The sequence below is a fragment of the Sphaerisporangium aureirubrum genome (assembly GCF_042658925.1).
Taxonomy (GTDB): Bacteria; Actinomycetota; Actinomycetes; order Streptosporangiales; family Streptosporangiaceae; genus Sphaerisporangium; species Sphaerisporangium aureirubrum.
The window spans coordinates 57,672-101,714 of record NZ_JBHSRF010000025.1; the positions used below are offsets into that span (position 1 = coordinate 57,672).

At 71.3% G+C, this 44,043-nt stretch carries 46 protein-coding genes and 1 pseudogene (1 of these 47 cut by a window edge); 20 read left to right on the forward strand and 27 right to left on the reverse strand.

Annotated elements, in window-relative coordinates; genetic code table 11:
* From ACFP1K_RS18530 to ACFP1K_RS18545, 4 genes are all read left to right on the forward strand, one after another.
* Positions 1-78, forward strand: partial view of an ABC transporter permease subunit gene (locus tag ACFP1K_RS18530; RefSeq protein WP_380754694.1) — the end only. Its footprint begins 813 nt before the window's first position; only the last 78 of its 891 coding nucleotides appear in the window; the start codon falls outside the window, past its left edge; it ends in the stop codon at positions 76-78.
* Positions 79-119: 41 nt separating this feature from the next.
* A complete protein-coding gene (locus tag ACFP1K_RS18535; protein WP_380754697.1) occupies positions 120-827 on the forward strand; it encodes a response regulator transcription factor in 708 nt (235 codons plus the stop codon).
* Positions 824-2,392 carry a sensor histidine kinase gene (locus ACFP1K_RS18540; RefSeq protein ID WP_380754700.1) on the forward strand — a complete coding sequence of 523 codons (1,569 nt, stop codon included), beginning with the start codon at positions 824-826 and terminating at the stop codon, positions 2,390-2,392. The genes ACFP1K_RS18535 and ACFP1K_RS18540 overlap by 4 nt, the downstream gene beginning before the upstream one ends.
* Before the next feature lie 114 nt (positions 2,393-2,506).
* On the forward strand, positions 2,507-3,781 hold the full coding sequence (locus ACFP1K_RS18545; RefSeq protein ID WP_380754703.1) for an ATP-binding protein: 1,275 nt from the start codon (positions 2,507-2,509) through the stop codon (positions 3,779-3,781).
* 15 nt (positions 3,782-3,796) lie between these two features.
* Here the strand turns inward: ACFP1K_RS18545 and ACFP1K_RS18550 are convergent, their stop codons facing one another.
* The 5 genes from ACFP1K_RS18550 to ACFP1K_RS18570 all read right to left on the reverse strand — a co-directional run bounded on the left by ACFP1K_RS18550 (position 3,797) and on the right by ACFP1K_RS18570 (position 6,988).
* Positions 3,797-4,423 (reverse strand): DUF6461 domain-containing protein, encoded by a 627-nt coding sequence (locus ACFP1K_RS18550; protein WP_380754706.1) that lies wholly within the window; start codon positions 4,421-4,423, stop codon positions 3,797-3,799.
* 139 nt (positions 4,424-4,562) lie between these two features.
* Positions 4,563-5,150: a DUF6461 domain-containing protein gene (locus tag ACFP1K_RS18555; RefSeq protein ID WP_380754710.1), complete on the reverse strand. Its 588-nt coding sequence runs from the start codon at positions 5,148-5,150 to the stop codon at positions 4,563-4,565.
* A 101-nt stretch (positions 5,151-5,251) separates the two neighbouring features.
* Complete coding sequence (locus ACFP1K_RS18560) at positions 5,252-5,461, reverse strand: DUF397 domain-containing protein (RefSeq protein ID WP_380754712.1); 210 nt, start codon at positions 5,459-5,461, stop codon at positions 5,252-5,254.
* Positions 5,449-6,012, reverse strand: coding sequence for a Scr1 family TA system antitoxin-like transcriptional regulator (locus ACFP1K_RS18565; protein WP_380754714.1), 564 nt, complete (start codon positions 6,010-6,012; stop codon positions 5,449-5,451). Before ACFP1K_RS18565 ends, ACFP1K_RS18560 begins: the two co-directional genes overlap by 13 nt.
* A 301-nt stretch (positions 6,013-6,313) precedes the next feature.
* A complete protein-coding gene (locus ACFP1K_RS18570; RefSeq protein ID WP_380754717.1) occupies positions 6,314-6,988 on the reverse strand; it encodes a TetR/AcrR family transcriptional regulator in 675 nt (224 codons plus the stop codon).
* Between the two features lie 116 nt (positions 6,989-7,104).
* On the opposite strand from ACFP1K_RS18570, the gene ACFP1K_RS18575 reads away from it, so the two are divergent.
* Complete coding sequence (locus tag ACFP1K_RS18575) at positions 7,105-8,058, forward strand: NAD(P)-dependent alcohol dehydrogenase (protein WP_380754815.1); 954 nt, start codon at positions 7,105-7,107, stop codon at positions 8,056-8,058.
* A 56-nt stretch (positions 8,059-8,114) separates the two neighbouring features.
* Here the strand turns inward: ACFP1K_RS18575 and ACFP1K_RS18580 are convergent, their stop codons facing one another.
* Entirely contained in the window at positions 8,115-8,657 is a 543-nt protein-coding gene (locus ACFP1K_RS18580) for a helix-turn-helix domain-containing protein (RefSeq protein WP_380754719.1), read from the reverse strand.
* Positions 8,658-8,731: 74 nt separating this feature from the next.
* Here ACFP1K_RS18580 and ACFP1K_RS18585 point away from each other — a divergent pair, with 74 nt between their 5' ends.
* Positions 8,732-10,069: an erythromycin esterase family protein gene (locus tag ACFP1K_RS18585; RefSeq protein WP_380754722.1), complete on the forward strand. Its 1,338-nt coding sequence runs from the start codon at positions 8,732-8,734 to the stop codon at positions 10,067-10,069.
* A gap of 4 nt (positions 10,070-10,073) precedes the next feature.
* On the opposite strand, the gene ACFP1K_RS18590 is transcribed toward ACFP1K_RS18585, so the two are convergent.
* Together ACFP1K_RS18590 and ACFP1K_RS18595 are read right to left on the reverse strand one after the other, a co-directional pair.
* Positions 10,074-10,799 carry a phytanoyl-CoA dioxygenase gene (locus ACFP1K_RS18590; RefSeq protein WP_380754724.1) on the reverse strand — a complete coding sequence of 242 codons (726 nt, stop codon included), beginning with the start codon at positions 10,797-10,799 and terminating at the stop codon, positions 10,074-10,076.
* Between the two features lie 39 nt (positions 10,800-10,838).
* Positions 10,839-11,546, reverse strand: a complete 708-nt coding sequence (locus ACFP1K_RS18595) for a TetR/AcrR family transcriptional regulator (RefSeq protein ID WP_380754726.1) — start codon at positions 11,544-11,546, stop codon at positions 10,839-10,841.
* Between the two features lie 123 nt (positions 11,547-11,669).
* Between ACFP1K_RS18595 and ACFP1K_RS18600 the strand changes: the two genes are divergently transcribed.
* Together ACFP1K_RS18600 and ACFP1K_RS18605 are read left to right on the forward strand one after the other, a co-directional pair.
* Positions 11,670-12,014 carry a YrdB family protein gene (locus ACFP1K_RS18600; RefSeq protein WP_380754729.1) on the forward strand — a complete coding sequence of 115 codons (345 nt, stop codon included), beginning with the start codon at positions 11,670-11,672 and terminating at the stop codon, positions 12,012-12,014.
* A gap of 41 nt (positions 12,015-12,055) precedes the next feature.
* Complete coding sequence (locus ACFP1K_RS18605) at positions 12,056-12,997, forward strand: NAD-dependent epimerase/dehydratase family protein (RefSeq protein ID WP_380754731.1); 942 nt, start codon at positions 12,056-12,058, stop codon at positions 12,995-12,997.
* Between the two features lie 5 nt (positions 12,998-13,002).
* Here ACFP1K_RS18605 and ACFP1K_RS18610 read toward each other — a convergent pair whose 3' ends face one another.
* From ACFP1K_RS18610 to ACFP1K_RS18620, 3 genes are read right to left on the reverse strand one after another with little or no spacing between them, the layout of a single operon-like run.
* Complete coding sequence (locus ACFP1K_RS18610; RefSeq protein ID WP_380754733.1) at positions 13,003-13,854, reverse strand: alpha/beta fold hydrolase; 852 nt, start codon at positions 13,852-13,854, stop codon at positions 13,003-13,005.
* Between the two features lie 40 nt (positions 13,855-13,894).
* On the reverse strand, positions 13,895-15,046 hold the full coding sequence (locus ACFP1K_RS18615; RefSeq protein ID WP_380754736.1) for a glycosyltransferase family 4 protein: 1,152 nt from the start codon (positions 15,044-15,046) through the stop codon (positions 13,895-13,897).
* On the reverse strand, positions 15,043-15,741 hold the full coding sequence (locus ACFP1K_RS18620) for a sulfotransferase family protein (protein ID WP_380754738.1): 699 nt from the start codon (positions 15,739-15,741) through the stop codon (positions 15,043-15,045). The genes ACFP1K_RS18615 and ACFP1K_RS18620 overlap by 4 nt, the downstream gene beginning before the upstream one ends.
* Before the next feature lie 10 nt (positions 15,742-15,751).
* Between ACFP1K_RS18620 and ACFP1K_RS18625 the strand changes: the two genes are divergently transcribed.
* Entirely contained in the window at positions 15,752-15,997 is a 246-nt protein-coding gene (locus ACFP1K_RS18625) for a hypothetical protein (protein WP_380754741.1), read from the forward strand.
* An 80-nt stretch (positions 15,998-16,077) separates the two neighbouring features.
* Entirely contained in the window at positions 16,078-16,602 is a 525-nt protein-coding gene (locus ACFP1K_RS18630) for a GNAT family N-acetyltransferase (protein ID WP_380754744.1), read from the forward strand.
* 25 nt (positions 16,603-16,627) lie between these two features.
* Here ACFP1K_RS18630 and ACFP1K_RS18635 read toward each other — a convergent pair whose 3' ends face one another.
* The 3 genes from ACFP1K_RS18635 to ACFP1K_RS18645 form a co-directional block, all read right to left on the reverse strand.
* Positions 16,628-17,638 carry an acetamidase/formamidase family protein gene (locus ACFP1K_RS18635; protein ID WP_380754747.1) on the reverse strand — a complete coding sequence of 337 codons (1,011 nt, stop codon included), beginning with the start codon at positions 17,636-17,638 and terminating at the stop codon, positions 16,628-16,630.
* Positions 17,635-19,053 (reverse strand): APC family permease, encoded by a 1,419-nt coding sequence (locus ACFP1K_RS18640; protein ID WP_380754751.1) that lies wholly within the window; start codon positions 19,051-19,053, stop codon positions 17,635-17,637. Before ACFP1K_RS18640 ends, ACFP1K_RS18635 begins: the two co-directional genes overlap by 4 nt.
* 107 nt (positions 19,054-19,160) lie before the next feature.
* Positions 19,161-20,255 (reverse strand): substrate-binding domain-containing protein, encoded by a 1,095-nt coding sequence (locus ACFP1K_RS18645; RefSeq protein WP_380754755.1) that lies wholly within the window; start codon positions 20,253-20,255, stop codon positions 19,161-19,163.
* Between the two features lie 44 nt (positions 20,256-20,299).
* Between ACFP1K_RS18645 and ACFP1K_RS18650 the strand changes: the two genes are divergently transcribed.
* Both ACFP1K_RS18650 and ACFP1K_RS18655 read left to right on the forward strand, forming a co-directional pair.
* Complete coding sequence (locus ACFP1K_RS18650) at positions 20,300-20,731, forward strand: MarR family winged helix-turn-helix transcriptional regulator (RefSeq protein WP_380754757.1); 432 nt, start codon at positions 20,300-20,302, stop codon at positions 20,729-20,731.
* 74 nt (positions 20,732-20,805) lie between these two features.
* Complete coding sequence (locus ACFP1K_RS18655) at positions 20,806-22,401, forward strand: alkaline phosphatase D family protein (RefSeq protein WP_380754759.1); 1,596 nt, start codon at positions 20,806-20,808, stop codon at positions 22,399-22,401.
* Between the two features lie 44 nt (positions 22,402-22,445).
* Here ACFP1K_RS18655 and rocD read toward each other — a convergent pair whose 3' ends face one another.
* The 5 genes from rocD to ACFP1K_RS18680 form a co-directional block, all read right to left on the reverse strand.
* Complete coding sequence (gene rocD, locus ACFP1K_RS18660) at positions 22,446-23,684, reverse strand: ornithine--oxo-acid transaminase (protein ID WP_380754762.1); 1,239 nt, start codon at positions 23,682-23,684, stop codon at positions 22,446-22,448.
* On the reverse strand, positions 23,681-24,481 hold the full coding sequence (gene ddaH / locus ACFP1K_RS18665; RefSeq protein ID WP_380754765.1) for a dimethylargininase: 801 nt from the start codon (positions 24,479-24,481) through the stop codon (positions 23,681-23,683). Before ddaH ends, rocD begins: the two co-directional genes overlap by 4 nt.
* A gap of 210 nt (positions 24,482-24,691) precedes the next feature.
* Positions 24,692-25,156, reverse strand: coding sequence for an Lrp/AsnC family transcriptional regulator (locus ACFP1K_RS18670; protein WP_380754768.1), 465 nt, complete (start codon positions 25,154-25,156; stop codon positions 24,692-24,694).
* A 76-nt stretch (positions 25,157-25,232) separates the two neighbouring features.
* The gene (locus ACFP1K_RS18675) at positions 25,233-25,952 is read right to left on the reverse strand and encodes a DUF5941 domain-containing protein (protein ID WP_380754771.1); all 720 of its coding nucleotides are present in this window, start codon (positions 25,950-25,952) and stop codon (positions 25,233-25,235) included.
* Positions 25,949-27,553, reverse strand: coding sequence for a CDP-alcohol phosphatidyltransferase family protein (locus tag ACFP1K_RS18680; protein ID WP_380754775.1), 1,605 nt, complete (start codon positions 27,551-27,553; stop codon positions 25,949-25,951). The genes ACFP1K_RS18675 and ACFP1K_RS18680 overlap by 4 nt, the downstream gene beginning before the upstream one ends.
* A gap of 226 nt (positions 27,554-27,779) precedes the next feature.
* Between ACFP1K_RS18680 and recO the strand changes: the two genes are divergently transcribed.
* The 3 genes from recO to ACFP1K_RS18695 all read left to right on the forward strand — a co-directional run bounded on the left by recO (position 27,780) and on the right by ACFP1K_RS18695 (position 30,233).
* Positions 27,780-28,508 (forward strand): DNA repair protein RecO, encoded by a 729-nt coding sequence (gene recO, locus ACFP1K_RS18685; RefSeq protein ID WP_380754818.1) that lies wholly within the window; start codon positions 27,780-27,782, stop codon positions 28,506-28,508.
* Positions 28,509-28,554: 46 nt separating this feature from the next.
* Positions 28,555-29,328, forward strand: a complete 774-nt coding sequence (locus ACFP1K_RS18690) for an isoprenyl transferase (protein WP_380754778.1) — start codon at positions 28,555-28,557, stop codon at positions 29,326-29,328.
* A 119-nt stretch (positions 29,329-29,447) separates the two neighbouring features.
* Entirely contained in the window at positions 29,448-30,233 is a 786-nt protein-coding gene (locus ACFP1K_RS18695) for a hypothetical protein (RefSeq protein WP_380754781.1), read from the forward strand.
* Between the two features lie 14 nt (positions 30,234-30,247).
* Here ACFP1K_RS18695 and ACFP1K_RS18700 read toward each other — a convergent pair whose 3' ends face one another.
* On the reverse strand, positions 30,248-31,216 hold the full coding sequence (locus ACFP1K_RS18700; RefSeq protein WP_380754784.1) for a DUF5937 family protein: 969 nt from the start codon (positions 31,214-31,216) through the stop codon (positions 30,248-30,250).
* A 408-nt stretch (positions 31,217-31,624) separates the two neighbouring features.
* On the opposite strand from ACFP1K_RS18700, the gene ACFP1K_RS18705 reads away from it, so the two are divergent.
* The 3 genes from ACFP1K_RS18705 to ACFP1K_RS18715 all read left to right on the forward strand — a co-directional run bounded on the left by ACFP1K_RS18705 (position 31,625) and on the right by ACFP1K_RS18715 (position 35,204).
* Positions 31,625-33,088 carry a hypothetical protein gene (locus tag ACFP1K_RS18705; RefSeq protein WP_380754786.1) on the forward strand — a complete coding sequence of 488 codons (1,464 nt, stop codon included), beginning with the start codon at positions 31,625-31,627 and terminating at the stop codon, positions 33,086-33,088.
* A complete protein-coding gene (locus ACFP1K_RS18710; protein ID WP_380754789.1) occupies positions 33,085-34,125 on the forward strand; it encodes a hypothetical protein in 1,041 nt (346 codons plus the stop codon). The genes ACFP1K_RS18705 and ACFP1K_RS18710 overlap by 4 nt, the downstream gene beginning before the upstream one ends.
* 416 nt (positions 34,126-34,541) lie before the next feature.
* Positions 34,542-35,204 carry a hypothetical protein gene (locus tag ACFP1K_RS18715; protein ID WP_380754792.1) on the forward strand — a complete coding sequence of 221 codons (663 nt, stop codon included), beginning with the start codon at positions 34,542-34,544 and terminating at the stop codon, positions 35,202-35,204.
* Positions 35,205-36,206: 1,002 nt separating this feature from the next.
* Here ACFP1K_RS18715 and ACFP1K_RS18720 read toward each other — a convergent pair.
* Positions 36,207-36,356 (reverse strand): hypothetical protein, encoded by a 150-nt coding sequence (locus tag ACFP1K_RS18720; protein ID WP_380754796.1) that lies wholly within the window; start codon positions 36,354-36,356, stop codon positions 36,207-36,209.
* A gap of 942 nt (positions 36,357-37,298) precedes the next feature.
* Between ACFP1K_RS18720 and ACFP1K_RS18725 the strand changes: the two genes are divergently transcribed.
* Entirely contained in the window at positions 37,299-37,928 is a 630-nt protein-coding gene (locus tag ACFP1K_RS18725; RefSeq protein ID WP_380754799.1) for a DUF899 domain-containing protein, read from the forward strand.
* Between the two features lie 166 nt (positions 37,929-38,094).
* Here ACFP1K_RS18725 and ACFP1K_RS18730 read toward each other — a convergent pair.
* The 6 genes and pseudogenes from ACFP1K_RS18730 to ACFP1K_RS18755 form a co-directional block, all read right to left on the reverse strand.
* A pseudogene (locus ACFP1K_RS18730) lies at positions 38,095-38,211 on the reverse strand (CGNR zinc finger domain-containing protein); the annotation flags it as partial.
* 174 nt (positions 38,212-38,385) lie between these two features.
* Positions 38,386-38,940 (reverse strand): CGNR zinc finger domain-containing protein, encoded by a 555-nt coding sequence (locus tag ACFP1K_RS18735; protein ID WP_380754803.1) that lies wholly within the window; start codon positions 38,938-38,940, stop codon positions 38,386-38,388.
* Positions 38,941-39,095: 155 nt separating this feature from the next.
* Positions 39,096-39,752 (reverse strand): class I SAM-dependent methyltransferase, encoded by a 657-nt coding sequence (locus ACFP1K_RS18740; protein ID WP_380754805.1) that lies wholly within the window; start codon positions 39,750-39,752, stop codon positions 39,096-39,098.
* Between the two features lie 34 nt (positions 39,753-39,786).
* On the reverse strand, positions 39,787-40,128 hold the full coding sequence (locus ACFP1K_RS18745) for a winged helix-turn-helix transcriptional regulator (protein ID WP_380754808.1): 342 nt from the start codon (positions 40,126-40,128) through the stop codon (positions 39,787-39,789).
* A gap of 17 nt (positions 40,129-40,145) precedes the next feature.
* On the reverse strand, positions 40,146-40,727 hold the full coding sequence (locus ACFP1K_RS18750) for an NADPH-dependent FMN reductase (protein WP_380754810.1): 582 nt from the start codon (positions 40,725-40,727) through the stop codon (positions 40,146-40,148).
* 174 nt (positions 40,728-40,901) lie between these two features.
* Positions 40,902-41,930, reverse strand: coding sequence for a LacI family DNA-binding transcriptional regulator (locus ACFP1K_RS18755; protein ID WP_380754812.1), 1,029 nt, complete (start codon positions 41,928-41,930; stop codon positions 40,902-40,904).
* Positions 41,931-42,105: 175 nt separating this feature from the next.
* Here ACFP1K_RS18755 and ACFP1K_RS18760 point away from each other — a divergent pair.
* Positions 42,106-44,043 (forward strand): glycoside hydrolase family 9 protein (locus ACFP1K_RS18760; RefSeq protein ID WP_380754823.1); only part of this gene is annotated, 1,938 nt, incomplete at its 3' end.

Consider the following 44,043-nt stretch of genomic DNA (forward strand, 5'->3'; position numbering starts at 1 on the left):
GGTTTCGCGGTGTTCTGCGCCTACACGGCGGTGCTCCTGCTAGCCGCCCTCACGGTCTTCCGCCGCCGTGACGCGTGATGCCACCCTGGCTGGGACGATGAACCGATGAGGGGACGGGGATGACGGGGGGCGACGGCGACCGGCGGCCGGGGGAGCGGCTGCTGGTCGTGGACGACGAGCCCACGGTCCGTGAGCTGCTGTCCGCGACCCTCCGCTTCGCCGGTTTCGCCGTCACCTCCGCCGCCACCGGCGCGGAGGCCGTGGACGCCGCCGCGCGCGAGCGCCCCGACCTGGTGCTGCTCGACGTGATGCTCCCCGACCTGGACGGCTTCCAGGTGGTACGCCGCCTGCGCGAACTCGCCCGCCCACCGATCCCCGTCCTGTTCCTCACCGCCAGGGACTCCCCGAAGGACAAGGTCACCGGCCTCACCCTGGGCGGCGACGACTACGTCACCAAGCCCTTCGACCTGGAGGAACTGATCGCCCGCATCCGCGCCGTCCTCCGCCGCACCGGCTCCCCGGAGGCGGCCACCCTGGTCGTCGGCGACCTGGAACTCGACCCCGAGGCCCACCAGACCCACCGCGCGGGCACCCCGGTCCGCCTGTCGCCCACCGAGTTCCGCCTCCTGCACTACCTCGTGGTCAACGCGGGCCGCGTCGTCTCCAAGCCCCAGATCCTGGAGCACGTCTGGCAGTACGACTTCGCCGGCGACTCCAGCATCGTCGACACCTACATCAGCTACCTGCGCCGCAAGCTCGACCCCACCGGCCCCCGCCTGATCCACACCGTCCACGGCGTGGGCTACGTCCTGCGCAGACCCCGATGACGAGACCTACCCCGGGGTCCTCCGAGGACCGGACGCGGGCACGGCGCCTGGTGGCGTGGGGCCGTGCGCGTCCCGGGCCGCGACGGCTGTCGTTGCGGGCGAGGCTGTTGCTGATCACCAGCGCGCTGCTGACGGCCGGCCTGGTGCTGAGCGGCTCGATCGTGATCGGCCTGCTCCGCGCCAACCTGGTCGACCGGCTGGACCGGCAGCTGCAGACCCTCGGCGGCCTGGTCGCCGTCCTCCCGCCCGGCTTCGGCCGCGACCTCCCCGGCAGGGCCGGGCCCGGCCTGCTCGGCGGGCAGGCCGGCACCGCGAACCTCGACCTGATCACCGACGTCTACCTCGCCGCGCTGACGCCCGCCGGTGTCGTCCAGGAGGAGGCCGACGTGCCGGCGCGATCCGGCCCGGGCGGTCCCGCGCTCCCGCGTCTCGACGCCGCCGAGGTCGTCCGTCGCGCCCGGCAGGCTTTCGAGGTCCCCGACCGCGCCGGGCCGGGCCGCTGGCGGGTCATCGCCATGCCCCGTTCCGCGTTCCCCCTCATCCCCGGCGCGCCCGCACCCGAGCGGGGAAGCGGTGTGGTCGTCGCCGTGTCCCTGGACGGCGTGAGCTCGATCGTGGCACGGCTGCGGACGGCGATCCTGCTCTCCGGCGCCGCGCTGCTCGCCGTGCTCACCCTGACGGGCCTGTTCGCCATCCGGGCGGGACTGCGCCCGCTGCGGCGCATCGAGGAGACCGCCGCCGCCATCGCCTCCGGCTACCTCGCCCGCCGCGTCCCCGACCCCGGATCCTCCACCGAGATCGGACGGCTGGCGGCCTCCCTCAACGGCATGCTCACCCAGATCGAGCAGGCCTTCGCCGCCCGCGCCGAGTCCGAGGCCCGCCTGCGCCGCTTCGTCGCCGACGTCGGCCACGAGCTGCGCACCCCGCTGTTCGGCATCCGGGGCTTCACCGAACTGCACCGCATGGGCGGCCTGACCGACGTCGACCAGGCGATGTCCAGGATCGAGACCGAGTCCGCCCGCCTGGCCCGCCTCGTGGAGGACCTCCTGCTCCTGGCCCGCCTGGACGAGGGCGGCGACGCCCTTCCCCTGGACCTGGCCCCCATGGACCTGCGCACCCTGGCCGCCGACGCCCGCCTGGACCTGAAGGCCCTCGCCCCCGACCGCCCCGTCACCCTGACCGGCCCGGACGGCGGCCCGCCCGCTCCGGCCCCCGTCCTCGGCGACGAGTCCCGCCTGCGCCAGGTGGTCACCAACCTCGTCGGCAACGTCGTGGCCCACACCCCCGCGGGCACCCCGGTACGGATCGGCGTGGGCACCCGGGGCGCCACGGCTGTCCTCAGCGTCACCGACCACGGCCCCGGCCTCACCCCCACCCAGGCCGCCAGGGTCTTCGACCGCTTCTACCGCACCGACCCGTCCCGCTCCCGCCCCACCGCCACCGGCGCCGGCCTCGGCCTGTCCATCGCAAGCTCCCTGACCACCGCGCACGGCGGCCACCTGACCCTCCACACCGCCCCGGGCCACGGCGCCACCTTCACCATGACCCTTCCGGTGGCTCCCTGAGCGACCACCATGCCATCCGGTGGGCGACCAACGTGTCAGCATCGGTGCGACCAATGTGTCAGTGAACCACCGGCGAGCGTGCCGGATGAGCCCTCGTTGTGGCATGCTGACCTGGTGGCGAACGCAGGCTGGACACCGCTGGGCGACGTGCTCCCGAGGCACGCGGGGACGGCCGTCGCCGAGGCGCTGGCCGACACCCGTGTGGTGCTGGTCAACGGCGCGCGGCAGGCGGGCAAGAGCACGCTGGTCCGGGTGGTGGCCAAGGGGCGGGAGGGCGAGTGGCGCACCCTCGACACCCCCGCGGTCCGGCAGGCGGCCCTGGCGGACCCGGCGGGTTTCGTCGACTTCGCCGACCTCATGGTGATCGACGAGATCCAGCGGGCGCCGGAACTGCTGCTGGCCATCAAGGAACAGGTGGACGCCGACCCGCGCCCCGGCCGCTACCTGCTCACCGGCTCGGCCCGCGTGCTCGGCCTGCGGGCACTCCCCGACACCCTGCCCGGCCGGGTGGAGACCATCGAGCTGTGGCCCTTCGCCCAGGGCGAGATCGACGGCACCCCCGACCGCTTCGTGGACGCGCTCTTCACCGACGGCCCCGCGCTGCGCCACACCTCGTCCGTCACCCGCGGCGAGTACGCCGAGCGCGTCGTCCGCGGCGGCTTCCCCGAGGCCGTCGCCCGTGCCAACCCCCGCCGCCGGGAGCGCTTCTTCGACTCCTACGTCGCCGACCTGATCGCCCGCGACGTCAGCCGGCTATCCGAGATCGAACGCGCCCCCGAGATGCGCGCCCTGCTCCGCCTCCTGGCCGCCCGCTCGGGCCAGCTCCTGGTCGCCAACGCGCTCAGCGGCACCACCGGCGTCTCCCAGAGCACCGTCCACCGCTACCTGGCCCTACTGGAAGAGGTCTTCCTCACCAAGCGCGTCCCCGCCTGGTCCCGCAACCTGAGCAACCGCGCCACCAGCACCCCCAAGCTGGCCTTCGTCGACTCTGGCGTCGCCGCCAACCTCCTGGGTGCCGACGCTCGCAGCCTGATCCGCCCCGAAGCCCCCTTCGGCCCCCTCCTGGAGGGCTTCGTCCTCATGGAACTGGCCCGCCAGCTCACCTGGTCCGACGAACGCGCCGAGCTGTTCCACTACCGCACCAAGGACCAGGTGGAGGTCGACGCCATCCTGGAGACCCGCCAGGGCAAGGTGGCCGGCATAGAGGTCAAGGCGTCCTCGACCGTTCGCCCCGACGACTTCCGCGGCCTCCGCCACGTGGCCGACCGCGTGGGTGACGACTTCGTCGCAGGCGTCGTCCTCTACACCGGCACCCAGACCCTCCCGTTCGGCGACCGCATGCGAGCCGTCCCGATCAGCGCCCTATGGCAGACCGAGCCGGCCCGCTGAACGCGGGGGTGGCGCTCACACCATGCCGCGCGCCGTGGCGATGACGGCGGCGAGGAAGGGACGGCTCAGGATGTCCCTGGTGAAGGGAACCCCGGTGATCCTGCCCGCCAGCGCGAACGCGGCGGCACGCGGATCGCCGGCCGGGGGTTCGTCGTAGCCGCGTTGCCCCAGGCCGACCTCACGCATGGCGTCGTCCCACCGCCCCGGATCGGCGCCGGACCGCTCGTGCGGCGTCACCGGCTCGAACGACACGACCACGTCCCGGTCGGCCGCGTGCACGAAGTACTCGGAGGCGTACGGATTCACGTTGAGGGCCACCACCTCCGTCCCCTCGCACAGCCACTTCAGCAGCTCCCGATCCCGCGCCGCCCGATACCCGGACGGCTCGACGAGCACCGTCCACTCCCCGGCCTCCACCGCCCCCACATAACCCCCGCTGTCCCCCTGAAGCGCCTCCGCCAGCTCCGAGGAAACCCGCTCGAACCGCTCGAACGACATCTCCTCCACCGTCTCCTCGTCCACCCCGAACCGCTCAAGTACCTCCCGAGGCGTACACCCGCGCACGAACGCCACACAGTAAACGTCCCCCAGCGGCCCGTACTCCAGCAGCCACTCGAAGCCTTCGCTCGGCTCTGTCATCATCACTCCTCGCTCTCGATTGCCAGGATGATGGCAGCTCTCACCGACAGAATTTCGGTGATATCCGAATATCGGCACTCGCGCTGTTCAATCCCCGTGAGACCGGGCCGGGCCGGTGAACTCAGGCCCGGCCCGGTGGCGATCACACCATGTCGCGCGTCGTCGCGATGACGGCGGCGAGGACGGGACGACCCAGGACGTCCCTGGTGAAGGTGACCCCGGTGATCGCGCCCGCCAGCGCGAACGCGGAGGCGATCGGTGTGCCCGGCCGTGGCTCGCCGGCCCCCCAGCCGAGTCCGGCCGCGCGCATCGCGTCGTCCCAGCGACCAGGGTCGGCACCGCTCCGGTCACGCGGCGTCCCTGGCTCGAACGACACGATCACGTGCCGGTCGGCCGCGTGCACGAAGTAGTCGGAGGTGTACGGATGCACGCTGACCGCCACCACCTCCGTCCCCTCGCACAAGCACTTCAGCACGTCACGATCCCGCGCCGCCCGGCACCCCCACGGCTCGATGAGCACCGTCCACTTCCCGCCCTCCACCGCCCCCACATAGCCGCCGACCTTCCCTCGCAGCCCTTCCGCGAGCTCCCAGGAGACGTCGTCGAACCGCTCGAAGGACATCTCCTCCACCGTCTCCTCATCCACGCCGAACCGCATGAGCACCTCCCGAGGCGTACACCCGCGCACGAACGCCACGCAGTAAATATCGCCCAACGGCGCACAATCCATCAGCAACCTGGAGCCTCCCGTGGTTCCGGCGTCGTTCCTTTCCAGCTCTATAGCCAGAATGATCTCAGCCCTCACCGACAGAATTACCGGCGTCCCGATTGTCAGAAGTCGTACCGTTTAATCCCCGCGACGAAGATACTCCACTGTCGCCCGGTGACCAGCAAAACCGCCCCGACTGGGTCTTTGCTGTCCCGTACGCCTCTATGTCCACTTGACAGCCTTGCGACCTCCACACAATTGCCGCCATTGCTGCCAGAGTAGGAGGACCTCGTCCACCGGGTGTTGCTGAACTCCATGGTCAGCTCGTCCATCGGGACATCGTCTCCTTGATCAATGCCAGGGATTCACGCTGAGGCAGCGCTTCGGACCGAATTCCTTCGTACCTGAATGCTAGGGTTCTGACGATTTCTGTCCAGTCTGTTACCTGGGCGTTGGAGGCGGCTTCGATATACGCCGTATCGGGTGCCCCATCTGCTATGGCGATCGCGAATCCTCCGAGAAGGCCTGTGGTCGAGCAGGCGGTGACAGGGAGGACCTGGATGGTGATCCTGGGACTCCGACCCACCTGCATCAGGTGCTCCAGCCATGGGCGGAACCATGGAGGCGCCGAGGCGCGAGTGACCATCGGCCATAAGCGGATCAAGGCGCCATCGGCTTGCAGGGCATCGTCGCAGTGGCGTGCGAATTGCTCGGACGGACACCGCTTCGCCGTCTCGATCATGCTGATCGTTCCCACCGAATAAGGCACCGCTCGCGCCAGCCTCAACTGTGACCACCCGCGTTCCTTGCGATGCCGCCGTAACTCGAAACCGAAGAGAGCCGTGGGGGAATCCGAGGGGAAAAGTTCGCTTTCCTTCGGCATGGGGGCTCCGATTTCTTTCTCAGCCTTTCACCCAAACTGTTGATAGCCAGTTGAAGTCAACTGGTCACCGAATGTATCCGAACTTCGAGATGTTTGGAGGGTCGATCGGGTCCCGACTCTCGGAGCAGGTGAACCATGAAGGTGGCGGGCGCGGTACCAAGGATCCTGGGTGAGGCGGACCTTGCCGGGGTTCGTGAATCCGTCTCCCATGCGCGGGCCGAGGTGCGCCGATGGCTGGGGAACGGCCATCCGGCGGCCGAGGACGTCGTCCTGGCGGTGTCGGAGCTGGTCACCAACGCGATCACGCACTCCGGGGCCGGGCCGGTGGAGGGAGGTGGTGGATCTGGTGGAGGGTGAGCGGGGGTGGGGGTGGGAGGGGGGCGGTGTGGTCGGCGTGGAAGGACTGGAGGAGGTAGGCGACGAGTCTCCGGGAGGCGGTGGGGGCGGAGTCGGGGGAGGCGGTGATGAGGCCGTTGTTGGCGATGAGGAGGAGGATCAGGTCGGCCTGGTCGAAGTCGGGGCGTAGGTGGCCGGCGTCCTTGGCTCGCTGGATTAGGACGGCGAGGCCGGTCTCGGCGCGGAGGCGTTCCCGTTCGTACTCGTCGGCGCAGGGGAACTCGGTGAGGAAGGCGGCGGTGAAGCCTCGGTCGGCGATCTGCATGGCGCAGACCTTCTCGATGACGGTGCAGAAGGCGCGCCAGGGGTCGGGGTCGGCGAGGGCGTCGTCGACGACCGATGTGCACATCGTGACCTGGTCGGCGAAGACCTCGGTGATCAGGGATTCCCTGGTGGGGAAGCGGCGGTAGAGGGTGGCGACCCCGACGCCGGCGCGGCGGGCGATGGCGGCCATCGGGACGTCGGGGCCGCGGGTGGCGAACGCCTCGCGGGCGGCGTCGAGGATGCGGTCGCGGTTGTGACGGGCGTCGGCGCGCAGTCCGGTCGTCTCGGCGGGAGTGGTGGCGGGATCATGCGGCATTTGAGAGGAACGAGCGCCCATGTCTCTCACATTAGCCTAAGTGGACGGGGGTGTCCGTTTAGCGGGTTAGCGTGGCTCCTGACCGAGAGGGTGGGGGGATGAGGACAGTGAGTGAGATGCGCGCGGCGTTGTTCGACAGGTACGGGCCGCCGGAGGTGCTGTACGAAGGCATGGTGCCGAAGCCTGTCGCGGGGCCGGGTGAGGTGCTGGTGCGCGTCCATGCCGTCAGCGTGAACGGGGGCGAGCTGCACGGGCGGGCCGGGGAGATCCGGCTCGTGACGGGGCTGGTCGGGCGGGGGTTCCCGAAGCGCGTCGGGATCGACTTCACCGGTGAAGTGGCCGCACTCGGCTCGCCCATGTCCGGCCTCGCGGTGGGCGACCGGGTGTGGGGAGTGCTGCCGCGGACGTTCGGCAGTGCCGCCGAGTTCGTGGCCGTCCGCCCCCGGCAACTGTCGCTCGCCCCGGCCGGGCTCGACCTGGTCGAGGCCGCGTCCCTGCCGGTGGGCACGACGGCGATCACGGCGCTGCGGGACAAGGCTCGGCTCAAGGCGGGTGAGCGGCTGCTCGTCCGCGGTGCGAGCGGCGGCGTGGGCAGCATCGCCGTCCAGCTGGGACGGGCTTACGGCGCGCACGTCACCGGGCTCGCGCGCGCCGGGAACCTCGGCTTCGTCCGGGACCTCGGAGCCGACGAGGCCCTCGACTACGCGACCACCGGCCCCGCCGACCTGGCCCCGTTCGACGTGGTGTTCGACAGCGTGGGCACCGAGATCGGCGCCTACCGGCGGCTCCTCGCGCCGGGAGGACGCATGGTCTCGATCAGCTTCGACACCGGGCGCATGGTCGCCTCCTTGTCCTACATCCTCGCCTCCGCCGTCTTCGGCTCCCGGCGGGTGCGGTTCTTCAGCGGCAACCCCACCCACCGGCTCTTCGCCGACCTGGCCCGATACGTGGAGACCGGTGCGCTGCGCCCGGTCGTCGACACGGTGTACCCCCTCGCCGACATCGCCAAGGCCCACCGGGCGCTGGAATCCGGCGGCGTCCGGGGCAAGTACGTCGTCCGGGTCGTATGAGCGAGCCCGCCTGGACGGCCGAGGTCGTGCGACGGGGGTGACGGCGGCACGCCGGGTCACGATCGGCCGGGCGGTTCCTCGGTGGGGAAGAAGATCATGCTGAGCAGGTGGGGGGTGCGGGCGGGGGTGGGCTGGTTGCCTGCTCTGGCGCGGATGTGGGGGAGTATCTCGCCGATCAGGTCGCCGATCTCCTCGGGGGTGAGCCAGAGGACGCCCTGCCGGTAGCTCACGGAGTCGGCGAGGGGGTCGGCGCCTTCGCGGCCGAGGTAGGCGTTGAACTCGGCGAGCAGGGCGGCCATGGCGGCGGTGAAGCCGTCGCGGTGGTCGTCGAGGGACATCGACCGGGCCGCCTCGTCGTCGATCACGGTGCGCTCGGCGCGCAGGCGGTAGTGGCGTTCCACGGCGCCGTGGACGCGGCGTTCGTCGGCGACCTCCAGCACTCCCGCCTCGGCCAGCAGACCTACGTGCCGGTACACGCTGGTCTTGGGGACGTCGCGCAGGTGGGCGCACAGGTCGGCGGTGGTGTGGGTGCGGCCTCCGGACATGGCGTTCACGATGCGGAGCCGGACCGGGTGCAGAAGCAGGTCGAGGGTGTCCACTCGTGTACTTTCCCACATCTGGTACCGTTCCCAGAAATGGGAACGGTAGGGTGTGCCTACGCAGAGGAGCTGAAATGACCATGGATCCTTCGGTGGCGCGGGGCCGGCTGAGCGGCGAGGCGGTGATCCCGCTGACCACGCTGGACCCGGCGGCGGCTCTCGACGACCTCGGGTGGCTGGAGGAGGCCGTCGGGGACGCGCGGGTGGTGGCGATCGGTGAGAGCGCGCACTACAACCGCGAGTTCTATCAGCTGCGGCACCGCCTGCTGCGCTACCTGGCCGAACGGCACGGGTTCGGCGCCTACGCGATGGAGACAGGGTTCGCCGAGGGGTGGCTGGCCGACGGCTGGGTCCGGGCTGGCGAGGACGAAGGGCTCGGCCACGTCATGGCGAACGGCATGACGTCGCTGATGGGGCTGTGGACGCCGATGCGCGACCACCTGGAATGGATGCGGGAGCACAACCGCACGGCCGCGCGTCCCGTCGGCTTCTACGGGATCGACATGCCCGGCTCAATGGCGTCCCTGCTGCCCGGCCTGGACGCCGTGCTCGCCTACCTCGCCGAGGCCGACCCCGAGTACCAGGCCGACCCCGCCATCCGGGACACGGCCGCCGCCTTCGCGCAGACGTCCGCGTTCTCCCTCCCCGCGCTCGTCTCCGCCTACGCCGGGCTCGCCCCCGAACGCAGGGACGCCCTGACGGCGGGCCTCGCGGAACTCGCGTCCCGCATGACGGCCCGCCGCCTCGAATACCGCGGCCGGACCACCGCCGGTGCCCATGACCGGGCGTCGCGTTCGATGGACGTCACGGTCACCCTAGACACGATGCTCCGCGCGATGCCCCGCGGCGACCGGCAGGAGGTGATGCTCCAGCGCGAGGCCGCGCTCGCGGACACCGTCGAGTGGATCCTCGGCAGGGAGGACCGCGTCGTCCTCGCCGCTCACAACGCGCACGTCCAGCGCTGGCCCGCGAGCCTGCCCGGCATGTCCCCGGTCACGATGATGGGCATGCATCTCGCCGAGCGGCTGGGCGAGGACTACCTGGTCATCGGCACGACCTCGGGGACCGGCCAGACCCTCAACGGCGCGCCTTCCTTCTACGCCGGCGAGCTCTTCACGGACCTTGCGGACGCGCCGCCGCCCGGCAGCCTGGACGCCCTCATGGCCGCGAGCCACGACGGGCTCTTCGCCACCGACCTGCGCGGGCTGTCCGCGTCCGACGCCGCGACCGTCAAGGCCGTCACCAGCCAGCGGCACGGCGTGTACCACTCCGAGCTCAACCCCCTGGACGCCTACGACATCCTCGTGCACGTCCCCCACGTCACCGCGGCCGAGCCCGACCAGGCGGCCCTCGCGTGCGCGCCCGCCGGCGTGCGGGAGCCGTTCGCCGGCTGGGCGAAGCGGGCCGGCTAGCGCCTCACCAGCCGGTGGCCCGCCCGAGCGGTGTGTCGTCGCCGGGGGCCAGCGGCTTCTTCAGCATGACCGGCATCTGGGCCATGAACCGCGGCTGGGTGCCATGGTGCTCCTGGGCGGCGTGCACGGTGAACGGATGCACCAGGTACGCGTCGCCCGGCAGCCCCGTCGCCAGCGCCACCGGACAGTCGCGGCCCGCGTCGTCGAAGAGCTGCCCGAGCGCCATCAGGTCGCGTACCTCCGCGTCCAGCGCGCCGGCGACGTCACGCTGGGATCCCGCGCGCACCCGGGTCGGCGCGTCGTCCGGGCCGACCTCGGAGAACAGCACGAGCAGCAGCATCGTGGCCGGACGCCCGCTGACGCCCCAGGTGCCATCCGGCCGCGGGGTGTTGTGGTCGATGTGCCAGCCCAGGTCGTCGGCGGGGGGTACCCGGGGGAACCTGACGGGGATGTTGCCGGTGCTGCCCCGGGGCAGCCATCCGCCCCGGCCGGCGACGGCGTCCAGGGCTTCACGCAGCTTCGGGCTCCGCGTGAACTGCCCGAACGGCCCCTGGCCGGTCAGGTCCGACGCCCACACGACCGGCTTGGTCCAGCCGGAGGGGTCGTCGGGGGACAGGCCGATCTGCCGCCACAGCAGCGCCCTGGCCGCGTCACCGACCTCCTGGGGCACGATGGCCTCCACCTTGGCGAAGCCGTCGGTGATGAACCGGTCGACGTCGATGATCTGCATGTAAGGCACGCTATCAAGCGCTGTCCACCAATTTCGGGCTCAGTCGCGCGTCAGTCCGAGTAGGTGGGCCTGGGTGAGGGCGGTGTGGTCGAAGGTGTCTGCGGGGGTCTCCAGCACGTTGTGGTACATCCCGAAGAGCTCGAAGCTGATGGCGCCGTAGAGCTGGGTCCAGGCCATCAGGGCGGCGAGGATGACGTCGTCGGGGAAGGGGGCGAAGAGGGTCTCGCGCAGCCGGTCCGCGTCGGGTACGAAGCTCTCCGGGGTGGGGGGGAAGCCTGTCAGGCGGGGGGTGAGGGCCCCCGCCTCCTGGGCGTCGCGCAGGATCGTGGCGAGGACGACGCCGTCGCGGGCGGCGGCCACGGCGGTCTCCTGGGGGGCGATGTAGCCGGGGACCGGCGTGCCGTGGATCAGGGCGTACTCGTGGGGGTGGGCGAGGGCCCAGGTGCGGAAGGCCCGGCACACGGCCATCCAGCGGTCCAGGTGGCGGTCCTTCGGGCAGGACGCGTCGGCGGCCTCCGCGGCCTCGCCCACGGCGTCGAACGCCTCGGTGATCAGGGCGGTGAGCAGGTCGTCGCGGCTGGGGAAGTAGCGGTAGATCGCCGAGGAGACCATGCCCAGCTCGCGGGCGACGGCGCGCAGCGAGAGGCCGGAGGCGCCCTCGGCGGCGAGCTGGCGGCGGGCCACGTCCTTGATCTCGCCGGTCAGCTCGGCCCGGACGCGTTCCCGTGCGGTGCGGCTTGCGTTCACGTCTCCGACCTTAGCAGAGCGGAGCATTTAATCGAGAGCACTGCTCTTGACGAATCGTGCTCCATTGAGAGAGCATTGCTCTCGTAACGGAGCGCTGTAAGACCGACGAGCGGGGAGATCCTGATGACGACCGTGGCCAAGGGAGCCAATGCGGCCCTCATGTTCTTCCTGGAGCTCGGCGTCTACGGGGCCGTCGGCTACTGGGGCTTCACCGCCGGGCCCACCTGGTGGCTCAAGGTGCTGGCCGGGATCGGCGGGCCCGTGCTGTTCGCGGTGGTGTGGGCGCTCTTCGGGTCGCCGAAGGCGCCGGTCCCGCTGCACGGGCCCGGCCGCGCCGCCCTGGAGATCGTGTGGTTCGGCGGGGGAGTGGCGGCGGCCTTCGCGGCCGGTCTGCTCACCACGTCGATGGTCTTCGCGGCGCTGTTCGCGGTGAACGCCCTGCTGCGAATCGTCTGGGATCAGGTCTGAGCCGTCCGTCCGGAAGAACACGAGAAAGAAGGAGTACCGAGATGGGCAAGCACATAGTCATCGGAGCGGGACAGGTCGGCGGGCAGCTCGCGCGGCTGCTGGCGGGACAGGGCCACGAGGTGACGGTCGTCACCCGGTCGGGCTCGGGCCCGGTGGCCGCCGGGATCACACGGGTCTCGGCCGACGTCTCCGACCGGGAGGGCCTGACCGGCGTCGCCAAGGGAGCTGATGTCATCTACAACTGCGTCAACCCGCAGTACCACCGCTGGGCCGAGGACTGGCCGCCGATGGCCGCCGCCATCCTCGGCACGGCCGAGACGACCGGCGCCGGGCTGGTCACGCTCGGGAACCTCTACATATACGGCGAGGTCGACCGCCCGATGACCGAGGACACCCCCCTCGCCGCGGCCGGGACGAAGGGACGGGTCCGGGCGAAGATGTGGCTGGACATGGAGGCCGCCCACCGCGAGGGCCGCGTGCGGGTCACCGAGCTGCGCGGCTCCGACTTCTACGGCCCCGGGATGAGCGACCAGTCGTTCTTCGGCGACCGCTTCATCGCCCCCATCCTGGCCGGCAAGACGGTCCGCCACATCGGCGCCGTCGACCAGCCGCACAGCGTCACCTATCTCCCGGACGTCGCCCGCGCCCTCGCCGTGGCGGGTTCCGGCGAACGCGCCTGGGGCCGTCCCTGGCACATCCCCACGGCGTCCCCCGCCCCCTCGGTCCGGCAGATGGCCGTACGCTTCGCCGAGATCGCCGGCGCCCCGGCACCCAAGGTCACCTCCATCCCCGCCGTCATGCTTCGCGCCGCGGGCCTCTTCTCCCCGATGATCCGCGAACTGCGGGAGACCCAGCACCAGCGGGACAAGCCCTTCATCCTGGACTCCACCCCCTTCGAGACCACCTTCGGCGTCGCCCCCACCTCGGTGGACACCGCCCTGCGGGAGAGCCTCGACTGGTGGCGCGCCGGCCGCCCGTCCTGAAAGCGCTACGCGGTTCCCGGCCCTGAAGGGGAGAAGAACCACTCCAGGGCCGCCGGGGCGGTGTCGAGGACGGAGATGTGGCCGGCGCCGGGGGACAGGCGAGGCTCGGCCGACGGGCAGTGGCGGGCCAGCCACCCGGCGTGCGAGCTGGGGATGACGCGGTCCTCGGTGCCGTGCAGGAGCAGGACGGGGGGCGTCACCTGGGCGGCGGTGAATCCCCAGGGGGCGACGTACGCCAGGTCGTCCTCGATCAGGCCGCCGGGGCCGGACGCCACGGCGGGGGGGACGATCTCGTCGAACCAGGACCATCCGCCGGAGAGCGCCGCGTGGTCGGCGGGGGTGAAGATCTCGGGGTCGTAGGTGGAAAGCGTCTCGTGCCTCTCCTTGGCGGCCCGCCCCTCGGCGGCGGCGCGCAGGGACGCGGCGACGGAGGGGTGCATGCCCGCGAACCAGTCGAGCCCTTCGGCGTCGAAGGGGGCGATCCCGGCGGCGCTGACCACGCTCAGCACGCGGTCCGGCAGCAGCGCGGCGCAGGCCAGAGCGTGGGTGCCGCCCCCGGAATGGCCCATGACGGCGAAACGGCCTATCCCCAGCGCGTCGGCGACCACAGCGGCGTAGGTGGCCGCCGTGGCCACGCCCCGGTCCTGCCGGGGGCTGGAGCCGCCGTATCCGGGCCGGTCGTACGACACCCAGCGGATGCCGAGCCGTTCGGCGGCGGGGAAGAGCGGCACCGGGGGCGCGCCGATGTTGGGTGTGCCGTGGTGCCACAGGACGGGGAGACGGCCGTCGCCGCCCGTGTCGTAGACGTGCAGCGCGCGGCCGTCGTCCAGCCGTAGATCGAACTCCGCCACTTCCACCCCGGCGAGCCTAGTCACCGGTGCCCGCACCCGCCAGCGGTCAGCGGCGGGTCTCGGCGAGGCCCTGGAAGAGGGACTCCCAGCGGGGCATGACGACCTCGGGGGTGTAGTCGCGGGCCCGGGTCCTGGCGGCGGTGCCCAACCGGACGCGCAGATCGCGGTCGGCGATCAGGCGGTTGAGGGCGGCCGCCAGGGCGTCGATGTCGCCAGGGGGGACCAGGAGGCCGTTCCGCTCGTGGGTGAGGACGTCGGCGGGGCCGGTGGGGCAGTCGAACGCGGCCACCGGCAACGCGTGGTTCATGGCCTCGATCATGACCATGGGGAGGCCCTCGAAGCGGGAGCTGAGGACGTAGATCGAGGCGCCGGTCAGCTCGCCGGGCAGGCTCTGGGTGCGGCCCATGAGCTTCACGTGCCCCGCCAGGTCGTGTTCCTTGATGAGCTCGGTGAGGCTTTCCTCCTTGGGGCCGGAGCCGAAGATGCGCAGCTCCCAGCCGGGGTTGACGTCGGCGACCCGCCGGAAGGCGGGGATCAGCAGGTCGAAGCCCTTCTGGGTGACGAGGCGGCCCGCCGCGATCACGACGGGGTTCTCCTGGCGGGACGGCTCGCGGCCGGTGGCGGAGACGGCGTTCGGGATGTGCACGATGGGGGCGCCGGGGAGGGCCTTCTGGTACTCGGCCTGGTCGCTCTCGGTGAGGGTGACGACGGCGTCCAGCCCGGCGTAGTGCCGGATGATGGCGGAGCGCACCCGTTTGGGGTAGGTGCCGAGGTTCATGTGCTCCTGGCCGACGCGGATCACCCCCGCGGTGGCGCGGCGGGCCGAGATGAGGTTCAGCGCGGGCCGGGTGGTGACGAGGACACCGTCCTCCAAGGTGGAGACGTACTCCATGACGGCACGCTCGACCACTTCGGTGAAGTACCGGGCCGCGAACTCGCCGGGCGGCACCACCTTGCCGCGCACTCTTCGCCAGGCCCGGCGTCCCAAGGAGTCGGACGGCACCGCCTTGCGCTGGTCGTTCAGCGCCCGGACCCGGACGCGGGGGTCGATCTCGAACTGCGGCTTGGCGCGGCGCCGGACCACGCTGACGATCTCCACGTCGTGGCCGAGAGCGGCCATGGCGTTGGCCTGGCTGACCACGGTGCGGATGGTTCCCCCCATGCCGTACGCGTGCAGGAGCAGGTAGCGGATCTTCACGTGGATCCCGTCACCTCCGGCAGGTAGCCCCAGGTCCTGGCCATGGGGATGAGCGAATCGGGGATCTCCTCGACGGCGGGCAGTTCCCGCGCCGCCTGCACGGCGCCCGAGCGGATCTTGTCCTTCCAGTCGCCGAGGCCCTTCACCACGACGGCCTGCTCGCCGTACGACAACATGCCCTCCTCCCACGGCAGCGAGAGGAAGTCGCAGATGCGCCGGGTCTCGCCCTCGGGGTCGGCGGTCAGGTCCTCGTACCGCACGGTGAGCCCGGACAGCGCCCCGCGCGCCCGCTCGACCGCCTTCATGTACCGCAGGGCGTCCAGCGCCGCCTCGTGCGAGGTCCGCCTGTCGGGACTCGCCTCGTGCCAGGACTTCGCGATGGACGCCGGGTGACGCAGCAGGAAGACGAACCGCGCGTCCGGCCAGCAGGTGCTGATCCGCTGGTACGCGAACGCGTTGGCGGGCGTCTTGTCGACGATGTACTGCTTGCCGCTCTTGACGAGCTCCCGGTGCAGCACCCGGTCCCACAGCAGGTGTTCCAGGTCGGCCCGGTTGTGGCCGAGCGCGTCCATGGCCTTCTCCGCCAGGGATGTGCCGTATCCGACGGTCAGCCGCCGCACGTGGAGTTCGTGGGGGGCGTGCAACGCCGAGTGAGCGTTGAGGACGGCTCTGAGCAGGGTCGATCCGGATCGCACGGGAGAAAGGATGAAGACTGGGCTCACCAGCAGCCGGTCGGCCTTGGGATCGGCCGGCGGCCGGATCAAAGAATCGGGCGACGGGGCCGGAATCGGCCCTATGGCGGTGGAGCCTACTTTTCCTACTCGCTGGATCTGGAATCCGGTTGCCCCGGTCAGCGCATCATTGATCTTGCGCTTCCAGTTCATGCTGATTCAACATACCCGGCTTACCTGGGAAATTACTGAGTATTACCTCCCAGCATCGGCCCGGTGAATTGACGGCTAACGGTGGCGCGGATGCCGCCGTCCGGGAAATGGTTTCACGTGCGGGGAATCCCGCTGTTTGATACGGACATGTCAGATTTGTCACACGGGACGGGTGGTGTCAGGCGCGCGACGGCCGCCGACGCGCGGGCCCTCACCCGGCTTCGCGCCCTGATGCTGGACGCGATGGGCATGCCGGTCGGCGGCGAGGACGCGCCGTGGCGCGAGGCCGCCCAGGCGTGGTTCGCCGGGGAGCTGGAGAACGAGGACGGTTTCGCGGCCTTCGTGGTGGACGACCCGGATCTCGGGGTCGTCTGCAGCGCGGCGGGCGGCTGCCACCGCCGCGCACCCGGGCCGTCGAACGTCGGCGGGCTGCACGGGCACGTCTTCAACATCAGCACCGATCCGCGGCGACGGCGGCGCGGTCACGCGCGGGCGTGCCTCACGGCGCTGCTCGCCTGGTTCCGGGACGAGACCGGCGTGCGGGTGATCGATCTCAACGCCACCGGTGAAGGGCTGGAGATGTACCGCGCGGCCGGGTTCGCGGCGCCGCGCTTCCCCGCGCTCCAGCTGAGGATGCCCGGACCGCCACCGAGCCGGCGCGGGTCCGCGTGAACCCGGCGCCGGCCTCTCCGGCGCGTCAGCGGCCGCCGAGGTACTGCTCGCCAAGGGCGCGCAGGCGGGTGTGGGCGCCCTCGTACACCTCGGGGCGGCCGAGGTAGCGCTTGGGCATCTTGGCGAGCATGGTGTAGTTGGTGTCGCACACGTTGCCCACGGGGGCCTCGCCGCCCTGGCTGACCAGCTGGTACGCGTCCAGCTCGTCCAGGCCGGCCAGGGAGGCCGCCCAGGTGACCATGTCGTGCTGGCTGATCCGGTAGGCGTCCTCCAGGGGGCGCGCCGACCCGGTGGACATCAGGTGCTCGTCGTCCTCCAGGCGCGGCCAGGGGGTGACGGCGCCCTTGATGAGCTCGACGGCGACGACGGTGTTCATCGCCGCCTCCACCGCTGTGCCGCAGACCTCGCCGTGGCCCTGGCGGCAGTGGCCGTCGCCGACGGCGAACAGGCCGCCCGGGACGTTGACGCCGAGGTAGACGGTGACGCCGGCCCGCAGCTCGGGGGTGTCCATGTTGCCGCCGTGCGCGTCCGGGGTGATCGTCATCCGGGCCTCGGACGCCCCGGGTGCCACGCCGACCGTGCCGTGCATCGGGTCCAGCGGCATCTCCACGGTGAAGTCGCCGCGCCGGGCCCGGTACCGCACCGTGCCCGTCTCGGTGTCCACCTCGTACATCCACACGACCTCCTCCAGCGCGGGCTGGAGCATGGCCGTGGTGTGGGTGCCCGTCAGCGCGCCGAAGTGGGGGAACGTCGTGGACACCGCCCAGTCGCGGGCGGGCCGGATGCTCACGAAGTGCAGCGCGAGGGTGTCGCCGGGCTCAGCCCCCTCCACGTGGAACGGGCCGGTGACCGGGTTGAGGTAGGGGAACTCGCACACCTTCGACGGCAGGTCGTCCACCGTGCGCACCAGCCCGCCGAAGCAGTCCTCGGTGTAGATCTCCAGCACCGTGCCCGGCGCCACCCGGCGGACGGCGGGCCGCCCGCCGAAGGTGAAGGACAGCTCCTCGGGGGCGGGGCGGTAGGAGACGACGTTCACTCGGACACCTCCGTGTCGACGGCGGACAGGGTGGGGCGGCGGCCGAGGAGGTACGCCCCGGCGAGCACGACGACGCCGATGGCCAGCCAGACGAACCCGAGCACCTGGGCCGCGACCTTGGCGTTGATGACGACGTACAGCAGGATGAGGAACCCGATGGCGGGGGCGATCAGGTGGCGCCACCAGTCACGGCTGCCGCGCCGGATGACGTAGTGCCACACCACCGACACGTGCAGCGCGAGGAACGCGGTCATCGCGCCGAAGTTCACCAGGCTGCTGAGCAGGGTGATGCCGTCGTCACGGGTGGTCATGTACAGCCCGAGGCCGAGGGAGACCAGGGCGACCAGCAGGGTGGCGTTGACCGGCACCTTGTGCGTGGGGTGCACCTTGCCGAGGAAGGCGGGCAGCTGCCGGTCGCGGGCCATGGCGAACAGCAGGCGCGAGGTGGCGGCCTGGGCGACCAGCGAGTTGGCGAAGCCCCACGCCACGGCGGTGGTGACGGCGGTCAGCACGCTCAGCCAGTGCCCGCCCGCGTACTCGGCGGTGTCGTAGAACGCGGTGCCCGCCGGGTCGCCGTTGGCCAGCAGCCCCGCCCGGTCCGGCACCAGCAGCGCCGCCACCCAGGTCTGCACGATGAACAGCACGCCGGCCACCGCGAGCGCCATCACCATGGAGCGGCCGAGGCGCCGGGAGTCCTCGCGGCTCTCCTCGGCCAGCATCGAGATGCCGTCGAAGCCGAGGAACGACAGCACCGCGACCGACACCGCGCCGAACACCAGCGACCAGGAGAAGGTGGAGGAGTCGTACAGGGGGCTGAAGAAGTCCCCGTGGCCCTTGCCCTGGGCGAGCGCGACCGCGCCGATCACCAGGAAGACCGCCAGCACGATCAGCTCGCCGATCAGCATGATCTTGTTGGTGCGCGCGGTCATCTTGATGCCGAAGTAGTTGACCCCGGTGTTCAGCACGATGAACCCGATCAGCCACACCCAGATCGGCACGGCGGGCACGAACGACGCCATGGCCGCGCTCGCCACCAGGTACAGCAGGGCGGGCACCAGCACGTAGTCCAGCAGGATCACCCACCCGGCCAGGAAGCCCACCGGCGGGGAGATGCCGCGCCCGGTGTAGGTGTAGACCGAGCCGGCCATCGGGAACGCCCGCGCCATCTGGGCGTACGACAGCGCGGTGAACGCCATGGCGACCATGCCGATGACGTACGCCAGCGCCACCATGCCGCCGGAGGCCTGGAAGACGCCGCCAAAGATGCCGAACGGCGCGATCGGCACCATGAAGATCAGGCCGTAGATCAGCAGGTCGCTGTAGCTGAGGGACCGCTGGAGCTCCTGCTTGTAGCCGAAGCGCTCCACGCCCTCGCCGGACGCGGGCATGGACGAGGTCTCGGGGGTGGAGGACATGGACGGCTCCTTCGAAACGCGGGGCAGAGCCGTACCATAGGGCGTATCCTTGAATTCGAAAAGGTTTCTCTTGAAAGATTTACACGCGAGTGACAATGCCCCCCGGATCAGGCCGAGGTGACCACGTCGAAGTCCAGCCCGTCGGCCCGCCCGACGTACACCCGCTGCCGCACCTCCCGGCCGGTCAGCGTGAGCAGGCCCCGCCCGGTGACGACGGTGGTGCCGTCCGCGATCGCCTCCACGGCGGGCACGGCCAGCGAGCCGGCGCGCCGGGCCAGCGCCGCGACCATCCGCACGCCCTCGTAGCAGCCGTGCCCGTGCGCGTTGAGCAGCGGGGCGTCCGGCCCGAACATCCGGGTGTACCTCTCGACCAGCCCGAGCCCCGCGTCGGTGGCGACGCTGCCGAAGTACCCCATCGCGGCGTACAGCTCGCCGGTGGTGTCGCCGCCGATGGCGAGCAGCCCGTGCTCCTCCAGGGCCCCGCACAGCCGCGGCAACGCCAGCCCGTACGCGGTGAACGCCCGGTTGAAGGCGATCAGGTCGCTGCCGATCAGGTTGAGCAGCACCGCGTCCGGCCGCAGCGCGGCCACCTCGCGCACCAGCGGCCCCATGTCGGCCGTGCCGGACGGCACCAGCCGCTCACCGGCCACCGTCGCCCCGCGTTCGCGCAGGTGGGCCCGCGCGGAAGCGTGCACCAGGCGCGGCCACACGTAGTCGTTGCCGATCAGGAACCACCGCCGGGCACGCCGATGGGCCACCAGCCAGTCCAGCCCCGGCCCCACCTGCCGCGACGCGGGCTCGCCGAGGAAGTACACCCCGGAGGGCCGCCTGCCGCCCTCGTACGGCGGGGTGTAGACGAACGGCGCGGCGCCGCGCACCGCGCGCTCCACCATGACCCGCACGTCGCTGGCGTGCGTGCCGACCAGCGCCTGCACCGCCCCGGCCCGCACCAGCCCGGCGACCTCCCCGGCGACCAGTGCGGGGTCGCGGCCGCCGTCGATCAGGACCAGCTCCACCGGCCTGCCGAGCGCGCCCCCCTCGGCGTTGACCTCGGCGGCGGCCAGCACCGCGCAGTTGATGGCGCACGGCCCGAGCATGCCGAGGACCCCGGAGACCGGCACGACCAGGCCGACACGCAGCGTGCCGGCCTGGAGCAGGTGTGCTTCCAGGGGATCGATGACCATCGTGACGTGCTCGGCCACGCGCAAGAGTATCCTCCTTGCTCACGCCCGGACGAAGGGAGCCCATGGTGGTGACGGGACTCGGCTCTTCCCTGGCGTATCTCCTGAGCCGCGCCGAGCGCAGCGTCAACCGCGCCCTGGCGGCGGCCCTGGCCGCCGAGGACGTCACCGTCGACCAGTGGCGCATCCTCCAGGCCCTCGCCGACGGCCGCGGCCACTCCATGGGCGAGCTGGCCGAGGCGGTCCTGATGCCCCACCCCACGCTGACCAAGGCCGTGGACCGCCTGGTGGACCGCGCCCTGGTCTACCGGGGGCACGATCCGGCCGACCGGCGAAAGGTGGCGGTATTCCTGGCATCCCGGGGCAGTGACCTCCTCGGCCGCCTGGAGGCGGGGATCGCCGAGCACCACCGGGTCATCCTGGCCGGGTACGGGGCGGCCCGCACCGAGCGGCTGATGCGCGACCTGGAGGAACTCGTCCGTTCCCTGGACGGGTGATCCGTCGCCGGGAATACGCATAAGGTGCGTAACGCTGCTCGGCAGTGCATGACCGTGCTCGACAAGGAGGTTCCGTGCCCGAGTTGCTTGTGGGCCCGATGCTGCGTTACGCCGACGAGGACGGCTCGTCCGTCTGGGTGGAGACGAGCTCCCCGTGCGAGGTGGCCGTCGTGGTGAACGGCGTCCGCGCCACCGCCCGCACCTTCACCGTGCACGGCCACCACTACGCCGTCACCGAGGTGGGGGAGACCGGTGAGTACACCGTCGAGCTGGACGGCGACCAGGTCTGGCCCCTGGACGACTTCCCGCCGAGCCGCATCCGGCCGGTCACCGACCTGCGCCAGGTGGCGTTCGGCTCCTGCCGCACCACCGTGCCGCACGACGAGGCGCACGAGGCCACCCACGGCGTGGACGTGCTGCGCGAGTACGGCAAGCGGCTGATGGAGGGCGAGGACCCGGTCGACCTGCTGCTGTTCCTCGGCGACCAGGTGTACGCCGACGAGCTGTCGGCCGAGATGCTCGCCTTCATCCGGGCCAGGCGCGACGACGGCCCCGACGAGATCGTGGACTTCGACGAGTACGCCGAGCTGTACCGGCAGGCGTGGACCGAGCCGCTGGTCCGCTGGGTGCTGTCCGTGGTGCCCACCGCGATGATCTTCGACGACCACGACGTGCGCGACGACTGGAACACCTCGGCCACCTGGCGGCGCGAGATCGCCCAGGTGCCCTGGTGGAGCAGCCGCGTGGTGGCCGCGCTCGGCGCGTACTGGATCTACCAGCACATCGGCAACCTGTCCCCGTCCGAGCGCGAGGCCGACCCGACGTACGCGAAGATCACCGCGGGCGACGTGGACGGCGGCGCGACCCTGGACGAGTTCGCCGCGCTGGCGGACGCCGACCCCTCGTCCAACCGGTGGAGCTACAGCCGGGACGTCGGCCACAACCGGCTGATCATGCTGGACACCCGGTGCGCCCGCCGGCTCGACCCCGACCGGCGCAGCATGGTGGACGACGCGGAGTGGGAGTGGTTCGCCGAGCGCGCCACCGGCGACGTGGACCACCTGCTCATCGGCTCGTCGGTGCCGGTGTTCCTGCCGAGCGGCATCTTCGACGTGGAGAGCTGGAACGAGGCCGTCGCGGGCGGCGCGTGGGGGCGCAGGGCCGCGCTGGTGGCCGAGAGGATCCGCCAGGCCATCGACCTGGAGCACTGGGGCGCATTCCGCAAGTCGTTCGACCGCCTGGGGTCCCTGCTGATCGACATCTCCGCCGGACGGCGCGGCCGGGCGCCCGCCACGATCGTGCTGCTGTCCGGCGACGTGCACTACTCCTACCTGGCGGCGGCCACGTCCGCCACCGGCGACCTGAACCACGCCCGCATCTACCAGGCGGTCTGCTCGCCCATCCGCAACCCGCTGAGCCGCGTGGTGCGGTTCGCCAACGTGGTCGGGCAGTTCGGCGTCGCCACCCTGGTCGGCGGGCTGCTGGCCCGCACGGCGCGGCTGCCCCGGCGGGCCTTCCGCTGGAAGATCACCGACGGGCCGTGGTTCCCCAACGTGCTGGCGACCCTGGACCTGGACGGACGGTCCGCCGCGGTCCGCTGGCACACCGCCCGCCCGCTCTACGAGAAGCTGGTCGAGATCCCCCTCACCGCGCCTCCCATGTCACGCTGACCGCCGGCGCGCCGGGCCGTTCAGCCTGCCGTCCCGCCGGGCCGTCAGTGGGCCGTCCCGGCGAGCTCCGCCAGGGCGTCGATCAGGCGGTCGGCCGCCCAGTGCAGGTCCTCCGCCGAGACGACCAGCGGCGGGGCCAGGCGGATGGTGGAGCCGTGGGTGTCCTTGGCGAGCACGCCGTGGCGCAGCAGGATCTCGCAGACCTGGCGGCCGGTGCCGAGCGTGGGGTCGATGTCCACGCCCGCCCACAGGCCGCGCCCGCGCACCGCGACCACGCCGTGGCCGCCCTGCCCGGCCGGGCCGATCAGGGCGCGCAGCCGCTCGTGCAGCACCGCGCCGAGTTCCCGAGCCCTGGCCTGGTACTCGCCGGTCCGCAGCAGCTCCACGACGGTGTGGCCGACCGCGCAGGCCAGCGGGTTGCCGCCGAACGTCGAGCCGTGCTGCCCCGGCTTGATCACGCCGAGCACGTCCGCGTCCGCCACCACCGCCGAGACCGGGACCACGCCGCCGCCGAGCGCCTTGCCCAGGACGTACATGTCCGGCACGACGCCCTCGTGGTCGCAGGCGAAGGTGTCACCGGTGCGGCCGAGGCCGGACTGGATCTCGTCCGCGATGAGCAGCACGTCGTTCTCGGTGCAGATGTCGCGGACCTGCCGCAGGTAGCCGTCCGGCGGCACCAGCACGCCCGCCTCGCCCTGGATCGGCTCCAGCAGCACCGCCACGGTGTCGGCGTCGATGGCCTCGTGGATCGCCTCCGCCGAGCCGTACTTCACGATGCGGAAGCCCGGCGTGGCGGGCCCGAAGCCGTCCCGGGCGTCGGGATCGGTGGAGAAGCTCACGATGGTGGTGGTGCGGCCGTGGAAGTTGTCCTCCATGACCACGATGTTGGCCTTGTCCGGGCGCACGCCCTTGACCTCGTAGCCCCACTTGCGGGCCACCTTGATCGCGGTCTCCACCGCCTCGGCTCCGGTGTTCATCGGCAGGACCATGTCCTTGCCGCACAGCGCCGCCAGGCCCTCGCAGAAGCCGGCGAACCGGTCGTGGAAGAAGGCCCTGCTGGTCAGGGTGACCCGCCTGAGCTGGTCCTCGGCGGCCTTGAGGATCTCCTCGTTGCCGTGCCCGAAGTTCAGCGACGAGTACCCGGCCAGGCAGTCGAGGTACCGCCTGCCCTCCACGTCGGTGACCCAGGCGCCGCGCGCCTCGCGGACCACCACGGGCAGCGGGTGGTAGTTGTGCGCGCTGTGCCGTTCCGCGCGCTCGATCAGGTCGCCCGTCACGCTCATGGCCGGATCTCCAGTGTGCAGCACTTGGGCCCGCCGCCGGCCTTGCGCAACTCGCTAAGGTCGACGGGGATGACGTTGAGCCCACGGCGCTTCAGCTCCAGGGCCAGCTCGCCGGCCTCCATGTTGACCACGACGTTCTCGCCGTCGCTGACCGCGTTCAGGCCGAGCACGGCGGCGTCCTCGGCCGAGGCGAGGACCGCGTCGGGGAACATCCGCCGCAGCACCTCACGGCTCCCCGCCGAGAACGCCCCCGGGTAGTACGCCACGTTGCGCCCGTCGAGGGGGAACAGCGCCGTGTCCAGGTGGTAGTACCGGGGATCGGTCAGCCGCAGGGTCACCACCGGCCGACCGAGGAACTCCTGCGCCTCCTGATGCGCCGCGACCGCCGTGCGGAACCCGGTCCCGGCCAGGATCACCTCGTCCAGCGTGAGGAAGTCCCCTTCCCCTTCGTTGGTCTCCGTCGCGGCCAGCCTCGTGGCGTATCCGTTCCGCTCGAACCACTCCAGGTACGCCGGCCCCTCCGCCGCCCTCTCCGCCGTGGCGAACCGCGCCCCGTAGACCCGTCCGCCGACCACCAGGGCCCCGTTGGCCGCGAACACCATGTCCGGCAGCCCGTCGACGGGATCGATCAGGCTGACCTGATGCCCGAGCTCCTCGTACGCGTCCTTCAGCCGTTCCCACTGACGCACCGCCGTGGCGGCGTCGGCCCCCGCGGCGGGGTCCATCCAGGGGTTGATCGCGTACTCGACCGCGAAGAACTCGGGTCGGCACATCAGGAAATGCCGGCTGGGCGCCATGTATCACTCCGTCGGAAGCCATCGGAAATCCGCTGGTCAGGGATGGCTACAGCCTAAGAACGGGGATACGGGCTAGCCAGCCGCGCACCTTGCGCCTCATCTGCGATCGATTGCGTCCACACCGGCCGCGACGGCGATCCGTTGCGCCGAGACGGCCTCGTCACGCCCCTGTCACAGGCCCGACACACGGCCTGCCACCCGGCCGGGTGGTCACTGGGTCGGGGCGCCGTCGCGGACGTGCGGGGTGTCGATCAGGCGGGACAGGACGATGGCGCTCTTGGTGCGGACCACGAACGGCTCGGAGGCGATGCGCTCGATCACCTGCTCGACGTGCCGCACGTCCCTGGCGCGGATGTGCAGCAGGGCGTCGGCCTCGCCGGTGATCGTGCAGGCGGAGACCACCTCGGGGTGGCGGGACACGGCCAGGCCGATCTCGGTGGGGGAGGTCTTGCCGCGGCAGAACAGCTCGACGTAGGCCTCGGTGGTCCAGCCGAGGGCGGACGGCTCGACCCGCGCGGTGAAGCCGGTGATGGCGCCACTGCTGAGCAGACGGTCGACGCGGCGCTTCACGGCAGGCGCCGACAGTCCGATTTGATTGCCTATTTCGGCATATGTTGAACGAGCGTCGTCGACCAGGGCCTTGACGATCGCACGGTCCAGCGCATCCAGCTCCACGCTGACCTGTATACAGCCCTGTGGCGTGGCACCGGGACGCCCGGGTGCCACGCCACAGCGGAGCGAGTCGCGGAGACTACTGCTTCTCGGCGTCGCCCGTCGCCTGCTCCATGGCGTCCTCCGGCGAGGCCTCCAGGTCGTCCCCGGCCTGGGCCAGCGCCGACTCCTTGTCCAGCCGCAGCCAGCTGGTCACGCTCTCGAACGCGAACAGCACGCCGAGGTAGAGGGTCAGGGCCCCGGCCACCCAGGTGAGCAGCCCCAACGCCGCCCCCGCCCCGAGCAGCAGCAGCCGCACCTCCCAGCCGAGCCCGGCCTGGAACACCCACGGCGCGGGCCAGATGCTCTGCCGCGTGCGGTACACCGTGTCGTAGGTGTGGTACCCCACCACGTAGATCAGCGCGAACAGCAGCCACTTCGGCGTGTCCGCCGCCAGCCCGAGCAGCATGACGACCGCGAACTCGGTGCCGCGGATCAGCGGCGGCACCAGCCAGTCGAACCGCCCGAGGTGGTCGCGCGGCGCCGTCGGGATCACCAGCACCGCCATGACCAGCGCCGGCAGGAGCATGACCCACCCCGTGCCGGGGTCCAGCACGCCGGTGAGGCCGATCACCACGACGGCGACCAGGGCGACCAGCGTGGCGGGCACCGGCGGCAGCCCGGGCCCGATGCGGTCGCGGACCGCGGCCACCAGCGGGCCGTCGTCACGGTAGGCGAGCAGGCGGGCCGTCTGGACCCGCCGCCGCTCCTCGTCGGGGTCGGGGAGCGGCACGGAGGCGGTCTGCGGGTGAGTGATCATGCGAGCGACCTCGTCAGACGTCCGGTGAGCGTGTAGAGCGCGGCGATGCCGCCCCAGATCAAGAGCGTGAGGAACGTGACCCGGGGCTCGAACACGGCCGCGGTGATCGCGATGACGGCGAACCGCTCGCCGATCGGGAAGACGATCATCTTACGCGCCCAGTGGACGGCGCGGAACCGCCCCGCCTGGGACCAGAGCCGCAGCAGGCTGCGCACGGTCGTCGTCTTGCTCGTCTTGCGCTTGCTCAGCTCCTCGCGCAGCGGCCGGTCGTCCACGACGTTCAGCGCCAGCGTGGGCAGCGGCGCGGGCGGCTTGCGCCGGTTGGCCGCGCCGAACGAGAAGTCCAGCAGGTGGCGCACCGACTGCAGCGCCAGGGCGATCAGCGCCAGTGTCCACACGTCACCCTGACCGGCGACGGTCGCGCCCACCGCCAGGCCCGCGAAGACGATGTATTCCTTGGCGCGGTCGAACGTCGCGTCCAGCCAGGCGCCGAGCACGCCGAACTTGCGGGCGTACCGGGCGACCTGGCCGTCCACGCAGTCGAACACGAACGCGAAGTAGATCAGCACGCCGCCCGCGACCCACCCGGCCCGGTTGCCGGTGGCGAACGCCAGCGCCGCCAGCACGCCGAGCGCGATGGAGATCATCGTGACCTGGTTGGGCGTCAGGCCGCGCCGCGCCGCCCAGCGGGCGATGAAGCGGGAGTAGGTGCTGACGAAGTAGGTGGTGAAGAAGCCGTCGGCGCCCTTGACCGCGTTGTTCAGCCGGGCGCGGTCCTCGTCGTACCCGGACATGGCCAGCGTGGCGGCGTCCGCGTCCTCCTGGGTGGCGACCCGGGTGAAGAAGAGGTCCCGCCGGCCGCGCAGGCCCATCGAGACGCCCCGGCGCACCAGGCCGAGCACCAGCAGCTGCACGAGGTCGTCCTCGGGGCCGAACAGGTGGGCCATGTCCGCCAGCTCACGGGCCGCCTCCGCCAGCGTCGCGGCGTGGCGCTGGTGCAGGTGGAGGGGGCCGAGCGCCACGGCGTTCGGCCGGGTGACCGCGTGGTACGCCGAACCGGCCGACACGACGCGCGAACGGCCCGCGCGCAGGCGGACCGGCAGGCCCTCGTGGAGCCTCTGGCCGATCTCGGGTTCGGCCTCCTCGATCGGGACGGCCTCCTCCCGGGCCGACTCGTTGTCGCCGTTGTCGCCGTTCTCTCCGTTGTCTTCCCCCTCGCGCGGCTCCTTGGCGATCAGTGCCAGGGCGCCCCGCTTGCTCTTGGTGATCTGGTAGATCAGCTCGTCGTGCGTGACGGAGCACGCGGGGATGATGAAGAGGTTCTCCGTCGCCTGTTCGGCGGCGTCGGCAAGCGCTCTCAGGTCCCCGGCGAGATCGGGCGACTCCACCACCCGGCCGGGGTACGCGCGAAAGTCGCCGGCGTCGCCCGGGCGGGCGATGGCGAGCGGCTCGGCGTCCATCGAGGTGAGCTGGCCGTACAACCGGCCTAGCACGGTGGGTGATCCGGGCAGCGATGTCAGCGCCAGGCGGGCGGGCGGGACGGGCGGCTCGGCGGAACCGATCGGGCCGGGCGAGGAGCCCAGCAGGACCACGCGGGTCATGTCACCCTTTCAGGCTGGGGTGCAGAGGCGGTAGGCGAGCGAGGGGGGTGTCGCCGCAGGGGGGAAAGTTTAGTGACTGTTCTCACGCGCGACGTCATCGGGAATCCACCGAGACACATTCGTCGCATATCGGCAGCCACATCGATCCACTCCGCACCACGCCGTTGTCGTGGGCTGTCGACAGGTGACCGCACGGCGCGGGCCGTCGCCTCTCTAGACTGGCATGGTGAACCTCTACCGCGACGAGGGCGTCGTGCTGCGCACCCAGAAGCTGGGTGAGGCCGACCGTATCGTCACGGTGCTCACCAAGCGCACCGGCAAGGTACGCGGCGTCGCCAAGGGCGTGCGCCGCACCACCTCCCGGTTCGGCGCCCGGCTCGAGCCGTTCACCCACGTCGACCTGCAGATCCACGTCGGCCGCTCGCTCGACGTGATCACCCAGGCCGAGACGCTCCGGCCGTACGGCGAGGCCCTGGTGAGCGACTACCCCCGCTACACCGCGGGCGTCGCCATGCTGGAGACCGCCGACCGGCTCACCGTCGGCGAGAAGGAGCCCAACCTGCGGCAGTTCCTGCTGCTGGTCGGCGGGCTGCGCACCCTCGCCGACCGGGGCCACGAGGCCAGGCTCGTCCTGGACGCCTACTTCCTGCGCTCCCTGGCCGTCGCCGGGTACGCCCCCGCGCTCGACTCGTGCGCCCGGTGCGACACCCCGGCGATCCGGGCGTTCGCCATCGCCGCGGGCGGCGTGGTGTGCGGCGGATGCCGGCCCCCGGGCGCCGCGGTGCCCGCCGCCGAGACGATCGGGCTCATGATCGCCCTGATCCGCGGCGACTGGGCCGCCGCCGACGCCTCCGAGTCCCGCCACCGCACCGAGTGCAGCGGCCTCGTGGCCGCCTACCTCCAGTGGCACCTGGAGCACGGCATCCGCTCCCTGCGCCACGTCGAGCGCGTCTGAGTCCCGTTTCCCGAGTTCCGCCACACATCCAGGAGAGAGCCGCACCGTGAACGTCCGTCCGCCCGCCACCCACCCGTCCGGGGCCGTCCCCCCGCCGATCCCCCGCGACCTGCTCCCCAAGCACGTCGCGATCGTCATGGACGGCAACGGCCGCTGGGCCAAGGCGCGCGGCCTCCCGAGGACCGAAGGCCACAAGGCGGGCGAGTCCTCCCTTTTCGACGTCATCGAAGGCGCCATCGAGATCGGCATCCCCAACCTCTCCGCCTACGCCTTCTCCACCGAGAACTGGCGCCGCTCGCCGGAGGAGGTCCGCTTCCTCATGGGCTTCAACCGCGACGTCATCCGCCGCCGCCGCGACGAGCTGAACGCCATGGGCGTGCGCATCCGCTGGGCCGGCCGCCCCGGCCGCCTCTGGAAGAGCGTCATCGGCGAACTCCAGGACGCCGAGGAGATGACCAAGAACAACCGCACCATCACCCTGCAGTTCTGCGTCAACTACGGCGGCCGCGCCGAGATCATCGATGCCGCCACCAGCCTCGCCAAGGACATCGCCGCCGGCCGCGTGAAGCCCGACAAGGTGACCGAACGCACCTTCGCCCGCTACCTGGACGAGCCCGACATCCCCGATGTCGACCTCTTCATCCGCAGCTCCGGCGAGCAACGAATCTCCAACTTCCTGCTCTGGCAATCCGCCTACGCCGAAATGGTGTTCCTCAACCAGCTCTGGCCGGACTTCGACCGCCGAGACCTCTGGCAGGCCTGCGAAATCTACGCCAAACGCGACCGCCGTTACGGCGGCGCTCTGCCCAACCTCTCCTGACCCGGATTCCGGACCTGAGATAACGGTCAGGCGGAAATACCTGGTCGTCCCGTGTCGTCATCACATTCCGATATGAGCGGTTGATCGCTGTTCGACCGGTGACCTATAGTCCGGGACTCGTGCGGACAAAATTGACGATCATCGTGGTGGCCGGGCTTCTGGGCTCGCTTTTCCTCTCGGGGGCGGAGGCCTCCGCGGGGGCGTACCCGGTCAGGGACGCGCCGGTCCTCACGTCCAACAAGTTGTACAAGAGCGGTGTCCTTCCCCGTTTCTCCTGCAAGCAGGGGGCGCTCAGCACGGAGAACACCAAGGCGGCCGTGAAAACGCTGAAGGCGCTCTGGGGGTGCCTGAACAAGGGGTGGGGCGCTTATTTCGGCAAGGCGGGGCTGGATTTCAAGCCCGCCAAGTTGACCGTCATCACCAAGGGGCGGCGGTTCTGCGGTGACAAGTGGGAGAAGACGCAGGCCGCGTCGTACTGCGAGGAGAACTCCACCGCCGCGATCCTGGCGGACAAGTACTACCTCAAGGTCCGTGAGATCTACCATTTCCAGCTCGCCGCGAGCCTCTACGGGCGTCATGTGCAGGAGCTCACCGGAATCGGCGACGGCTTCCAGACCGTCGACTACTCCACACGGCCCGAGCTGAACGAGCTGTACCGCCGGTACTCCCTTCAGGCGTACTGCCTCGGCGGGGTGTTCCTCGGGGCAGTCTGGAAGACCGCGGCCCGTGACGCGGAGAGCTGGCCAGCGCTGCTGGACCTGATGAGAATCAACGGGGACGAGGGGAAGAAGCCCGGCAAGGAAGGCAGAGGCAAGAGCATCGTCCGCTGGCTGGACAGGGGCTACAAGTCCAGGAACCCGCGCTCGTGCAACACCTGGACCGCCTCGTCCGGGCTTGTGGCCTGACGGCGGCGGGGACGTCAGCGGGCGTCGCGGAGCAGGGCGTCGCCGGCCCGGGTGCGCCGGTACTGCACCGCGGGCCCGAGGCGCATGCGGCTCACCAGGTCGGCGTCGAGCAGCACGCTCAGGTGGTACGACACCGTCGAGGGGGCCAGCCGGTGGCGCCGGCTCAGCTCGGTGGTCGAGCGGGACGAGCCGAGGTCGCGCAGGATCGCGGCCCGGCTCGTGCCGATCAGGCCAGACAGCGCGGCGTCCGCCTTCGGCGCGGCGGCGGGCCCGCCCGCCGGGTAGGCGATGAACGCGTCCAGGGGGTCGCACACCTGCACGTGCAGGTTGGGCCATCCGAGCAGCGACGGCGACAGGACCAGCTCGCTGTCACTCAGGTCGCTGGCCCCGTCGTACGGCTTGACGATGCGCATCTCCTCGGGGCCCCAGTCGAGGTCGGGGTGCAGGGACTCCAGCACGTGGCCCACCCCGCGCGTGGCCATCAGATGCGCCCGCGCCGCCACGTCCGCCGCCAGCCGTTCCGCCAGCGCCTTGTGCTGGTCGGCGAGCGCCGTCAGCCAGAAACGGCGCAGGCCGTCGGCGGCTCGCCGGGCGAACGTGCCGTTCTCCATGACGCGCCGGACGCCGTCCGGCATGCCCCCGTTCGGGTAGCGCTCCTCCAGCAGCTGCTCCGCCGTCGTCTCCCGGGGCGTCTGGCTGATGACGTCGAGCTGCCCGGCGAGCACGCGTTCCCACGGGCCCGCGGCGGGCCGCGGCGTCAGCATGTCCAGGACGTAGCCCAGCGGGCCCGGCGGCATCACCGCCGCGATCAGGGCGACGTCCGGGTCGCGTAACGCGTACCGGGCGGAGGCGCCCGCCATGCCGAGCACCGGGTGGCGCCGGTTGGCGGCGGTGAGGCGCAGCCAGGAGGTGATCTCGAACGCCGGAGAGGGCGCGATCCTGGTGCGGGCCAGGCCGGAAACGTCGAACTTAACGGTAATCATGAGGCACTGTAAATCACTTTCGAGCCTGATCGAATCTGTACCGGGCGGCCTGTCGCGGTGATTCACTGTGAGCGCCGGCACGACCTCTCCGGGGCGGAACGGACGTCCTCCCGGGGCCGGTCGCGGAGCCTCGCCCGACACCGTTCCCGCACGTGGACCCCAGGAGCCCGCACGGTTCCGCCAGTCCTGTCCGATGGCGTTCCCCTTCCCCAACGGCCACGCCCGCCCCGGAGCGCGGCGTGGAATGAACCGGTGATTCGGAAAGGAGAAGATCCAATGGTCAAGCACTACTTCAAGTACGCGCTCAGCACCCTCACCGCTGCCATGTTCGTCTTCAGCACCTGATCCACCGATCGCCCGGGGCCGCTCGCAGTGCGGCCCCGGGCGTCCGCAACGGAGGTCCAGCCGATGTTCGCCAGCGCCGTGAGCCAGCTCCGGTACGCCGCCGGGCTGCTGCGTGGCGACCGGATGCCCGTCGAGAGCCTGGCCCGCATCGCCCGTGACCTGGTGGCCACGATCAGGGAGTTCGGCGAGCCCGGCGAGGGGTCGGCGCTGCTGCCCGGACAACAGGGCGCCACCGACCCGGAGGTACGCCGCACCGTGCTGACACGGGGGCTGCGGCTTACCGCGCGGCGCGCCGCCACCCGCACCGCGTACTACCAGGCGATGTTCGCCGGCCTCGGCGTGCGGCCGCAGGAACTGACCCTGGAATCCTGGACGGCGCTCCCGGTCACCCCGAAGGCGGCGCTGCGCGGCATGCCGGCGGCCTTCGTGGCGGCCGGCGTCGAGCCGGCGCTGCTCGCCCTGACGACCGGCACCAGCGGCACCCCGACGCACGTCTGGCTCAGCCGGCGTGAGGTGGACATGATGGTGGCGCTGAACACGATCTCGGCGGTGCTCGGCCAGCGACTGCGCCCCGGGCACGTGCTCGCCTACGCCGGTTCCTCGCGCGGCACGATCCCCGTGCTCTGCGTCAGCACCGCGGTGATGGCGGTCGGCGCCACGTTCGTGCAACTCGGCACCCTCGACCCGGAGGTCACCCTGGAGCGGCTGGCGGCTCCGCTGCCGCTGCCCGGTCCGGCGCGCCAGATCACCCATCTGACCGTGAACACCTCCTACCTCGCCGCGCTGGTCTCCGCGGCCGAGCAGGGGGGCTGGTGTGCGGCCGACTTCGGGCTGCTGTCGCTTCAGTCCGGGGGAGAGGTGCTCAGCGACGCGCTGCGCGTGCGCGCGCGGCGGGTGTTCGGCGTCGAGCCCGAGACCGGGTACGTGCTGACCGAGTCGATGCCCGCCGGCGCGCGGCTCTGCTCCGCCGGGCACCTGCACCACAGCACCGAGTTCGCCCACGTGGAGGTGCTCGACCCGGTGACGTACCGGCCGGTGGCGCCGGGCGAGACGGGGAGCCTCGTGGTGACCCCGCTGCTGCCGTACCGGGAGTGCACGCTCCTGCTGCGGTACGCCACCGGCGATCTGGTCCGCCGGCTCGGCGCCTCGCCCGCCTGTGAGCTGGCCGCGATCCCGGCGACGTCGGACATCCTCGGCCGCTACGACGGGCCGCTGAGCCTCGCGGTGCCGCGCAGGGAGGTGCTGGAGATCCTGGACGCCGAGCCGGATGTCGCCCTCCCCGCCAGGTACGCCCTCGTGCCCGAGCCGGGTGGCCCCTTGCTGCACGTCCTGGCCCGGCACCGGTCCTCCCGGCTGTCGGCGCGGCTGGAGGAGGCCGCCGCCGCCCGCGGGCTGCCCCTCGGCGGGATCGTCCTCCACGAGGACCTGGACGCCATGCCCCCCACCCCGCCCTTGCGCGCCGACCTCCGCGAGCACTCGTTCGACCGGCACCCCGCGGCGCCCGTACCCGCCGGAGCGCGTCCGTGACCGGTCCCTCGCCGCTGCTGTCGGCGGCCATGGTCGCCCTGGTCGCCGTGCTGATCGCGGTCGCCGCGGCCTACTGCGCGCGGTACCGGCTGCCCCGCCCGCCGGTCGGCACCTACACCTACCCCGACATGGTCGTCATCTTCGCCGTCGTGGTGGTGGCGCCGCTCGCCTACCTCCATCTGCCCGGCCCCGTCGTCGCCGGGGTGTTCGGGCTGGTGCTGCTGTCGGCGGTCCAGCTGGCCCTGGCGCCCCTCGTCGGCGGGCGCCGCGCGTGGGCCGTCTCGGCGGTGCTCTGCCTGGCCACCGGGGCGGCGGCGCTCACCGGCGCGACCGTCGCGGTCACGGTCCTGACCGACTGCATGCTGGCGGCGGGCGTCGTCGCCGTCACAAGCCTCTGGTCGCAGAGCGGCATGCGCGCCGGTCACGTCGCGCTGTTCGCGGCGCTGCTCACCGTCTACGACCTGGTGGCCACGGTGGCCACCACGGTCATGACCCGGTTCTTCGCCGAGGTGCGCGGGCTGCCGTTCGCCCCGCTGCTGGTCCTCGGCGACGGGCCGGTGCCGGTCGCCGTCGGCCTCGGCGACCTGATGATGCTGGTGCTGTTCCCGCTCGTCGCGCGGCGCTCCTTCGGCCGCACCGCGGGCCTGGTGGCCGCGCTGGCCGGCGTCGCCGTCACCGCCGCGCTCTCCGCGTTGTTCGCCCGGGGCGTCCTCACCGAAGGCGTGCCGCTGCTCACGGTCCTCGGCCCCGTCGTCGTCGCGCAGTACGTGTTGTGGCGCGCCACCGGCCACCGCGAGCGCCGTACCGCGGAACGGGAGTCCCCGGCACCGCCCGCCCTCACCCCCGACCCGGCGCTGACGGCGGCACTGGCCGCCCCGCCCCGCGACGAGCCGTGGGTCGCCGTGTCCGGGGGCCGCGTCGTCGGCACGGGCGCGACCCCTGGTCTCGCCCGCCGCTCGGCCCGCGAGAACGGCTGCCCGGCGCTGCCGTCGGTGCACGCGGGCGGCGACCTGAGCCCGGCCCGGCCCGCTTCCTAACAAACCGAGCCTCATTCGGTAATGTATTTTTCATGCGTATTTACCCCTAGGGGTCTCGCGAACGGATTGGATTCACCAGGCCCTAAGTTTGGTTGTGAGGGCCCGTTTGCTCAACTCTTGAGCTGACTAAAGATATGTCGGCTGTAAAAGAGTGTTATTGTCCGTTCGCAGCGTTTCCGGCCGGGCCTGGCAGGGGCGAATGTCCACTTTCCGCGGCCTGGGCCGGATCGCCTGTGCTCGTTGTACGGAAGCCGCTCTCCCGGCAGCGTCATATTCGATCACGTGGGTATCCGTTGACGCGAATTAATGGCGTCCGATTTACCGTGCTCAGTTCACCGTATATCGACAACCGAGATGGGCCAGAGATGGACACAAGGAAGACACGGATCAGCGCACACCTGGCATACGATCCCGCCGTGAGCGGCGGGTTCAGGGCCGCCGATCTCTTCGACCCTCGCGACACCGGCGTAATGGGCCTGCTCAGAGGCGCGATCCGGCCGCAGCGGCTGCTCTCGACCGTCCTCGGGTTCTACCGCACGCGGCTGGCCTGGGTGGCCCTGCTCATCACCACGGTCATCCTGGCGTACGGCGGCGGCGCGATCATGTTCTGGTACCACGGCATCTACCTCGGCGAAGGCGGCCCGGCGATCAGCCACTGGCTGCACTGGCTGCTGGACTCCACGGCCGGCTTCATCGGCCTGGCCCCCGCGCTCGCCGTCATCCTGCCGCTCGCCACCGTAGCCTCGGTGGCGCCGAGCGGTTCGCAGGCGGCACGCACGGTCCGCCCGGTGCTGTACGTGGCCATCGGCGGCGCCATGTTCGCGCTCGTCACCGCTCCGGGCCCGTTCATGCACGACCTGCTGGTGGGCCGCGGCACCTGGCTCGCCGACACGGTCAGCAAGCTCTGGGGAACCGGCCAGGTCCTGCCGTCGACCGCCGCCCCCGTCAGCGTGCCCATGGAAATGGCCCGCCAGGTCGCAGTGGGCCTGCCGACCTACATCCTCCTCATGGCCGTCGCCCTCTTCGCCGTCCGCGCTTTCGTACGCCGCAACCCCTCCCTCTCCGGATCGAGTATGTGAGTCCCAGCAAAAAGCCGGCCGAGTGACGCACTGAACCGGTATTGCGACACGACGCCAAAAACGAGCCGACGAAAATCAAGCGCCGACCGCCTCACCTCACATGTTCCAATCGGCTCACGACCCGGGTGCAGCCCCCAAAACCGCCTCGCGCCACAAAAAAGCCGAAGCCAGGATCACCGACGGGGACCAACACAGGGCCGGGCCCGCCACAAATACAGCGGACCCGGCCCCACCCATGCACAAAAACTCCCCCCACCCCCAACCCAACAACCGCCCCCACCCCACAGCCAAAACCCCCGCCACCTCCGGCCCGTCCCCCCGGCCCGTCCCCCCGGCCCGTCCCCCCGGCCCGTCCCACCCCCGGCCCGCAGGCGTGCGGTCTCTCTCCGGCGCCGAGGCGGCGGGACGTGGTGCGGCGAGTCCGGCGCCGTCGTACGGCGGACAACCCCGGGTGTGTGCCCGCCGATGAAATGGTCCTTGCGAAGGGCGCGCTTCGCGCGGGGAGCCGCAAGGGCTGTGCTTATGCGGGGGGACCCCCGCACCCCCGGGTCCTGCCGGGCGCACCGTGCTCCACCGGCGACACGTTCCGGGCCTTTCCTGCCGTTCTGACCCTCTGCAGGTGAGCGGTCTCTCTGGCTCCGAGATGGTGGGACGTGGTGCGGCGAGTCCGGCGCCGTCGTACGGCGGACAACCCCGGGTGTGTGCCCGCCGATGAAATGGTCCTTGCGAAGGGCGCGCTTCGCGCGGGGAGCCGCAAGGGCTGTGCTTATGCGGGGGGACCCCCGCACCCCCGGGTCCTGCCGGGCGCACCGTGCTCCACCGGCGACACGTTCCGGTCCAGGCCTCCGGCGTACAGCTCCCGGTTCCGGTCGCACTCCTTGGATTCTGCCGCCCCTGGCGCCCTGCCCGCCCGCACAGCCCGGAGAACGTCGTGTTTACCGGCACGGAATCTCTCGTCGCGACTCGGCAACAGGTATCCCGGAAATACAGCGATGATCCAGTTCATCTGGCGCGCAGCATCCGCAGGACGACCTCGTCGACGATGCTCATGACGCTGGCCGTGCTCGCGGCCCTGACAGGGTCAGACTGGCGCCCGGCCGCTCCGCTGAGATCGCCGCCGCCGGCGGCGGCTGCGCGAAGGGGGGTACCCATCGGAACGCCGCACGGGTTTGGGCGGGCAATGATGGACGAGCTGGGAGCGAGAAACGGGTGGGCTCGTCCACGCCAGGTTGTACGGGTCTTGATCTTGTTGATTCCTGTGCTGTGGTCGTCCCGGAGGCTGTCGCGGGGAAGGACCGCTGGCTGGAGGGCTGGTTCGCCGCCGTAGCACGGCGCCGGATTCGCCGTACCACGTCCCGCTGCCTCGGCGCCGCTGCACAGACCCCCAATGGGGCGACGAGAACCGGGGACTGTACGCCGGGGGCGTGGACCGCAGTGGATCTGGGGGCGTGCACCGCAACGCATCACGGTGGAGCACGGTGCGCCCGGCAGGCTCGGGGGTGCGGGGGTGTCCCCCGCATGGGAACAGCCCTTGCGCCGTTCGCGCGAAGCGCGTCCTTTGCGAGGACCGTTTCACCGACGAGCACACACGTCGGGGTGTCCGCCATGACCGGAGTGGACCTGGGGGCGTGGACCGGAGTGGGTCTGGGGGCGTGGCTGCAACGCATCACGGTGGAGTACGGTGCGCCTGGCAGGCTCGGGGGTGCGGGGGTGTCCCCCGCATAGGAACAGCCCTTGCGGCTTCGCGCGAAGCGCGTTCTTTGCGAGGACCGTTTCAGCGACGAGCACACACGTCGGGGTTTCCGTAATGAGGCGGCGACGGATAGAAGTACGACTCACCTGCGGGCGATGGGGCGTGCGGGGGGCGTGGCTGGGCGGACGGAGGGCTGAGAGCGGGCGCCGCGGCGTCGGCCGGGCTGCTACTGCTGACCGGCACCGGGCTGACCCTGGGGAAGATCTCCGGGGGTGGCCGCGTTCACCCCCGGCCTCGACCTGGTCTATGTGAGCTTCTTCACGAGGATCACGAATACCTGGCGATCCTCCAACCTGAGGTCACTGACGCTTTTTGTCGGTCCTCGCCGCAACAATGGCCGCATGGAGAAACCTAAGATCGTTTCGGCAGGGGAATGGCAGCAGGCGCGGGACGAGTTGCTCAAGGCCGAGAAGGAAGCCACCCGTGCTCAGGACGCGCTGGCCGCCCGGCGCCGGCGGCTGCCCATGGTCGAGTTCGGCCATGACTACGTCTTCGACACCCCCAGCGGGCCGAAGACCCTGCTCGACCTCTTCGAGGGTCGTGACGAGCTGGTCGTCTACCAGTTCATGGACAACGGCCCGGACCACTACTGCCCCGGCTGCACGGCGTTCACCGACAACGTCCCCCCGACCGCCCTGCCCGCGTTCGCGGACCGGGGTATCACCTGGGTGACCGTCTCCAACATGCCGCTGGCCCAGATCGAGGAGTACAAGGCGAAGAAGGGCTGGACGCTTCCGTTCGTGTCCTCCCGTGGGACGACCTTCGCCGAGGACTCCGGTGCCGGTGGCGGCTTCATGCTCTCCGTCTTCCTCCGCGACGGCGACCACGTCTACCGCACCTACAACACCACCTCCCGCGGCGTGGACCGCCTGGTCTTCACCAACAGCATCTTCGACCTGACCCCTTACGGCCGCATGCAGGACTGGGAGGACTCCCCGGCCGGCTGGCCGCAGCACCCGACCTACGGCTAGGGAGAACAACCGGCGACGGTCACCCCCGCGCCCGGCGGCGTGACCCATGCCGGTGCCGCGGAGGGCGGCCGGTGCCGGTCGTGGGGGGGCAGGCGCGGTGCCGGCGTGGGGGCTTCAGGCGCGGCGGCGGGCGTTGGGGGTCAGGCGTGGTGCCGGGCGTGGGGCGCTAGGCGCGGCGGCGGGCGCGGTAGGCGGCGACGTGCATGCGGTTGCCGCAGGTGCGGCTGTCGCAGTAGACGCGGGAGCGGTTGCGGGACTCGTCCACGAAGACCTTCGCGCAGTCGGGGGCGGTGCAGGGGAGGCGTTCCCCATGGCGGTCGTGGGGGCCTCAGGCGTGGTGCCGGTCGTGGGGGGCAGGCGTGGTGCTGGGCGAGGGGGGTCAGGGGCGGCGGCGGTCGTGGGGCGTTAGGTGCGGCGGCGGGGGTGGGGCGTTAGGTGCGGCGGTGGGGGTGGGGGGTTAGGTGCGGCGGCGGGCGCGGTAGGCGGCGACGTGCATGCGGTTGCCGCAGGTGCGGCTGTCGCAGTAGACGCGGGAGCGGTTGCGGGACTCGTCTACGAAGACCTTCGCGCAGTCGGGGGCTGTGCAGGTGCGGAGGCGTTCCCATTCGCCCTGGACCAGCAGGTGGGCCAGGGCCACGCCGCAGTCGGCGGCCAGGTGTTCCACCAAAGAGGCGCCGGGGCCGAAGTAGTGGACGTGGAGGGGGTAGCCGTCGTGTTCGGTCAGGCGGGCGGTGATGCGGGTGCGGCTCAGGTGGAGGTTGACGCGGTCCACGGCCGCGGCGGGGCCGGGGGAGGTGAAGATCGAGTAGAAGGTGCTCCGCAGGCTCCGGACCTGGTCCAGGTCGGCGGGGTGGACCTCGGCCACGCCGCTCACCTTGTGGCGGCGGACGTAGGCCTCCAGGTCGTCCAGGGTGACGAGGGCGTCGGTGCCGTCCGACGAGGTCTCGGGGGCGGTGTTGATCAGGTCGGCGACGGCGGCTAGGGAGCACGCCATGTCATGCCCGAATGGCATCCGCATCTCCGATGACCCGGTGGACTCATGTGACCGATCCCGGTAGCCGACCGGACCCACGAAACACCGTCCGCTCCGGCTCCCGGTCCAGAAAGCGTATCTCCTCCCGACCCCGAAAGGTCACCGCGAGAACACTCATCGGCGCCGGACGTCCCTCAGCGGAACGCCTTTATCACCAGGGCCGGTGGGATGGGGCTGTCGTGCGGCTCGGACACCCGGTCGATGCTCAGGCCGGCGTCGACGAACGCGTTGATCAGGTCGGGCAGCGGCACGTGGCTCATGCCCACCCGGTCCCGGACGCTGCCCTCGGGCCACCACGGCGCGCGCTCGTGCCAGCCCCCGGTCCGGTACGTGGGATGGACGACCACGGCGCCGTCCTGGCGGCGCTCGACGTGCGGGCCGTTGAAGCAGGGGTGCACACCGTAGAACAGCAGCAGGCCGCCGGGGAGCAGCACCCGGGCCGCCTCCCGCACCAGGCCGGCGAAGTCGCCGACGTCGGTGGAGACCCAGAGCGCGGTGACGGCGGCGAACGCGCCCGTGGCGAACGGGAGCGTCGTCGCGTCGGCCTGGACGAGGGGGGCACGGTCCCTGCGGCGGGCCAGACGCAGCTGGTCGGCCGAGCGGTCGACGCCGACGACGGTGCGGCCGGTGGATCGGATGGCGTCGAGGTACAGGCCGGTGCCGCAGCCGATGTCGAGGCACAGGCCCTCCCCGGGGCCGAGCAGATCGGCTGTCCGGGCGGCGTTCGCGGCGGCGAAGGGGCCGTTGAAGTCGTCGTACCACTCGGCATGGCCGTCGTAGCGTGCGGTCACGGTCCATTCGTACAACGAGATCCGTCGTGGCGCGTCAGTCCTCGGGAGCGGCTCCGGCGGGCAGGGGGATCCACTTGTGGGACCAGGTGATGAGGGCGTCCAGGACGGGGGCCAGGTCGAGGCCCTTTTCCGTGAGGTGGTACTCGACCTGGACCGGGGTGGTGGGCAGGACGGTGCGCGTGATGAGGGATTCGGATTCGAGGGTGCGGAGGCGGGAGGCGAGCATGGTGTCGCTCACGCCGGGGATGGCTTCCTTGATCTGGGCGAAGCGGTGCGAGCCGGTGAAGACGGCGCGCAGGATGGCGCCGGTCCAGCGGGCGCCGACCAGCTCGATCGCGACGTGGAAGCGGGCGCAGACCTCGTGAATCTCGGACATAGGGGGTCTTTCGGTCCTCAGGTGGGCTGGTGCGTGCCGCGGAGGGGGCGGAGGGCGTCGCTCACGCGCTTCAACTCGTCGAACATGGCCTTCGCGGAGGAGATCATGACGTCGTTGGGGGAGAGGCTACCGTCCTCGGCGATGAACTGGTGGACGAAGGGCACGGAGACGGCCTCGAACACGGGGGTCATGCGGAGGGTGGTGACCACCTGCTTGATCATCTGGGCCGCGCGGGTGCCCGCGGAGATGCCGCCGTAGCTGACCAGGCCGACCGGCTTGTACGCCCACTCGTGGTGCAGGAAGTCGATGGCGTTCTTCAGGGGAGCGCTGTAGCCGTAGTTGTACTCCGGCATGACGAACACGAACGCGTCCGCCCCGGCGACCTTGGCGCTCCAGTCCTTGGTGTGCTGGTGGGTGTAGGTCCGCAGCCGGGGGTGGTGCGGCTCGTCCATGAACGGCAGGCCCAGCTCGGCGAGGTCGACCACTTCGATCTCCTCGAAACCGCCGTGCGTACCGGCCGCCTCCTCGATCCAGCGGGTGACGGGCAGGCCGACGCGGCCGGGACGGGTGCTCGCCAGGATGATCTGGAGCTTGGCCATATCTGAACTCCTTGCCTGCCGGTCACGGGGGGCGGCCCCCGTCACCGGCCGAGAGATAACTAAGAAAACCTGAGCGACTCAGGGTAACTTAGCAACCGGGGTGGAGTATTCCCTGCACGGGCCCGCCCGCCGGGCGAGGAGATCGCCGAGGCCGGGATCGGGGGACGTGACGGGTCAGGACGGCGGCGCGGTGCTGGCGCGGAGCGTCAGGCTGGTGGCGAGCTCGATGCGGTGGTGGGAGGGCGCGCCGCCGGCGGCGAGGGTCATCACCAGCTCGGCGGCGGTGGCGCCCATCTTCGCCAGGGGCTGGTGCACCGTGGTCATCGGCGGGTCGGCCCACTGGGCGAGCGGCAGGTCGTCGAAGCCCACGATGCTCAGGTCGCCGGGGACGCTCAGCCCGGCGCGCAGGGCGGCCTGGTAGACGCCGAGGGCCTGCAGGTCGTTGGCCGCGAAGATCGCGGTGGGCCGGCCGGGCAGGGCGAGCAGGGCCTCGGCCTCGGCGCGGGCGGGCTCGACGTAGAGGCCTCCGGTGCACAGGAAGCGGGGGTCGACCGGCACGCCGGCCGCGTCCATGGCCGCGCGGTAGCCGTCCTGACGGGCGCGGCAGCACATCAGGTCCCCCGGGCCGTTGATCATGGCGATCCGGCGGTGCCCGAGTTCCAGCAGGTGGCGGGTGGCCGACAGGCCGCCGTTCCAGTTCGTCGCCCCGACCGAGGGCACGCGGTGGTGCGGCTCGCCGTACGGGTCGAGGGCGATCAGCGGGATGGCCCGGCTGGCGAGCCGCTCGTGCTCCCAGTCGCCGAGATCGGCGGACACGGCGATCACTCCGGCGGGGCGGCGGGCGAGCACCTGGTCGATCCACTCGGAGTGCGGGGAGTGCCGCCCGTGCATGTCGGTGAGCGCCACCGTCATGCCGTACGACTGCACGACCCGCTCGACGCCACGGATGATCTCCAGGGCCCACAGGCTGTCCAGGGCCTGGAAGAGCACCTCCACCATGGCGGTGGGCTCGGCGCTGACCGGACGCCGGTGCCAGCCGTGCTGCCTGATCAGGTCTTCCACGCGGCGGCGGGTGGCGGTCGACACGCCGGGATGCCCGTTGATCACCTTGGAGACCGTGGGGGCGGAGACCCCGGCCAGCTCGGCGATGCGAGCGACCGTGATCTCTTGGCGACGACGCGGCCCGGTCTGACTACCCGTCACAGGCGAGAGTGTACGCACCCGAACGAATGGTTCGTGAAATATACAGAAGCATTCGTCCGATGATCGGCGCCGAGCTGCGGAAACGTCCGCACCGCCGCGCGCGGGGTGTTCTCCGGCGGCACCCGCCCCCATGATTCGGGCCACGCACCCCAAACCACCGGAGGTCGGAGAAGTGATGACATCGAGGTGGGCACGCCGGCCCTGGACGGCGCTGTCCCTGGCGCTGGCCGTCGCCGTGGCGTCCTTCGCCGCCGGGAGCATGGCGGGCGCGGCCCACGCCGTCGTACGCCCGCCGCTCGGCCAGAACATCAAGGTCAACCAGGTCGCGTACGCGCCGGGCGTGGCCAAGCAGGCGACCGTGGTCAGCGGTACGGGCTCGCCGCTGACCTGGAACCTGCTCGACGGCGCCGACCAGGTGGTGGCGAGCGGCACCACGACCGTCTTCGGCCAGGACGCGCCGTCGGGGGACAACGTCCACAAGATCGACTTCTCGTCGTACGCCGGCTCGGGCACCAACTACGTGCTCACCGTCGGCAACGAGGCGAGCCAGCCGTTCGACATCGGCACCACGGCCTGGAAGAGGCTGCCGTTCGACGCGCTGGCGTTCTTCTACCACCAGCGCAGTGGCATCGCCATCGACGCGCAGTACGTGGGGAACCAGTACGCCCGGCCCGCCGGCCACCTCAACGTGTCGCCCAACCGCGGCGACAACAGCGTGCCCTGCCGGACGAGCTGCGGGTACTCCCTGGACGTGCGCGGCGGCTGGTACGACGCGGGCGACCACGGCAAGTACGTCATCAACGGCGGCATGTCCGCCTGGCAGCTCGCCTCGATCTACGAGCGGGCCAAGTACGCGCCGGGGGCGAGCCTCACGGCGTTCGGCGACGGCACCATGGCCATCCCGGAGCGGGCCAACGGCGTGCCCGACGTGCTCGACGAGGCGCGCTGGGAGATCGACTTCATCCTGAAGATGCAGGTGCCGGACGGCCGCCCTCAGGCGGGCATGGCCCACCACAAGATGCACGACCAGGCGTGGACCAGCCTGCCGACCCGGCCGGACCAGGACTCCCAGCCCCGGCTGCTGTCGGCGCCCAGCACCGCCGCGACGCTCAACCTCGCCGCGGTGGGCGCCCAGTGCGCGCGCCTCTGGGCGACCATCGACGCGGCCTTCGCCACCCGCTGCCTCACCGCGGCGGAGAAGGCGTACACCGCGGCCAAGGCCAACCCGTCGGTGTTCGCGCCGACCACCGACGACCAGGGCGGCGGGTCGTACGTGGACAACAAGGTCACCGACGAGTTCTACTGGGCCGCGGCCGAGCTGTTCGCCACCACGGGCAAGCAGGCGTACCGGACCGACCTCACCGGGTCCTCCCTCTACTACGGCCGCAGCTTCACCAGGGAGGGCGCGCAGTGGGGGGAGGTCGGGTCGCTCGGCGACATCACCCTCGCGCTCGTCCCCAACGGGCTGACGTCGACCATCGGGCAGCAGCTGCGTGACCGGTTCGTCGCCAACGCGGGGGACCTTCTGAGCGTGATGGGCGGCCAGGGGTACCCGGTGCCGTTCGCGCCGACGGGCGGCGGGTACATCTGGGGCTCCAACAACCTGATCCTCAACAACGCGGTGCTGCTCGCGCTCGCGTACGACTTCACCCAGCAGGAGCGCTTCCGCAGCGGGGTGTTCGAGACGATGGCGTACGAGTTCGGGCGCAACCCGCTCGGGCAGTCCTACGTGACCGGGTACGGCGACAAGCCCTCCCGCAACGTCCACCACCGCTTCTGGGCCAACCAGCTGAACTCCTCCCTGCCCATCGCGCCGCCCGGGGCCCTCGCGGGCGGCCCGAACAGCGGTTTGCAGGACCCGGTGGCCCAGCAGCGGCTCAGCGGGTGCCGTCCGCAGAAGTGCTACCTGGACGACATCGACGCGTGGTCGGTGAACGAGGTGGCGGTCAACTGGAACGCGGTGCTCGCCTGGGTGGCCGCCTGGACCGCCGAAAAGTCCGGAACCACCCCCACGCCGACTCCGACGCCGACCCCCACGCCGACTCCCACCCCCACGCCTACGCCGACTCCCACCCCGACCCCCACCCCCACGCCTACGCCGACTCCCACCCCC

Bases quoted from the DNA above. Each gene is read 5' to 3' on its own strand.
- ACFP1K_RS18720 (WP_380754796.1), bottom strand. From the start codon at position 36,356: ATGGGTACCCCCCTTCGCGCAGCCGCCGCCGGCGGCGGCGATCTCAGC.
- ddaH (WP_380754765.1), bottom strand. From the start codon at position 24,481: ATGGCGCCCAGCCGGCATTTCCTGATGTGCCGACCCGAGTTCTTCGCG.
- ACFP1K_RS18640 (WP_380754751.1), bottom strand. From the start codon at position 19,053: ATGTCCTCCACCCCCGAGACCTCGTCCATGCCCGCGTCCGGCGAGGGC.
- ACFP1K_RS18605 (WP_380754731.1), top strand. From the start codon at position 12,056: ATGGGCAAGCACATAGTCATCGGAGCGGGACAGGTCGGCGGGCAGCTC.
- ACFP1K_RS18560 (WP_380754712.1), bottom strand. From the start codon at position 5,461: ATGGACGAGCTGACCATGGAGTTCAGCAACACCCGGTGGACGAGGTCC.
- ACFP1K_RS18630 (WP_380754744.1), top strand. From the start codon at position 16,078: ATGTCAGATTTGTCACACGGGACGGGTGGTGTCAGGCGCGCGACGGCC.
- rocD (WP_380754762.1), bottom strand. From the start codon at position 23,684: ATGAGCGTGACGGGCGACCTGATCGAGCGCGCGGAACGGCACAGCGCG.
- ACFP1K_RS18625 (WP_380754741.1), top strand. From the start codon at position 15,752: ATGAAGACTGGGCTCACCAGCAGCCGGTCGGCCTTGGGATCGGCCGGC.
- ACFP1K_RS18735 (WP_380754803.1), bottom strand. From the start codon at position 38,940: ATGCCATTCGGGCATGACATGGCGTGCTCCCTAGCCGCCGTCGCCGAC.
- ACFP1K_RS18750 (WP_380754810.1), bottom strand. From the start codon at position 40,727: ATGGCCAAGCTCCAGATCATCCTGGCGAGCACCCGTCCCGGCCGCGTC.
- ACFP1K_RS18575 (WP_380754815.1), top strand. From the start codon at position 7,105: ATGCGCGCGGCGTTGTTCGACAGGTACGGGCCGCCGGAGGTGCTGTAC.
- ACFP1K_RS18675 (WP_380754771.1), bottom strand. From the start codon at position 25,952: ATGATCACTCACCCGCAGACCGCCTCCGTGCCGCTCCCCGACCCCGAC.
- ACFP1K_RS18550 (WP_380754706.1), bottom strand. From the start codon at position 4,423: ATGATGACAGAGCCGAGCGAAGGCTTCGAGTGGCTGCTGGAGTACGGG.
- ACFP1K_RS18585 (WP_380754722.1), top strand. From the start codon at position 8,732: ATGACCATGGATCCTTCGGTGGCGCGGGGCCGGCTGAGCGGCGAGGCG.
- ACFP1K_RS18590 (WP_380754724.1), bottom strand. From the start codon at position 10,799: ATGCAGATCATCGACGTCGACCGGTTCATCACCGACGGCTTCGCCAAG.
- ACFP1K_RS18725 (WP_380754799.1), top strand. From the start codon at position 37,299: ATGGAGAAACCTAAGATCGTTTCGGCAGGGGAATGGCAGCAGGCGCGG.
- ACFP1K_RS18535 (WP_380754697.1), top strand. From the start codon at position 120: ATGACGGGGGGCGACGGCGACCGGCGGCCGGGGGAGCGGCTGCTGGTC.
- ACFP1K_RS18570 (WP_380754717.1), bottom strand. From the start codon at position 6,988: ATGCCGCATGATCCCGCCACCACTCCCGCCGAGACGACCGGACTGCGC.
- ACFP1K_RS18565 (WP_380754714.1), bottom strand. From the start codon at position 6,012: ATGCCGAAGGAAAGCGAACTTTTCCCCTCGGATTCCCCCACGGCTCTC.
- ACFP1K_RS18700 (WP_380754784.1), bottom strand. From the start codon at position 31,216: ATGATTACCGTTAAGTTCGACGTTTCCGGCCTGGCCCGCACCAGGATC.
- ACFP1K_RS18650 (WP_380754757.1), top strand. From the start codon at position 20,300: ATGGTGGTGACGGGACTCGGCTCTTCCCTGGCGTATCTCCTGAGCCGC.
- ACFP1K_RS18600 (WP_380754729.1), top strand. From the start codon at position 11,670: ATGACGACCGTGGCCAAGGGAGCCAATGCGGCCCTCATGTTCTTCCTG.
- ACFP1K_RS18555 (WP_380754710.1), bottom strand. From the start codon at position 5,150: ATGGATTGTGCGCCGTTGGGCGATATTTACTGCGTGGCGTTCGTGCGC.
- ACFP1K_RS18745 (WP_380754808.1), bottom strand. From the start codon at position 40,128: ATGTCCGAGATTCACGAGGTCTGCGCCCGCTTCCACGTCGCGATCGAG.
- ACFP1K_RS18540 (WP_380754700.1), top strand. From the start codon at position 824: ATGACGAGACCTACCCCGGGGTCCTCCGAGGACCGGACGCGGGCACGG.
- ACFP1K_RS18680 (WP_380754775.1), bottom strand. From the start codon at position 27,553: ATGACCCGCGTGGTCCTGCTGGGCTCCTCGCCCGGCCCGATCGGTTCC.
- ACFP1K_RS18705 (WP_380754786.1), top strand. From the start codon at position 31,625: ATGTTCGCCAGCGCCGTGAGCCAGCTCCGGTACGCCGCCGGGCTGCTG.